The sequence below is a fragment of the Mitsuaria sp. WAJ17 genome (assembly GCF_014174515.1).
GTDB lineage: Bacteria > Pseudomonadota > Gammaproteobacteria > Burkholderiales > Burkholderiaceae_C > Roseateles_B.
In genome coordinates this window covers 1-40,429 of sequence record NZ_JACJUG010000034.1, presented here as the reverse complement: position 1 = coordinate 40,429, position 40,429 = coordinate 1, and the positions used below count along the sequence as shown (strand labels likewise).

Here is a 40,429-nt window from a genome sequence, read left to right as displayed (position 1 = left end):
TGAGCCGCTGGGCCAGGCAGCCCGCGCTGGGCAGCCTGGCCGGCTCAAGGCCGCGGGTTCATCGGTTCAGCCGACCCAGCAGCAGGCCGACGGCGGCGGCCAGGGCCACCGCCGTCACTGGATGCTCACGCACGGTGCAGCGCAGGCTCTCGGCCCATTCCTCGCCATCCTCACGGACCAGATGGGCCTGGCGGCGCAGGGTGCTCCGGGTCGCGCTCACACCGTCCTGCAGGCGCTGCAGGCGCGGCGCGGCGGCCCCGGCCAGTCGGTCGATGCCGGCATGCAGACGCTCGACCCAACGGTCCAGCGCTTCCTTGCCCGAGCGCTCTGCACCCTCGGTGCCTACATGATGCTGATGCAGCGCGTTGCCGCCCTGGCCGCGGGCCGGGCGGTCTTCGCCCCCCGGGCTGAGCAGATCCTCGCTGCGCGGGACGCTGTCCCTTGACGCGCCGGACGCGCCGGTGGAACTCGGGGAAGACGATAGATTCGAAGCGGATGACGCCATGGCTCACCTCCTGTGTGCTTGCAATGCAGGGAACCGCCAGCCGGCGGCCAGCGGGGGTGAGGCCCCGCGGCAATCGACGTGCCGCATCGCCGCCGGGGTTGGCCGGGTCGGGAGCCTGCCCTCGGCATGGCATCACACGCCATCGAAGGGCTGCCGCAGCGGCCCGGGCACCCTGCTTGCCAACAGCACCGCATGCACAGCTACAGACAGCGCTTCCCCCAGCCTCCCGCCGGCGCAATGGGCTTCGACTACCTCGTGGTGGGTGCCGGCTTCGCAGGCAGCGTGATGGCGGAGCGGCTGGCCAGCCAGTCCGGCCAGCGCGTGCTGGTGGTGGACCGCCGGCCCCACGCGGGCGGCAATGCCTGGGACCACTACAACGCCGACGGCCTGCTGGTCCACCCCTACGGCCCGCACATCTTCCACACCAACTCGGCCGAGGTCTTCACCTACCTCTCGCAGTTCACCCGTTGGCGGCCCTACCAGCACCGGGTGCTGGCCAGCGTGGACGGCCAGCTGCTGCCCATGCCCATCAACCTGGACACCATCAACCAGCTCTACGGCCTGCGGCTCAGCAGCGCGGAGGTCGAGGCCTTCTTCCAGCAGCGCGCCGAGGCCGTGCCCTCGGTGCGGACGTCTGAGGACGTGGTGGTCGCGCGCGTCGGCCGCGAGCTCTACAACAAGTTCTTCCGCGGCTACACCCGCAAGCAATGGAACCTGGACCCCTCCGAGCTGGACGCCAGCGTCACCGCCCGCGTGCCTGTGCGCTGCAACCGCGACGGCCGCTACTTCACGGATACCTACCAGGCCATGCCCCTGCACGGCTACGCGCCGCTCTTCGATCGCCTCTTGGGCCATCCCAACATCCGGCTGATGCTCAACACCGACTACCGCGACATCGTGCACTGCGTGCCCTGGGGCCACATGATCTACACCGGCCCCATTGACAGCTTCTTCGAGCAATGCTTCGGCGCCCTGCCCTACCGCAGCCTGCGCTTCGAGCACCAGACCCTGCCCCTGCCCGGCGGCCGCGAGCACCTGCAGCCCTGCGCCACCATCAACCATCCCAACGACTACGCCTACACGCGGGTCACCGAGTTCAAGCACCTCACCGGCCAGCTGCATCCCGCCACGGCCGTGGTCTACGAGTACCCCCAGGCCCAGGGCGACCCCTACTACCCGGTGCCCCGCGCGGAGAACACGGCCCTGTACCGCCGCTACGAGGCCGAGGCCGTGCAGCTGAAGGACGTCACCTTCATCGGCCGCCTGGCCAGCTACAAGTACTACAACATGGATCAGGTAGTGGCTCAGTCATTGAGCCAGTACCGGCATCTTCGGCAGCTGGGGCTGCCCGGCACGCCGTGAAGCGCCGCCAGCCTCGGCAGCAGCAGGCCGCCCGGCCGCGCGCGACACCAGCCGTTCCCTGTCCCGCGGCCGTTGAGTCCTTGTCCACGGCCGGTGAGGAAGATCCGGGCGCCGCGGTGGACAGCCTGGTCAGCCCGGGGCATCCGGTGCCGGGGGCCGGCCAGGTTGGCGAGGCCGGCCCTGTGCCGCCCGACGCCGGGCGCCCGCCCGAGTGAGCTCGGCGCCATACAGGAAGATCAGCGCGGCGTAGTACACCCACAGCAGCAACACCACCAGGAAGCCCGCTGCGCCGAAGGGCGAGGCCAGTCCGCTGTGCGCGATGTACAGCGCGATCAAGGACTTGCCCAGGGTGAACAGCAGGGCCGCCAGGGCCGCACCACCCAGCACCTCGCGCCAGCGCAGCTGCACCTGGGGCACCCATTTGTAGATCATGCCGAACATCGCGCTCACCAGGATCCAGCTCAGCCCGAAGTCCAGCCCCTGCGCCAGCGGCAGCCACAGGTGCGCCCAGGGATCCCAGCGCTCGCGCAGGGCCGCCAGCGTCGCGCTGGCCAGCAGCGAGACGATCAGCAAGAACCCCAGGCTCAGCACCAGGCCCAGGGCCCGCAGACGCGATCGCAGGACCTTCCAGCCCCCGCCGCGGCCCTGGTGGGCGATGCGCCAGATCCTGTCCATGGCGTTCTGCAGCTCGCCGAACACCGTGGTCGCGCCCACCAGCAGGCTCAGCACGCCCAGCGCCACGCCCAGCAGCCCGGCCGCTGGGCGATCCAGGCTGCTCAGCATGGCGTCCAGCAGCAGCGCGATGTCAGGCCCGGCCAGCGCGCCGAACTGCGCCAGGATGGCCGCGCGCGCGGCCGGCGCACCAAAGACCAGGCCGGCCAGCGAGATCACGATCAGCAGCAGGGGCGTGAGCGAGAACAGGGTGTAGAAGGACAGGGCCGCGCCCATGCTGGGAGCGTAGTCGTCCAGCCAGGCATTGGCGGCGCCGGCGAAGTCTTGCCAGACGGCGCCTGCGAGACCGCGCAAGCCAGGCGCGTCCTCACGGTCTGCTTGCGGCGCGGGGGCCGCACCCGGTGGCACAGGGATTGCCGGAGTCACGGGCCTGGCCCCATCGGGCCTTATAGGAGGATTCTTCATGGTCAATCTCATCGTGCTGCTCGTCATGGGTGGTCTGATCGGCTGGGTGGCCAGCCTGCTGATGCGTACGGACGGACAGCAGGGCCTGCTGCTCAACGTCGTCGTGGGCATCGTGGGTGCCGCCATCGCCGGCATCTTCATTTCGCCCATCCTGGGCATTCCGACGATCAACCAGGGCGTCTTCAACATCGGGGCGCTGGCCGTGTCGCTGCTGGGCGCCGTCATCCTGCTGGCCATCGTCAATCTGGTGCGCCGCGGGCGCGCGCGTTGAGGCCCCGTCGGCGGGTTCAGGCTGCCGCGGCCCCGGGCCGCGGCGCTGTCGATAGGCGGTCATCATGGGCGTCACCGAGATCCCGTGAAGCAGGATGGACAAGGCCACGCTGAGCAGCGTCGCCGCGATCAGGGTCTCGGCCACCGGGCCGCTCAGGCCGTTCTCCAGGGCCACGCTCAGGTAGAACAGCGAGCCCAGCCCGCGAATGCCGAACCAGGCCAGCAGGCGGCGCTGCCCAGGCAGCAAGTCCTGTCCCCTCAGCAGCGGCAACACTGACAGCGGCCGCACCACCAACATCAGGACCAGGGCGAATGCCAGCGTCCATGCCGTGAGGCGCACGCTGTGCAGGGCCAGGCCCAGGGCCAGCACCGACACCGCCTCCACCAGGCGCTCGATGCGCGAGCCAAAGGCATGCAAGCGCTCGGGCAGGGAGGAGCCGGCGTCTGCGGAGGTCTCGTCGCGCAAGGCTTGCAGCAGGACCAGGCCGGTGCAGAAGACCACAAGAAAGGTCGAGGTGAGGGTCAGCCGCGCAAGACCGCAGGCCAGGACCACGGTGCCGGCGTAGAGGAGCTCGTCACGCACCAGCAGCTCGCCCTGCACCCAGCGCAGGCACAGCAGGCGTCCCAGCAGCGCCCCCAGGCCAAGGCCCAGCAGGGCGCCGCCAGTCATGGGCCACAGCAGATCCTGCAGCCACCAGCGCGGGCTTTCCAGCGGCCCGCCAACGCCCAGCGCATGCAGGCCCAGCAGGCCCAGGGCCAGCATCACGGCGGGGAACACGCTGCTGTCGTTGAGCGCGCCTTCGGCCGTGAGAGCCAGCCGCAGCGCGTCGCGGTCGGACTCCGAACGGACCTGCACCTCCGAGGCCAGCACCGGGTCGGTGGGCGCCAGGATGCAGGCCAGCAACAGGGCGGCCGGCCAGGGCAGCGCCAGCAGATACACGCCCGCCGCACAACCCAGGCCCATGGCCAGCACCACCCCGGGGCCCGCCATCAGCAGGGCCAGCCGCCAGGGATGCAACTGGGGTCCCACGCGCAGGCGCAGGCCCACGGCGAACAGCGACATCAGCAGGGCCAGCTCGGTCCCCAGGGCCAGGAGGGAGGCATGCCGCGTCCACAGGTCCATGGGCGGCGCGCCCAACACCAGGCCGGCCAGCCAGCCGGCGACCAGGTAGACCACTGCCGCCGTCAGCGGCAGCCGCCGCAGCAGACGATGCGAGAGCGCCAGCGCCAGCAGCACCGCGCCGAAGAGCAGCAGCAGTTCGGTCAACACCGCTGCACTCCAGCCCCGGCGGGTCGCTGTCCGTCCCGGAGGCGACGCTGTGCCACGGACAGGGCCATGGGCGCCGCTCTCAGCCGGCCAACCGTGCGCTGACGGCGTGATCCGACCGGCGCGGCCAGGCGCAGGCCGGGGCTTCCTGGGTCGGCCTCCCGGCCGGGGCCTGCGGCCAGGCCTCGACCGGGGGCACCACGGCCTTCGCGACGGCCCGCCCGATGCCGCGGTACTGCAGGCCCGCAGCCGCCAGCTGCGGGCCATCCAGGGCATTGCGGCCGTCGAGAACCAGCGCCCCTCGCAGGCGGGCGCGCAGGGCCTCGCCCGGCAGCGCGGCGAACTGCGGCCAGTCGGTGACCAGCAGCAGGGCATCAGCCTGCTGCAGCGCCTCAAGGGCCGAGCCCGCCAGCTGGAAGCCGGGCAGCTCGCCCAGCGCCTCGAGTGCGGCCGCTCCGGCCATGGGGTCGTAGGCCTGCACCTGGGCGCCGCGCAGGCTCAGGGCCCGCACCAGGGCCAGGGCGGGGGACTCCCGCACGTCATCGGTCTGCGGCTTGAAGGCCAGGCCCCAGACCGCGATGCAGCGGCCGCGCAGGTCCTCGCCCAGCGCCTCGCAGACCCGGGCCTCCAGCAGGCCCACCATGCGCTCGTTGCTGGCCGCGATGGCATCAAGCATGGGCGTGGCATGGCCCAGGATGGCGGCGCTGTGGCGCAGGGCGCGCAGGTCCTTGGGCAGGCAGGAACCGCCGAAGCCGCAGCCGGCGCGCAGGAATAGCGGGCCGATGCGTGGGTCGCGTCCCAGGCCCTCGCGCACCTGCTCGATGTCGGCTCCCAGGCCCTCGGCCAGCAGGGCCAGCTCGTTCATCAGGCTCAGGCGCGCGGCCAGCATGACATTGGCCGCGTACTTGCACAGCTCGGCGCTGCGCAGATCCATGGCCAGGAAGGGCCGCTGGGCGGACAGCAGGGGAGCATGCAGCTCGCGCAGCAGCTCGAGCAGCCGCGCATCGTCACTGCCGGCGACCACGCGCTCGGGCCGCAGGAAGTCCTGCACGGCCAGGCCCTCGCGCAGGAACTCGGGATTGGAGGCCACCGCCAGCGCCCAGCACGCCCCCCGCTGCGCCAGACGCTCGCGGATGCGCTGGCGCACGCGCTCGCCCGTGCCCACGGGCACGGTGCTCTTCATCACCACCTGACGCGGGCCCGGCATGTGACGACCGATGTCGTCGGCCACCTGCATCACCTGCCCCAGCTCCGCCGCGCCATCCGCCGCGGTGGGCGTGCCGACCGCGATGAACAGCACATCGCCATGGTTCACCGCTGCCCGCGCCGAGCTGCTGAAGCGCAGGCGGCCGGTGCGCAGTTGCTCCTGCAGCAGTTCGCCCAGCAGGGGCTCATGGAAGGGCAGGCGTCCGCGGCGCAGCTGGCGCAGCCGGCGTGGCTGGCTGTCCACGCAGACGACTTCGTGGCCCAGCCAGGCCAGGCAGGCCGCGCTGACCAGGCCCACATACCCCGCGCCGAACACAGCAAGGTGCCGCGGCGCCGAGGAGGATCCATTCATCATCGGGCCGTCCATCGGCACTCCTTCCTGCGGGTCGATCACCGGCGGTGGCAGACCGCATGCCCGGCCCATGCCCGAGCCGGCGATGAACAAGCTTGCGGCAGGATTTGCGCAGCGCCCCCGGGCAGGTCACGCGAGGAGAGGGCATCGCGATTGCCAAGCCTCGCCGCCTCCACCGCAGGACCTGCGCATGATCACCCTGGGACTGAACGCCTGCTTCCATGATCCCGCCGCCGCGCTGATGCACGACGGCCAGCTCATCGCCGCCGCGGAGGAAGAGCGCTTCACCCGGGTCAAGCACGGCAAGCGCCCCCTGCCCTTCACCGCCTGGGAGCTGCCCTGGCATGCCGTCGATTACTGCCTGGCCGCAGCCGGCATCACCCTGGCCGAGGTGGACCATGTGGCCTACAGCTTCAATCCCCGGCTCTTCATCGGCGCCCGCGCCCGCGACGGCAGCCTGCGCCTGCCGCTGGAGCCCTCAGCCGAGGACAGGGGGCCCTGGGAGAGCCCCTGGGACCCGCTCTTCGCCAGCTATGTGAGTTGCGCGCCGCGACTGCTGGTGGACGCGGTGCCTCACCACCTCCGCTCTCGCTTCGCGGGCGTCCGGCACGATCAGGCGCCCTACGAGTGGCACTTTGTCGCCCACCACCTCTGCCACCAGGCCAGCGCCTTCCTGGCCTCGCCCTTCGAGCGCTGCGCGGTGATGACGCTGGACGGCCGCGGCGAGCGCGCCACCACCACTTATGGCCGCTACCACGACGAGCGCTACAGCGCGCTGGGCGAGGTCCTGCTGCCGCATTCCCTGGGCCTGCTCTACGAGTCCGTCACCGCCCACCTGGGCTTTCTTCACTCCAGCGACGAGTACAAGGTCATGGCGCTGGCCGCGCTGGGCACGCCGCGCTATGCGGGCCTGCTGCGCGAGCACCTGCGCACCGGCGAGCAGGGCCAGTACGAGCTGATGCCAATGGACATGGAGCGGGCCTTCGGACCCGCCCGTCAGAGCGGCAGCCGGCTGGACGAACGCCAGCTGGACCTCGCCGCCTCGTTGCAGGACCTGCTGGAGGAGACCGTGCTCCAGCTGGCGCGCTGGCTGCGCGAGGCCAGCGGCGAACGCCATCTGGCCATGGCCGGCGGGGTGGCGCTGAACTGCGTGATGAACGCCCGGCTGCGTGACAGTGGGCTCTTCGACGGCGTCTGGGTCCAGCCCGCAGCGGGCGACGCCGGCACCGCCCTGGGCGCGGCGCTGTGGGTCGATGCCCGCGAACGCCAGCAGGAAGACGGCGCCGACTCCTCCCTGGACCGCCTGGCCGGCACCCGGGCCACGGCCTCCGCGCCCATCTACCCGCTGGCACCGCGGCGCTGGCAGATGGAGCATGTCTACTACGGCCCCAGCTTCGAGGACCAGGAGATCGAGGCCCTGCTGCAGTGGGCGCGTCTGGACTACGAGTGCATGGACGACGTCGCCGGACGCACGGCCGAGCTGCTGGCGGCGCATCGCATCGTGGGCTGGTTCCAGGGCCGCATGGAGTTTGGCCCGCGGGCCCTGGGGGCGCGGTCCATCCTGGCCTCGCCCGTCGATCCCGCCATGCAGGCGCGGCTCAACGAGCTGAAGGACCGTGAGGATTTCCGCCCCGTCGCACCCGCCGTGCCGCTGGAGGCATTTGGCGACTGGTTCGAGCCGGGGCCGCTGGACGAACTGGGCGCCCCCTTCATGCTGTTCGTCCATCGCCTGCGGCCCGGGCGGCGGGCACAGATCCCCTCCGCCTGCCACACCGACCAGACCGCTCGGGTGCAGACGGTCAGCGCCGGGAGCCATCCGCTCTTCCATGCCCTGCTCAAGGCCTTCGGCCGCCGCAGCGGCGTGCCGGTGCTCATCAACACCTCCTTCAATGTGCGCGGGCAGCCCATGGTCTGCACACCGCGCCAGGCCCTGGAGGCCTTCGTCAGCACGCCGCTGGACGCTCTGGTGATCGGCCGCTTCCTGGTGGTCAAGCCCGAACTGAAGGCCCTGTCGCCGGCCCCTGTGGCGCCCATTCGAGAGCCGGGCGTATGAAGTGCCGGCACGGTGCTTGCCCCGTGCCGGCCGTGGGCGCCAAAGGCGGCGCCCGAAGACAGGAAGCCCATGAACACGCCCATGCACCAGAACCACGCCATGGCGGGTGACGACGACCGCGAGGACGCCGCAGCTGCGGCCCATGCCTCCCGTTCCCACCATGCACCCGACGATCCCCGCAGCTGGCCGGCCACGCGCGGCCACGCCCGGCGCCGTCCTGCCGCGGAAGGTCCGCCCCAGGAACCGCCTGACGGGGAGAACGACTGACCCCACCGAGCTCCCTCGGGACGCCGTCTGGCGCCCCTTTTGGCCCGGGTTTACACAGCCCGGGCCCTTTCTCTCCACAGCCGCCTGTGGTGCCTCTTCACGTTACGCGGCCCCGTCTTGGGGCCAGGGAGACTTGCCATGCCTCGTCACCAGCAACACCTGACCCTGAGCGGCAGCAGCTGCCTCTTGCTCATCGCCGCCGTTTGCGCAGCCACGGGCTGCGCCTCCATGGATGAAAGCGGGCGCCGCACGGCCACCGGCGCCGCCGTGGGCGCAACCGCGGGCGCCGTGCTGAGCTCCGCCACCGGCGGCAAGGCCAGCACCGGCGCCGTTGTCGGCGGCGTCCTGGGCGCTGTGGCCGGACATGCCTGGTCTCGGCGCATGGAGGAGAAGCAGCGAGCCTTGCAGCAGGCCAGCGCCGGCACCGGCGTCGAGGTCAGCCGAACGCAAGACAACCTGCTGCGGCTTCACGTGCCCGGCGACCTCTCCTTCGACACCGGCCGCGCCGACCTCCGGCCGTCCATGCGGCCGGTACTGGACCAGTTCGCCCACGAATTCAGGGACGGCATGCAGCTCACCATCGTCGGCCACACTGACAACAGCGGGAACGACGCGCTCAACCAGCCCCTGTCCACCCAGCGGGCCGAGACCGTGCGGGACTACCTCGCCGCGCGCGGCGTGCCCAGCACCCACATGACGGTGGCCGGCCGCGGCTCGCGCGAGCCGCTGGTCAGCAATGACACGGAGCAGGGGCGCGAACGCAACCGGCGCGTCGAGATCCTGCTCAGCGAGCGCGGCAGCTGAGGCCTCCTCCTCAAGGCCGCTGCGGCGGACTGCTCACCTTGCCCCCGGCCTTGCGGGCGCGTGACGGGCCGATGGTGATCGGTCTGCTGCGGCGCCGAGACCGTCTTGCCGCACTTCGCCATGGAGCTCTCCTGCGGCCGCACCGGGCCCCGCCCCGCCCCCCACCGGCACCGGGCCGGTCAACCGAAACCGTCTGAAGGACTGCCGATGGCCAGCCGAAAATCCCCTCCTCCGTCTGATGATGGCACTCCCACCAGCCCGGCGCGAAAGACCGCCTCCCGCGCTGCCCCGCCCCACCGCAGCGGCAGCGGCAGCAGTCCGCCGTCGGCCACCACGTCGCTGCCCCCCGTGGGCTCGGCCATGAGCACCCTCTCCGGCCCGGCACGGCTGGAGGCCGAATCGCTGGACGCCCAGGGCCAGCAGACCGAATCACAGGTCCGGCTGCTGCGCCGCGCCGTGGGAATCCAAACCCTCGCAGCCTCCATGCCCAGCAACCACCACAAGGCCGCGGAGTACGGTCGCACGCAGGCCCTGGACCCCCTGGCGGGCGAGCAGATCGTCACGGCCGACGAGCTGGTCACGGCGAGCACCATCACCGAGGACTGGTCCTCCCACAAGGTGGGCGATGGCCAGCAGGAGACCGGCTACAACGCCAGCAACGAGTCCCTGGACCGCGTTCGCACCGACGCCACCGGGCAGGCGCTGTCCACCAACCAGGGCGTCCGCATCGCCGACAACCAGAACTCGCTGAAAGCTGGCCTGCGTGGACCCTCGCTGCTGGAGGACTTCATCCTGCGCGAGAAGCTGACCCACTTCGACCACGAGCGCATCCCCGAGCGCGTGGTCCATGCGCGCGGCTCCGGAGCCCACGGCTACTTCGAGTGCTACGACCCGCTGCTGGAGCTCACGCAGGCCGCGCCTTTTGCGTCCGCCGGCAAGCGCACGCCGGTCTTCGTGCGCTTCTCCACCGTGGCTGGCGAACGCGGATCGGCCGACACCGTGCGCGACGCGCGCGGCTTCGCCGTCAAGTTCTACACCGAGGACGGCAACTGGGACCTGGTGGGCAACAACATCCCCGTCTTCTTCATCCAGGACGCGATGAAGTTCCCCGACCTCGTGCATGCCCTGAAGCCCGAACCGCACCATGCCATGCCCCAGGCCTCCAGCGCGCACGACACCTTCTGGGACTTCGTCTCCCTGAGCCCGGAGTCCACGCACATGCTGATGTGGGTGATGTCGGACCGCGCTCTGCCGCGCAGCTACCGCATGATGCAGGGCTTCGGCGTGCACACCTTCCGCCTGGTCAATGCCCAGGGCGAGGCGCGGCTGTGCAAGTTCCACTGGACCCCGGTGGCCGGCACGCATTCGCTGCTGTGGGACGAGGCGGTGAAGATCGCCGGCGCCGACCCCGACTTTCACCGCCGCGACCTCTGGGAAGCCATCGAGGCCGGCCTGCAGCCCGAGTGGGAGCTGGGCCTGCAGGTCTTCACCGAGGAAGAGGCGCAGGCCTTCGACTTCGACGTGCTGGACCCCACCAAGCTGGTCCCGGAGGAGCTGGTGCCGGTGCGGCCCGTGGGCCGCCTGGTGCTGACGCGCAACCCGGACAACTTCTTCGCAGAAACCGAGCAGGTGGCCTTCTGCACGGCCCACATCATTCCCGGCATCGACTTCAGCAGCGACCCGCTGCTGCAGGGCCGCATCCATTCCTACGTCGATACCCAGCTGACCCGCCTGGGTGGTCCCAACTTCCATGAGATCCCCATCAACACGCCCACCGCGCAGGTGCACAACCACCAGCGCGACGGCCTGCATCGCCAGGTGATCGCCCGCGGCCGCGTGGCCTACGAGCCCAACTCCCTGGGAGGCGGCTGCCCCTTCCAGGCGGGACGCGCCGGTTTCGTCAGCGTCCCAGAGCCCGTGCAGGGCGAAAAGCTGCGCGCCAAGCCCGAGCGCTTTGCCGAGCACCATGCACAGGCGCGCCTGTTCTGGCGCAGCCAGACCCCGGTGGAGCAGGCGCATCTGGTGGCGGCCTTCCGCTTCGAACTCTCGCGGGTTCAGGTGGCGGCGGTGCGCTCGCGAGTGCTGTCCCAACTGGCCTGCGTGGATGCACGACTGGCCGGCGCCGTGGCCGCCGGCCTGGGCCTGCCTGTGCCGGAGCCCGCGCCCCTGCTGGTGCCCGCGAGTCAGGAGAGCGAGACCGATCCGCCCGCCTCGGCCGGCCTGTCCCTGATGGCGCGCCCGGGAGAGGGCACCCTGGCCGGGCGCCGCGTCGCCCTGCTGAGCCACGCAGGCATGGATGTCGCCGGCATGCGCAGCGTCCACGCGGCCCTGCTGGCGGCAGGCGCCGTGCCGCGCTTCATCGGCCGCCGCCTGGGGGCGTTGGAGCCGCACCTGGAGGGCGAGACCCTGCCCGTCGAGGTCACGCTGGAGGCCGCGCCCTCGGTGCTGTGGGACGCCCTGGTCCTGCCCGACGGCCCCGCGGGCGACGGCCGCGGCCTGCCCCTGCAGCGCCAACCCGACCTCGTGGACTTCGTGCGGGACCAGTTCCGCCACTGCAAGCCCCTGCTGATGCTGGGCGACGCGGCCGAACTGCTGCGGGCGGCCGGCGTGCCCGAGACCCTGCTCGACGGCGACCCGCAGCTGGGCCTGTTCCGCTGCGAGACGCCGCGCGATCCAGCGTTGCAGATCGATGCCGATTCGGTGGCCAGCTTCATCGCCGCGCTGGCCCGCCATCGCCACTTCGAGCGGGAGGCCCTGGGTGACTGAGGCATCACGGAGAACCCCCGGCATCAGGGTGGCAACACCTGACCCCGCCTTCCTGCCCACGTCCCATGCGTTGCCGCAGGAGCTGCAGGGCCTGGCCCCGCGCCTGCTGACGGCGGTGCTCCATGACGTCGCCCCCGCGACCTGGGCCGACTGCCGCAGCCTGGTCGATCAGCTGGACGAGATGGGCATACGCCCCCTGAGCCTGCTGGCGGTGCCGCGCTACCACGGCAGCCCGCGTGACCCCGCCTTTGAACGCTGGCTGCTGCGCCGCGCCGCCGCGGGCGACGAGCTGGTGCTGCATGGGTACGAGCACCGGGACCCCCTGCTGCCCCAGGGCGGCTGGCAACGACTGAGGCGCCAGTGGTACACACACGGCGAGGGCGAGTTCTCCGCCCTGCCTTATGCCGAGGCCCGGCGACGGCTGACGGCGGGGCGGCGCTGGCTGGAGTCCATGGGCGTGCGGCCTGCCGGCTTCGTGCCGCCGGCCTGGCTCATGAGCGCCGGCAGCTGGCAGGCCTTGCGCGAGCAGCCCCTGCTCTACACCTGCACGCTGCGCCAGGTGGTGCTGCTGCCCGAGGGCCCGACGCTGAGCGCGATGGCTCAGGTCTGGAGCGCCCGCAGTCCCTGGCGGCGCATGGCCTCGGACTGGTGGAATGCCGGCCTTCTGCGCCTGCAGGCCGAGCGCCCGCTGCTGCGCCTGGAGCTGCATCCCCTGGACGCGCGCCATGCCCTGCCGCGGCGCTCCTGGCATGAGGTCGCCACGGCGGCCATGGCCCAGCGCCGCCAGCCCGTCACGCTGCTGCAGGTGGCCCGGCTGCTGGAGAGTACCGCCTGAGTCCTGCGCCGGCGCAGCCCTCAGCCCCCCAACTGCCGCAGCACCAGCAGGCACAAGCTGCCGCCCATGAGGCCCAGCAGCGCCGCAGCCAGCACATCGCTGGGGTAGTGCAGACCCAGCACCACGCGGGACAGGCCGATGGCCAGGCTCAGCGGCCACAGCAGCCAGCCCCAGTGTGGGTCCTGCGCCGTCAGCACCAGGCTGAAGGCCAGGGCATGCAGGGTGTGGCCGCTGGGAACACTGTGACAGTCCAGCCGTGATTCAAGGGCCCGCACATCCTCACAGCATTCAAAGGGCCTCGCGCGGGCGAAGACCGCCTTGAGCAGGCCCACTAGCGCGACATGCAGGCCGCCCATGGCCGCCAGGGCCAGCGCCAGCCCGTAGCGACCGCCGGGCCAGGCCTGCAGCACGATGAGCAGGGCCCAAAGCGGCCCATTGCCCGCCCAGCCGGCCGTGGCTTCGCTGGGCCTCGCGGGGCCACGGCCGGGACGCTCGCGCGAGGGCAGCGCGGGGGTGTCCATGTTCAGACCGCCGGCATCTGCAGCGGCGCGGCGAGCGGCCGCTCCTCGCAGAGCTGCTGCAGGGCGGCCTCGAAGCGGGCCTGCAGCTCAGGCAGGTGCTGCTGCAGCGCCGTCTGCCGAGCCTGCTGCCGCATCGTGTTGAAGGCCGCCGGCGGGGCGGCGAAGCGCAAGGCGCCGTCGAGGAAAGCGGTGTCGTCGCCCACGGTGACCAGATGGCCGTTGATGCGCGGCACGATCAGGTCCGCCGCAGCGGCTGTGTTGAAGGCCAGCACGGGCAGGCCCGAGGCCATGGCCTCCAGGGTCACGTTGCCGAAGGTGTCGGAGAGGCTGGGAAAGAGGAAGGCATCCGCGCTGGCGTAGGCTTGCGACAGCGCCTCGCCGCGCAGCACGCCCAGGAAGCGCGCGGCCGGGTAGCGCCGCTGCAGCCGTGCCCGCAATGGCCCGTCGCCCACGACCACCATGCGGCAATCCGGCCTGGCGCGGCTCAGCAGGGCATGCGCGCGCAGGGCCAGCTCCACGTTCTTCTCGGCCGCCAGGCGGCCCACGTACAGCAGGACCGGCCCCTTGTCCGCCTGCCACTGCGCACGCAGGGCCTCGCAGCGCCAGGCGGGCGAGAAGCGCTCGGCGTCCACGCCACGCCCCAGCAGCTGCAGCCTGCAAAAGCCGCGCGCCGCGAGCTGGCGATAGGCGGAGCGCGAGGGCACGAAAGTGCACTGGGTGCGATTGTGCAGCTGGCGCAGGCCGGCCTCGACCAGGGGCGCCAGCAGGCCCAGGCCGTAGTAGCGGCTGTACTGGTGGAAGTTGGTGCGGAAGTCCGAGCTCAGCGCCAGGCCCAGCTTGCGCCCGGCCTGCACCGCCGCCCAGGCCAGCGGCCCCGGGGTGGCGATGTGCACCAGCTCTGCCTGCTGCGCCTGAAGCCGCCGGACCAGGGCCGCCACGGAGGCCAGTCCGAAGCGCAGGTCCGGATAGACTGGGATGGGGCACCCCGTGCACAGCCACTCCTGCTCGCCGGCCGGCCCTGCACGCTCATGGCGCTGCGCCGGTCGCAGCAGATCGACCTCATGGCCACGCCCGCGCAGGTAGCTGACCACCCGCTCCACCCCCAGGGCGACACCATTGAGCTCGGGCGGATAGGTTTCGGTGACATAGGCGATGCGCACGGGACCTCCTTGAGACACGACTGGTGGGATCGATGGACCTCGCCCCCGGCAATCCACGCGCCTTCGCTGCCCTCAGAGGGCGCCCACGCTGCCTGTCACCGGCAGCACCACGCCCGTGATGTAGGAGGAACAGGCCGGCGAGGCCAGGAAGACATAGGCCGGAGACAGCTCCTCGGGCTGGGCCGGGCGCTTCCTGTCGCTCCTCTTGTCCAACTCGGGCACCTGCTCTGGCGGCGGCTCGGCCGGATTCAGCGGCGTCCAGACCGGGCCCGGCGCCACTGCGTTGACGCGGATGCCCTCGGACAGCAGGCCCTGCGCCAGGGCCTTGGTGAAGGCATGGACCGCGCCCTTGCTGGCCGAGTCGCCGATCAGCTTCTGATGGCCCCGAAGCCCGACGCAGGACCCGGTGTTGATGATGCTGGCACCCCGCTTCAGGTGGGGCAGTGCGGCCCGCGCCATCTGCAGGTAGCCGAAGACATTGGTACGGTAGGTGTGCTCCAGGCGCTCCTGGTCGATGTCCAGCAGCGAGTCCGCGTGCTTCTGGTAGGCGGCGTTGTTGACCAGCACATCGAGACGGCCCAGCTCAGCCACGCAGACGCGCACGGCGGACTCACAGAAGTCCGGGTCCAGCACGTCGCCGGCCACGACCAGGGCTCGCCGCCCCTCGGCCTCGACCAGGCCGGCGGTGTCGCGGGCGTCGTCAGGGGCGCTGAGGTGAACGAGGCACACATCGGCTCCCTCGCGCGCGAAGAGCACGGCCACGGCGCGGCCGATGCCGGAGTCACCGCCCGTGATCAGCGCGACCTGGCCCTGCAGCTTGCCGCTGCCCCGGTAGTGCTCGGCCATATAGCGGGCCGGCGGATGCAGCTGCGATTCGCTGCCGGACCCATACAGATGCTGCGGAGGCCGCTCGCCGGGCTGATCCGTGGGACCGGCCTGCACGGGCCCCTGCCCCCTGATGCGAGGCGCAAGCTGCGCATCGCGCCGCTGCGGCTGCTCCTGCGGAAGCGGTAGCCGGCCCGACGGGCTGGACACAGTGGGTGGGTCGAGATCGCGGGCGGCGTGACTCATGGTGGAACTCCTGACTGGCCTCGTGGATGCGGCCGGGTGCGCCGGCATGGGCGGCCTCGAACGGGCGCTCGGTCGAACGTTCCGACAGGGGCCCGCGGCGCATGGGCCTGACTGGGCGCAGGGGGCAAGGCGCGATCCGGGTCCGCCAGCGTCCAAAAAGCTCGCCAGCGGCCGGGCCGGGCCCGCCAATTGCAGGCGTTTGCCAGGGCCCTCTAGCGCGGCCCAAGGAGATGTCCATGCCTACTCTGCACGCCCATGCGCAGCGCGCCCTCCCCGTGCATGCCCACACCACGCCTCCAATTCCGCCCGAGCTGCCCCCCATGCCGCCGCCGCCTCACGGGCCGCAGCGCTCGCCGGACCCCCTGCCACCTGACATCCTGGAACCCGAACCCATCGAGATGCCAGCGGCCCTGGGCGAGCCCCCGCCCCTGCCGCCGCCGTTGGCCCTGCCCGCCCAAGCGCGCAGCCGCGCCCCGGCCCCGCCGCGCCCCTGCGCCCTGCTGCGGCACGATTTGCCGACAGCGCTGCGGCAAGCGCCCGGCGGAGCCTGACATTCATGCCGCAGCGAATACTGCAACGCGCCGCCGGGGGCGCCCTGCTGTCAGGCCTGCTGCTGGTCCTGCGCGGCAGGCACGATGACGGCGACGGCGCCGTCCCGCTCAACACCATCAGCCACTGGGTGTGGCCCGACAGCGCCTTCCATGCACGCGGCCTCAGCGTCCGCCATACGGCAACGGGGGCGTTGATCCACTTCGGGGCCTCCTGCTTCTGGAGTGTGATCTTCGAAGGCCGCCGACTGCTGCGGCCCGCGAGGGCGCCCGAGCCCTCGGTACGGGAGGTCTTGAGGGATGCCCTGGCACTGAGCGCCGCGGCGGCCTGGGTGGACCTGGCGCTGGTGCCGCCGGCCCTGAGCCCGGGCTTCGAGCGTCGGCTCAGCGGCAGCAGCCTCTGCCGGGTCTACCTGGCCTTTGCCGCCGGGCTCGCGCTGGGCGAACTGTGGCCCGCTGCCGCGCGACCGCAGCGCCCCGCCCGGCGCCTGTCGGGTCCTCACCCCAGTGCGCCCGCTGCGCCCCTGCTCGACGAGCAAAGGGCCGCGTGAAGCCCGCCGAGCGCCGCGCAAGCGCGGGCCGCTGCTCGTCGCTTGCGCACGCCGATTGCCCGGCAGCGGGAACCAGCTTCATGTGGAAAGCTGATGGAAGGAGCGAACCGATGAAGCGATCCTCTGGAACCCCTGCGCTGAGCCATCTGGTGCTCAGTTGGATGGCCGCCTTCGGCACTGCCGCCTGGGCCCTGGCCGGCACGGCCGACACGCCCAAGGAGTCCGGCACGCGGCCCCTCGCGGCCTCCGGCCCTCATTCCGACGGCGCTGACGCGGTGCTGCAGACCCGCCAGCGCAGCGCCGCTGCAAGCAAGACCTCCCGGAACGACAAGCACTTCCTCACCAGGGCCGCCGCTGCCGGGCGTGCCGAGGTCGAGATGGGCCGACTGGGGCAGCAGCGGGCCCAGAGCAGCGAGGTGAAGAGCTTCGCAGAGCGCATTGTCCAGGACCACGCCCGCGTCAACAGCGAGCTTCAGGCCCTGGGCAGCGCACGCGGCCTGTCCTGGCCGTACGAGGGCGGCCCAGCAGCTGGGACAACAAGCATGGGAACAGGCAGCACCGGCGCTAGCGCGGCCGCGGGGTCCGCCATGGCATCGGGCATGGCATCGGGCCCGCGGCCATCCGCAGGCACCGGCATGGGCATGGGTACCGGCATGGGCAGCTCAGGCGCCATGGACGCCTCGCCCATGAAGCTGTCCGCTGCGGCCCGGCACAGCATGGAGCGCCTGCAGGGCCTCAGCGGGGCCGACTTCGACCGCGAATTCATGAAGCAGATGGTGACGGACCACAAGACTGCGGTGGCGGACTTCCAGCGCGCCGCCGCCTCCGCCAGCGATCCGGAGCTCAAGACCTTCGCCCAAAGGACGCTGCCCGGCTTGCAGGAGCATCTGCAAATGGCGCGCAGCCTCGGCGAGCGCATGGCCAGCTCCGGCCGCCGCTAGCCCGCAGGAGGCCAAATGATGCGCAAGGTATCCGATGTGATGACGCGCGGGGTGCTCACCCTGACGCCCGAGGACAGCATGCTGCAGGCCGCGCAGGCCATGGAGACACTGGACGTGGGCGTCATCCCCGTCTGCGATGGCGAGCGCCTGGTGGGCCTGGTGACGGACCGCGACCTCGTGCTGCGCGGCCTGGCCCAGTGCTATCCGGCCGATACCACCCGGCTGGGCGGACTGATCACGCGCCAGGTGCAATGCTGCGGTGAGGACGACTCCCTGGACGAGGTGCTGCAGAGAATGGGCGAGGCCAGCATACGGCGTCTGCCCGTGCTGGATGGCAACCAGCGCCTGGTGGGCATGGTCACCCTGGGCGATGTGGCCGTCAGGTGCGGCGAGACCGAGGCCGACAAGACCGGGCAGGCCCTGTCCGAGATCTCCCAGCCCACCGGCAAGGCCCCACGCCGGGCAGCCCAGGGCAGGCATCACCGAGGCTAGCACGGGTAACACGGGGGGGCGGCGCGGCCGAGGATCCGTCGCGGCAGCTCGGGCCCTGAGCGCGCGATCAGGCGTGGGCAAGCGCGAGCCAGGGCGTTCCATAGCGGGCCTTGGTGGCCCAGTCGGGCATGGGGCTTGCCTGAATAGGCAGAGCGGCAGCAGGACTGCCGGTCAAGCCCTCAACTTCGGAGCCCTCCATGCATGACACGTTTCAACGAGCCCATCGCCGACCGAGCTACCGCCCCCTGTGGATCGCGACCCTGCTCGGCTTGGCCGCCCTGACAGCCCAAGCCCAGAGCACATCCCCTCCCAGCGGCACCCCTACCAACCGGCCGGCCGCCCAGGCGACATCGCGCGATGCGCGCGTCAGCCAGCTGATCGGCAAGGACGTGCGCAACCCACAGGGAGAGAAGCTCGGGGAAATCAATGACCTCATCGTTGATGTCAACAACGAGCTCATCCACTACGCGATCCTGTCCTTCGGCGGCTTCATGGGCCTGGGCGACAAGCTCTTCGCCTATCCCATCACCGTGTTCCGCCACTCGATGGACCGTGACGAGCTGGTGCTGGACATCGACAAGGAGCGCCTGCGCCGCGCCCCCGGCTTCGAGCGCAAGCACTGGCCGGACTGGACCTCGCCGGACTACAACAGCTCCTTGGAACGCCACTTCGGCCCTGGCGCCCGCCTCAACCCCAAGCCCAACGCGCACCTGCTGCGCGCCAGCCAGCTGATGGGCAAGAACGTCGATGACAGCAACGGCAAGAACGCCGGCGAGGTCCGGGACCTGGTGGTGTCCATGTCCACAGGCCAGCTGCGCTACGCCGTTCTGGAATTCGACCGTTCCTGGAACCTGAACGACCGGCTGCTGACGCTGCCGATGAAGTCCCTGCGCTTCCCCGCGGACCCCAAGGCCGACCTGGTGGTGCTGGCCCCGCGCGAGCAACTCGATGCCAAGCAGGGCTTTGAGAAGAAGCAGTGGCCCGATGTCAACGACCCCAACTACCGCCGCCAGGTGGATGCCACGCTGGATCGCATCAGCACGGCCACCCGCTGATCGATGAGGCGCTGGAAGCGTGGCCCGGGCGGACGCCCGGGCCTGAGATGACACGGAAAAGATGGGGCGACCACGGGTCGCCCCTTTCTGCGGACCACCCGGCCGGCAGCGCCGGACTCAGGGCACCGCGCTGGCCGAGGATGCCGGCGTCTGCGGCAGCGGGGCCGAGGCCTGCATGTCAGGCTGGGCGGAACGGCTGGGGTCGGGACCCGGCACGTCGTCGCGACGCTGGCAGGCAGACAGGCACAACAGGGCCGCAGCGCACAGCAGCGCGGCTTTCGTTCGGTGAATTGGGCGTGACAGCATCATCGCTAACTCCTTGGATGTGTGCATGGATGTCAGGCACCGCGACGCTCCAGGGCGTGACGGCATCTCCCGTGGTGAGCAAACCGTGTGCCCTGGGCGCACGCCTTGCCGGATGGACGGCAACCTGGCCGAGGCCAGCACAGAGGAGACGCAATGCGCAAGACCCGCCCCCCAGCCGATCGCCCGCGGCGCCCGGGCAAGGCCAGCGATTTGCTGGACCACGGCCCCATGGCGCCCGGCTCGCCACCGCCCGCGCCCCAGGAGGCGGACCTCGCCCTTCCCCATGAGCGAGAAGAGGCCACCGGCACCGCGTCCACCGCACTGGCGGGCCGCCGCACGGCCGGCGAGCGCCAGCGTGAGGTGATGCGACAGGCCGCCGCCGACCTCGCGCAGGGCCAGGTCGACACCGACCTGCATGCCAGCCCCGGCCTCGATGCCCAGCGGCGCCAGGAGCTTCTGGACGAGGCCGCGCGCCCGCCCGCTCGCAGCCCTGGCGGACGCCGGCGCTGAGCCCGCCGCCCCGCGCACCGGCTCAGGCATGCTGCCGGCGCCGCTCCACGGCGTCGATCTTGAGCATCTGCCGGTATTTGGTCACCGTGCGCCGCGCCACGACCAGGCCCTGGCGGGCCAGGAGCCGGGTGACGTCAGCATCGGACAGCGGGGTGCAGGGGTTCTCCGCCTCGATGATGTCCTTGATCAGCCCGCGGATGGCCGTGCCCGAGCAGGCGCTGCCATTGCTGCTGACGATGGCGCGCGAGAAGAAGTACTTCAGCTCGTAGACACCGCTGGGCGTGGCGAGGAATTTGTTGTTCGTCACCCGCGAGACGGTGGATTCGTGGATGCCCACCTCGTCGGCGATCTCCCTGAGGCCCAGGGGCTTCATCGCCATGGCACCGAACTCCAGGAAGTGGCGCTGCCGCCGCACGATGGCCGCAGCCACGTCAAGGATGGTGGCGAAGCGCTGGTCGATATTGCGCAGCGTCCAACGCGCTTCCTGCAGGTGGCTGGCCATCTCGCTGTCGCCCTTGCGGCGGTGGCGCTGGAACAGCTCGGCGTAGACCTGGTTCATGCGCACCCGCGGGATGACGGCCGGGTTGAGCTGCACGCGCCACTGGCTGCCCACCTTCGTCGTCAACACGTCGGGAACGATGTAGGCGGCCTGCGAGTTGCTGAAGCGCCAGCCCGGCCGGGGATCCAGCCGGCGCAGGCGCAGGCAAACGGCCTCTGCCTCGGCCGGCGTCACGCCCAGGCGCTCGGCCAGGGCCGGCATGTCGCGCGTGGCCAGCAGCTCGATGTGCTCGCGCACGATGCACTCCGCCAGGCCGCGGGTCCGCTCGCAGTCAATGCCCGGCAGCTGCAGGCACAGGCTCTCGGCCACCGTCCGGGCGCCAACGCCGGGCGGATCCAGGGCCTGCACGCGCTTCAGGGCGATCTGCATCTCGTCCATGTCCGCCTCCGGGTCAAGGCCGCTCAGCGGGGCCAGTTCCTCTAGGGGCGTGCGCAGATAGCCGTCCTCGTCCACCGATTCCGCCACGATGCAGGCCAGCACATGGTCACGCTCGGGCAGCGTCAGCACATTGAGCTGGCTGCGCAGGTGCTCGTGCAGGCTGTGCGGCACGGGCGTCAGGTCCAGGGCGCCGAATTCGCCGTCATCAGAGCGGCTACCGCCGGAACCGCTGTCGGCATTCCAGATCTCCCGGTCGTCCGGCAGATCGGACCCGGCGGGCTCCGCGGGCAGGGGTGCATCGACCAGCTCCGCCGGGGCCGGCTCAGCGGCGGGCGCCGGCCCCGCCGGCATCTCGCCTTCCTCGGCGCCGTCTCCGCCCTCGGCGGTTTCCAGGAAGGGATTGCGTCCCAGCATGTCGTGCACCATGGCGCTGAAGTCCAGCGAGGACATCTGCAGCAGCCGCACGGCATGCTGCAGCCGTGGCGACAGGGTCTGCGCCTGTCGTTGCGAAGTTCGGAGTTCGGTAAAGATCAATTGCTCACTCCCATGACATGAATGAATGGAGGGTCGCAAGGCAGCTCGCAACTTGCGTGCCGGAGCCCATGCCGTCGCGCCTCAAGCTCGGCCCGGGACGCGCGCTTGCCAGCAGGTCGAACGGGCGGCGCACCGCGTATTCATGGGCAAATCACGGTCATGGCGGAACAAGCAAGACGGTCCGCGGGCAGGATGTAAGCAGCCGTACAGCAGCTCCGAAGGGCCGCGACACAGGGCGATCTGCGCCCGCAGAACGGGGCGTCCGGTGCTTGCGCGGCAAGTCTTGCCGCAATTCCTTCGGGCCCGCGCGCAGTGCCGCCGCCACCGCCCCGCAGGGCAGGCGCGGCGATTGCCGACGCCGACTGCGGCATCGTCCGCAGATCCCATCACTTCGGAGCAAGCACATGAAGCCTGTCCTCTTTGCCGCAGCCCTGGCCCTCTCCTTCGCAGGGTTGCAGGGTTGTGCCGTCACGAGCGGTCAAAGCTCCGTCGGCCAGTATGTGGACGACGCCACCATCACCACACGTGTCAAGGCACGCATGGCTGAAGACCCCACGGTCGCCGCCCTGCGGATCAATGTCGAGACCCTCAAAGGCACCGTGCAGCTCTCGGGCTTCTCCACCAGCCAGGGAGAGAAGGAACGCGCCGGCTCCATTGCAGCCGCCGTGCCCGATGTGAAGAGCGTGCGCAACAACATCGTCGTCAGCACGCCGCAGAAGTAGGCCGGCATGCCGGCATGCAGCAGGAAGCCAGGGTGCCCGTGGAACGACTGACGTCCTGGATCGTCATGCGCAATGCATGGGCGATACGGGGCCTGTTCTTCATCGCCCTGCTCTTCCTGCTGCAAGAGGCTCGACCCGTGCTGGTGCCGGTGGTGATCGCGCTGATGCTGGCCTTCGTGCTGACGCCCGTGGTTCGGCGGCTGCGACGGCATGGCATCCCCGAGGCTCTGGGCGCCGCGCTGCTGGTGGGCGCCCTGCTGGGCACCGGCGGCACGGTGGCGGCCCTGCTGGCCGAGCCTGCGGCCCAGTGGTGGGAACGCGCGCCGCGTACACTGGCGATCGTGCTCTCGCGCGTCGATCGCTGGCGCGGCGAGTTTCTCGGCCAGCGCAGCGGCAGCGGCCGTACCGCCAGCACCCAGGAAGCCTCGGACCCCGTCAAGGCCAGGTTGGCCAGCGAGGGCGTTGCGCTCACGGGCTCGCTCCTCACGGAAGGGGCGCGCTTCACCCTCTCGGCGGCGTCCATGGTGATCCTGCTCTACTTTCTGCTGGCCTCCGAGCACTGGCTGCTGTCACGCTGCATCGAGGTCCTGCCGGAAAAACCCCGCCTGCGTGCCCTGGTGCTGGGCGGGCTGCGGGCCCTGCAGCGCGACCTCTCGCGTTATGTGCTGACCCTCAGCCTGATCAATCTCGGCGTGGGCCTGGCCACGGCCCTGGCCATGGGCGCGCTGGCGCTGCCCAACCCAGGCCTGTGGGGCGTCGCCGCAGCGCTGTTGAACTTCATTCCCTACATCGGCCCCTGGGGGACCGCCGCCGCGCTGGCCCTGGCGGGTGCCATGACCGATGCGCAGGGCCTGCAGCAGCTGCTGCCCGCGGGCGCCTTCCTGTCCATCCATGCCATCGAGAGCAATCTCCTGAGCCCCTGGCTGATCGGCAGCCGGTTGGCCATCAATCCACTCTCGATCTTCCTGTCCGTGCTGTTGTGGGCCTGGCTGTGGGGGCTGGCGGGCGCCCTGATTGCCGTGCCGCTGCTGATCAGCCTTCGCTGCATCTGCCGCCGCAACCGTAAACTGCGTGTCATTGCACTCTATCTCTCGGCAAGCAACCGGCCTTGTGCAAGCCTTCGAAGCCTGCTGGGACCCCGACGGTCCTCGCCCGCAGTCCCGGGCTGACGAGGAGCGGTGTCCGCCGTGTTGGATGTGTCGACCCATGCTGGAACGCAATGAAGTGGAGCACTCGGTAGACGCCCGCGCCTCCACGGGCTGGCAGCGCCTGCGGCAACGGGTGGCGAAAGCCGGCGAGCGTGCAGCGCGCCTGAGCCTGTCCGTGCGCACGCGCCTGGTCCTGCTGGTGCTGGCCGTGGTGCTGCCTGGGGCACTGGCCGCCCTGTGGGCCGCCTGGCGGGCCGAGGAGGAGCGCCTGGTGCGCCACCTGCGCGACGACACCCGGGCCCTGTCCATGGTGGTGGACCGCGAGCTGGCCCAGCGCGCGGCCATCGCCCGCGTGCTCGCCCTTGCACGCACCCTGGACCAACTGCCCGACATCGAGCCCGCCCAACTGCAGCTGCTGGAAACCCAGGCCCGGCGGGCCATGCAGGGGCTGGACGGATGGGTGGTACTGAGCACGCAGGACGAGATCCTCTTCAGCACCCGGCTCCCGCCCTCGACGGCCGAGGACCCCGCCTCCTCGCGCCGGCCGCGAGGCCCCGGCGCGACGCCGCTGGCCAACCGGCCCATGGTGGGGTCGCTGGAGGCTGACCGCGACGGCGGCCCGCCCCATGCCTCCCTGCTGCAGCCGGTGGAGCGGCGCGGGCGTGTGCTGGCGAACCTGGAGGTGACCATCCTGCCGCTGGAGTTGCAGCGCCTGATCAACCACCAGGACCTGCCCCAGGACTGGACCGCCGCCGTGCTGGACGGAAGGGGCCGCGTGGTGGCCAGCTCAGCCAGTTCGGCAGGCGGTCCCACCCTCACCGAGCCGTCGGCCTGGCCGGCCCTGGCTGCCCTGATGCAGGCCCATGACGAGGCCCTGTTGCTGGGCGTCAACCCCAGTGGCCAATCGGTGCTGGTCTACTTCAGTACCTCCTCGCAGGGCTGGAGCTTCATCATCAGCACCCCCCGGGAGCGTCTGGCCGGCGGCCAGTTGCAGGTCCTGCTGCCGGTGCTGCTGGGGACCCTGATGCTGCTGGCGCTGGGCCTGGCCGGTGCGCTGTGGCTGAGCCGGCGCATCGCCCAGCCGCTGGACGAGCTGACCTCCATGGCCCACTCCCTGCAGACGGGCGGGCCGCTGCGCTCGCAGCCCACGGGCATCCAGGAGTGGGACTATGTATCGCGCGCCCTGGTCAATGCCAGCGAGGCCATGCGGCGCTCCCGCTGCGAACTGGAGCAGCGGGTCAACGAAGCCGTCGAGCGCACGCGCGAGACCGAGCAGCTCAGCTCACGCAGCCAGCGCATCGCCGCCCTGGGGCGGCTGACCGGCGGCGTCGCTCATGACTTCAACAACCTGCTGGGCGTGATCAGCAACAGCGCCCATCTGATCCAGCGCCATGTGCACACCGAGGCCCTGCAGGTGCCCCTGGGCGCCATCCGGCGCTCGGTGGAGGTCGGCAGCCGCCTGACCCAGCACCTGCTGCGTTTCGCGGGCCAGCAGGCCGTGCATCCTCAGGCCCTGGACCTGGCCAGCACACTCAAGGATCTGGAAGTGCTGCTGAGCACAGTGCTGGCCAAGCGCGTAGGCTTGGTCATGGACCTACAGCCCGGCGTACGCCCGGTGACGGTGGACCCGGCCGAGCTGGAGCTCGCCCTGATCAACATCGCCCTGAACACGCGCGATGCCTTGAACGGCTCGGGGCAGGTGCAGTTCAGCCTGCGCAATGCCCGAGAGGATGAGTTGGCCGGACTCTCGCCGGGCGACTATGTGCTGATCGAAGTGGCGGACAATGGCCCGGGCATCCCGCCCGACATCCTGCCCCGCGTCTTCGAGCCCTTCTTCACCAGCAAGCCCGTGGGTCGCGGGACCGGCCTGGGTCTGAGCCAGGTGCTGGGCTTCTGCGTGCAGGCCGGCGGCACGGCGCGCATCCACTGCCCGCCGCAGGGCGGCACCGTCGTCAGCCTGCTGCTGCCGGCCAGCCGGACGCATGCGGCAGCGCAAGCCGGGGCCGAGATGGGCGCCGGGAACAGCCTGGCGGGCGTGCGGGTGATGCTGGTCGAGGACAACGAGGAACTCAGCCGCGTCACGGCCACGCTGCTGCGCTCCTTTTCCTGCAAGGTGCTGTGTGTTTACGACGCAGACGAAGCCCTGCGGCGTTTCGGCACCGGTGCGGGCATCGACGTCGTGCTGTCCGACGTGATGATGCCCGGCCGGATGGACGGCCTCACGCTGGTCAGGGCGTTGCGTGCCATGCGGCCGGAGCTGCCGGCCGTGCTGATCAGCGGCTACAGCGAGTCCGTCACCGACGACCCCACCTTGGTCGTGCTGCGCAAGCCCTGCTCCCCCGCCCAGTTGCTGGATGCGCTGCGCCGTTCCATCGCCAGGCCCCAGCAGGCCCAGGACTGAGCCCGCGCCTCGCCAGGGCCAGGAAAGAGGCGCGGGCACATGGCTTGCTGCCTCCCTGAGAGCGTCGGCATCCGTCGGCGCCGAGTTCCAACTTTCGGAGGCGCAGCCATGAAAACGGACCATGTCATCGACACGCTCAACAAGCTGATCGAAACCTGTAAGGACGGCGAATACGGCTTCACCGCCTGTGCCGAGCATGTGCGCAGTGCCAGCGTGCGTCAGGTCTTCGCGGCGCGGGCGCTGGAATGCCGCGAGGCCGCCCTGGAGCTGCAGCAGCTGGTGCGGCAGTACGGGGGCAAGGCGGAGGATGAAGGCAGCGTCAGCGGCGCCATGCATCGCGGCTGGGTGAGCGTCAAGGGCACCCTGGCCGGTTACAGCGACGTGGCCATGCTGGAGGAATGCGAACGCGGTGAAGATGCCGCCGTGGACCGCTACCGCAAGGCCCTGCAGCAAAACCTGCCTGCGGACGCGCTGCTTGTGGTGCAGCGCCAGATGCACGGCGTGCAACGCAATCACGAGCAAATCCATCGCCTGCGCGACGAGGCCCGGGCCAGCGAGCACAAGGCCTGACGCTGACAGGACCTCAATGGACCTGCGCGATCCTGAACGAGGCTGCGCCAGCTCCTTCTTCCTCACCCCGCGCGGCGTGCGGCTCAACCGCGCGGGACTATGGTGATGGAGCCATCGCTCTCCATCCAAGCACAAGCCACCTGTTCGAGCCGGGTGAGGCCTTCGCGGTGGAGCGCCCCCATCAGTTCGTCCCTCGTGATCAGCTCGCGCCGCAGGTTTGCCTGAAGCACTTGGCCATCGCGCACCAGCAGCGTGGCGGGCGCCTGCAGGAAGCGGCGCAGCAGTGCGCTGCGGTAGCCAGCCCAGTCGATCACCCAGTTCCAGCTCGTGATCGTGCCCGCCAGCACCACGCCGTCGCCAATGGAGCGGTACTCGCCGGCCATGGCGTTCTGCGAAGCATCGGCGATCAGCACCACCAGGAGCACGTCGGCCAGTCCGATGCTGCCGGCGTCACGCCGCAGCACGAAACGGAACATCAGGAAAAGCAGCCAGTAGATGACCGTCCCGCGCAGCGCCAGCTCCAGTGGGTGCAGGGAGAATGCGAAGACGCCCGACCAGTCGGGCAGCGGTGGCAGTGCATTCATCATTGCTTCCTGGGCAAGACCTGCCCCCCATCGGCAAAGGCGACGCTGGACCCGGTCCCGCCCTACTCACGCGATGGCGCGGTGCCGGGCCGTGTGTCCTCGGGCGCAGCTGCCGCCGCAGCAGAGCCCGGCCGTCCTGCAGATGCCGGGTCGTGAGGCCGGTCGCCCCCCCGAGGGGACGGCTTCTTCAGCACGCCGCCCAGCAGGGCCAACATCAGGGCCTCGGCCGCCTCCAGCACCGTGGGCCGCAACCACTGATGCACCATGGGCTTGAGCTGGCTGCGCAGCCAAGGCCCCGCCAGAGCCAGGACGCTGGCTAAGGCGCCGGCGCCACGGTGGGCATGGGCTTCGCCACGATACGCGCCGCCCGGCGCCCGTCCCCCGGTTCCCCGGCCACGCCCGCCACGCTGCCACAGAAGGCCCAGCAGGAAGCCGCCCGCAGCACCCAGGGCCAGCGGCCACAGCCAGGCACGCGGCGCCAGCAGTTGGCCCACCCCATGCTCGACCTCGTTCCACGAACCGAGCAGGGCACGCCGCCGTTGCAGCATGCGCAGCTCGACCTCCAGGATTTGCTGCTCCAGTGCAGTATCCGGCGACGGCGTGCGGGACAAGGGAGGATCGGGAGGGCTGCTCATGGCCGTCCCCCATCCGTGCCCGTGGGCGGGGGTCCCGCCGCAGGGGCGGGTGGCGCGCCAGCAGGGCTGCGGCGGGCCGCCGGCTCGGGGGCCGACCGCTCCTCACCGAGGCTGCCCAGGCCCATCTGACGTCTCAGGGCCGGCAACGCGAACATGGGCCGCAGCAGGCGCGCCTGCGACAGGCACACGGCCAACACACCGACATTGCCCAGCACCACGATGGCGCAGGCCAGGGGCCACATCATGCCGGCATCCGTCAACACCACGGCCAGGCCGATCCAGAAGAAGAGCCAGGCGGTGAGCAGGGCGGAGGCGCCCAGCAACAGCAACCACAGCAGGCGCTCGAACAAGCGCAGGCCGCGCTGCAATTCGAGCGACAGCAGCTCCAGCCCGTCGCCCAGCAGGCCCACGAAGCTGAGCACCAGGGTCTGAACCCCGCCCAGCCAGCCGGAAGGCGGGCCATCGTCGGGACCGCTGTCGCGGCTGTCCTGGCTATCACGGCTCTCGCGCGACGGGTCGGACCCGGCGCCCGGTGGCATGGGCGGCGGCGTCACCGGGACAGCCGTGCAATCAGTGCACCCAGAGCCAGGGCCGCAGCAATGGTGGTCAGGGGGTGCTCGCGCACGCTGCTGCGCAGGCCTTCGCGCCACTGCCTGCCCATGTCACGCATCTGCTCGGCCCGTTCCTGGATCATCTCGCCGGCGCTCTCCATCTGTTCCTGCACTTTCTGGACCGTGGGCGCCGCCTGATGGGCAAAGCGGTCGATGGTGTGGTGGGCGCCTTGCGCCGCCCGGTCCACCAGGTCCGCGGCATCCGCAGCGGATGCCTGGGTCCGGCCCGTGCCGTCTTCCATCCGGACGCCTGCGGCGCCCTCGTGCGTTTCAATCATGCCCATCGCGCATTCCTTTCAGAGTCAGCAGAAGTGGGGCGACAGCCTTGCACGGTCCCGGTGTTCCAGGCTCGTGGCGACGACCATCGCCGAGGTCTTGAGGCCCTCCACGGCTCCGGGCTTGCGGGACTTCGCCCGGCTCACCCCGCTGGAGACCGCTGCCGCCAGGGAGGCAAGCGCCATGCCTGCTGACCCGGTGTGCCGTGGCTGCGCGCTGCAGTCAAGCCGCTGCCGCAGCACCCCACGGCGGGACATGGCGGGACATGCCTCTGGGAACCGACACCACCCGGGCGAGCATTCCGCGGGTGTGCCGCAGGGAATTCGTGCCGCAAGGCCTACCCGGCGCCGCGCCGCGGCGGCCGGCACACGGCCTGCTGGTGCGCGGGGCATCGGGCGCGGGGCTGGCGAGCGCCGGCCCCCGCCGCCCGCCAGTCCCCCCACCCGGCCCTTGAGGCCTCAGCCCGGAACTCAGCATGAATCCAGCCTCCCCCAAGACCCAGGATCTCTTCCTCAGCAGCGACGGCGAGGCCGCCGATGCCCTGCAACCCGTCTCGCTCAAGGGACGGGTGGTGCTGATCACCGGCGGCGGCCAGGGGCTGGGCGCTGCGCTGAGCCGCGAGCTGGCACGCCACGGTGCCCATCTGGTGCTGGCCGACATGGACCTGCAACGCGCCCAGGCTCAGGCCGCGACGCTGGCCGGGCTGGACATCGAGGTTCTGCCGCTGGCCCTGGACGTGGCCGACCCCGGGCAGTGCCGCCTCGCCATCGCCCGGGTCGAGCAGCGCTTCGGCCGCCTGGACGCGCTGGTCAACAATGCCGCGACCGACGTCACCGCTTCCCTGGCCGAACTGGAGGTGGCGGACTGGCTGCGCATCCTGCACACCAATCTGTCCGGCCCCTTCGTGCTGAGCAAGTACGCCGCGGACTGCATGGCGCGCCGGTCCGGCGGCGGTGGACACATCGTCAACATCGCCTCGACGGCCTCCAAGCGCGCCTGGCCCAATGCCAGCGCCTATCACGCCAGCAAGTGGGGGCTGCTGGGGCTGTCGCACGCCCTGCATGCAGAGCTGCGCGAGCAGGGCATTCGCGTCTGCGCCATCGTCGCAGGCGGCATGCGCACGCCCTTCCTGCTGGACCGCTTCCCCGATCTGGACCCCGAGCGGCTGCAGGACCCGGCCCATGTGGCGCGCGCCATCCGCCATGTGCTGCAGCAGCCGCGCGGCACCAGCATCGCCGAGCTCACCGTGCTGCCCGAGTGCGAGACCTCGTGGCCCTGAACTCACGCCTGCCGGCCTTGCGGGCGAGACAGAGCCGGCGCCCCTGGGCACCGGCTCTGTTCCTGGACAAGGACGGCACCCTGGTCGAGGACGTGCCCTACAACGTCGATCCCGCCCAGCTGCGCTTCAAGCCCGGTGCGGGAGGGGCGCTGGCGCGCCTGGCGGCCGCAGGGTTCGCGCTGGTGGTGATCACCAACCAGAGCGGCATCGGGCGCGGTCTGTTCACGCGCGCCGCCTTTGACGGGCTGGAGCAGGCCCTGCGGCAGCGCCTGCGCGAGTCCGATGGCGTGGAGCTCGACGGCTTGCTGCTGTGCCCTCACCTGCCCGATTCCGTGGGCGCCCCCGCCTGCCGCTGCCGCAAGCCGGCCGCGGGCCTGCTGCTGCAGGCCGCCACGCTGCTGAAGCTGGACCTGACGCGCTCGTGGATGGTCGGCGACACCCTGGACGACGTGGAGGCCGGCCATCGCGCCGGCTGCCGCAGCCTGCTCCTGGACAACGGCGGCGAGACCGTGTGGCGCATGAGCCCACTGCGCGAGCCGGATCACCGCATCAGGCAGTGGTCCGAGCTCGAGGCCCTGCTGTTGGCCCCGGACGGACCGCCGCCAGCATCGCCTGCAGGCGGGTCCCGGTCTGACTGAAGGCGCGCCACCCCACGGTCGGACAGACCGGCGGTCAGGGACAGCCTGGCCAGGCGGCGCAGAGGCTCACGTCATGAGCCACCCAGGTCTTACCCGCTCGCGGGCCGGCGCACTGCCGCTAGGCGGATTCGTGCGCGGGCGGCGCACGCCACAAGCGGAGCGGGGATGGGGCACGTCATGCAGGCCCGCCGCCGCCGGCATGCCAGGCACAGGGCTTGCTGAAGCGCTGCCATGCCGCCGTTGGCGCTCGCCCCCATCCAACGAGGACTCCCATGACTTCCCATGCCTCCCCAGGCCCCCATGTGCTGGACGCCACGATGTTCTGGAGCACCAGTCCCGCCGGCGGCGTTCGCCGCGTACTCAGCGCCAAGCGCCAACAGCTGCTGACCGCGGGCTGGCGCCACAGCCTGCTGGTGCCCGAGGGCGAAGGCCCCGGCCTGCTGCCCTGTGGCGGCCTGCGGCTGCCGGGTTCGGGCGGCTATCGCTTCGTCCTGGACCGGGCGCACGCCGTCGCCTTGATGAGGCAGGCTCGGCCGGACCTCATCGAAGCGGCGGATCCCTACGTCCTGGGTTGGGCCAGCCTGGAAGCCTCACAGCAGCTGGGCGTGCCAGCCGTGGCCTTTTGCCACAGCCATCTCCCGGCCCTGCTGGAGCGCTGGGCGGGGCAGTTGGGCGGCCGGCGGGCCGGCGAATGGGCGCGTGAGCGGGCACAACGCTATCTCGTGCGCCTGTATGGAGGCTTCGACCTGGTGCTAGCCCCCAGCCGTACGCTGGAACACCAGCTGCGGCACTGCGGCCTGGACCAGGTGCAGTACCAGCCCCTGGGGGTGGACTGCGGCATCTTCCGCCCTGCCGCGAGCAAGGGCGGATGGGCGCGATGGATCAAGCGGGAGCTGGGCCTGCCGCCGGGGACGCGGCTGCTGCTGTACTGCGGACGCTTCGCGCCGGAAAAGCGCCTGCCGCTGCTGGCCCGGGCCGTGCGCGCCCTGGGGCCAGGCCATGTGCTGCTGTGCGTGGGTTCCGGCCCCTGCCCGCCCTCGGGTTCCCAGCTGCGCGTGCTGCCGCCGGTGCATGACACCGCCGAGCTGGCCCGCGTGATGGCCAGCTGCGATGCCTTCGTGCATGCGGGCGACCAGGAGACCTTCGGACTGGCCGCCCTGGAGGCCATGGCCTGCCGCACGCCGGTGGTGCTGAGCAGCCGGGCCGGCCTGGGTGAGCTGGGCGCGGACGCGGCGTTGGCCGTCGACAGCGCCTGCCCCGCCGACTGGGCTGCCGCCATGCGCCAGGCCCTGGACGAGCCCGAGGCGCCCCGCCTGGACCGCGCGCTGTGCCGGGCCCGCACCTTGGACTGGTCCCGGGTGGGCGCGCTCATGATGAGCCGCTACGCCGCGCTGATAAACCCCGCCGACGCCCTGCAGCGTTGCGTGCCTCAGGACCTGCCCTCTGGCCAGTCGGCTTCGGTGGCCGCGTATTCCTTCAGGCGGTTGTAGAGCGTCTTCAGGCTGATGCCCAGCACCGCGGCGGTGCGCTCCTTGTGCTGCTTGTAGTGGGCGAGCGTAGCAAGGATGAATCGCCGCTCGATCTCGGCCATGGAGCAGCCGATGGGCACGATCAGTGCGTCCTGGCCCATGGCCATCCCGGCACTGGTACCGGACAGCGATCCTGCATACTCGGCAGCTCCCGCGCCAATGGCCGGCGCCGACAGGGTCGGGGTGGCGGCTGAAGCGGCGCCGGATTCACCGGTGGCGCTGCCCGCCATGGCGGTCGCTGCCCCACCCAGGGCTGCATCCGCGGTCCCGCCCACCGCATAGGCAGGCGAACGGGTCAGCGTGCCGAGCCCTGCGGTCGCCGCATCGCCCTCCAGCGCCGCGGCCCCGCGTTCGCCTTGCGGCAGCGGCTCCTGCACCAACAGGCCGCCGGGGAGCGCCTCGATGCCGCCCGGCGCCGCGGGGAGGTCGGGCGCGGGCAGCCACTGGTCGGTGATCAACTCGCCGGTGGCCATCACATAGGCCCGCTGCACGGCGTTGCGCAGCTCGCGCACATTGCCCGGCCAGCGGTAGCGGCACAGGCGCTCCATGGCCGCGACGCTGAACTGCTTGTGCTGGCCTTCCTTGGCGCCGATCGCGCTGAGGAAATGGCGCGCCAGCAGAGGCACGTCGCTCAGGCGGTCGCGCAGCGGCGGGAGCTCGATGGGAAAGACATTGAGCCGGTACAGCAAGTCCTCGCGCAGCTTGCCGGACTCGACGGCCTGGATCAGCGGCCTGTTGGAGGCGGCGATCACGCGCACGTCCGCCTCCATGGTCTGCGTGGAGCCCACGCGCATGTAGCGGCCGGTCTCCAGCACGCGCAGCAGCTTGACCTGCAGCTCCAGGGGCATCTCCGTCAGTTCGTCGAGGAAGAGCGTGCCGCCGCTGGCGCGCTCGAAGAAGCCCTGGTGTTGGTGATCGGCACCGGTGAAGGCGCCTTTCTCGTGGCCGAAGATCTCACTCTCGATGAGGTTGGGCGAGATGGCGCCGCAATTGACGGCAAGAAAGGGCTTCTTGCGGCGCCGGCTGAGGTCGTGCACCGTCTGGGCGACCAATTCCTTGCCGGTGCCGCTCTCGCCCAGGATGAACACGGAAACACCCGTGCCCGCCACGCGCGAGATCTGCTCGTACACCGGCAGCATGGCGGGCGCCCGCCCCCACAGATGGCCGAAGTTGCCGTCCTCGGCCAGATGGGCGTTGAGGTCGGCCACCTCGGCCTTGAGCACGGCGGGCCGCGTAACGCGCGAGAGCACGCCCAGCAGGTGCCGCAGGTTGATGGGCTTGACGAGGTAGTCGGCTGCCCCCAGGCGCAGGGCCTGAATGGAGGTCTCCAGGGAGGCATGGCCGGTGATCAGAACGACCTCGGAATTGGCAACCAACTGGGGATCGGTGAAGAGGTCCATGCCATTGCCGTCCGGCAGCTCCAGGTCCAGCAGGATGAGGTCCGGCTGCTGCAGGGCCATGTGGCGCCTGGCATCCCTCAGGCTGTGGGCAACCGAGACCGTGAATTGCTCAGCCGCGATCAGTGCCTGCAGCGATTCGACCGAATCGCCATCGTCATCAACGATCAGCGCATGTGCCACGCAGTCTCCCTTCTAGGTCCCGTTCAAATGGCCACTGCCCTGCACGACTGCGAGCAGGAGGACTTCCCCACATCTTGCAACGTTGCCGTTCGAAATATGCAATGCTCAAGCGGTCATTTGCATCAGCTTGTGACACTACATTTTTTCTGCCTCAGGAACGTCCATTGCCCAAGGCCCGCAATGCACGACAGACGGAGAGATCCATGTATCCATCGCATATTCCCGGCCATGAGCACCTTCAGTCCCTGGGGTCATTCAGCCGCGCCAGCCGCTGCCTCACATGGCTCGGCCTGCTCACTCTGAGCGTCATGGGCGTGTGCTGTGTGCAGCGCACCCACCGCCGCCGCAAGGAAAACCTTCCTTGATTCAGCGCGAAGAAGGCCGGAGTCTTCCGCAGGCCAAACGACGCCGACGTTGGCATTCCCGGCGACACCAGACAGCATACGGCACTGCGGGGGTCGATGCTTACAAATATCACCTTCGATGTGCTTCAATAGCAGGTCAGGCACTGCTCCATCGCCCGCAGAGCAGGAGGAGCAGCGCCAGGGCCGCCGATTGAGTACCCATAAGGGCAGATACCCATGCCAACTGCAGGGAGTCCGAGGCGCTGGCAGGCGCACGCCCTCGCACTGGCGACGGCCCTTCTGGCCATCCTCACCGAGCAAGCCGTCGTCCAGCAGTCCACCACCATCGCAAACGCACCCTGGGCCCTCGTGTCGTTGGCCCTGGTGTGCTGCGTCCTTGCCGGCGCGCTGCCGAGCTTCACCCTGCTGCTGGGCGGGTTGGCGCTCGCCTGGCTGGCCGGGACCACAGGGCTGGCCGGCCTGCTGCCGCCGGCCCCCAAACGCTGCTGGCCGCGGCCCTGCTGGGCAGCGCAGGGGTGCTGCTGGTGGCGCGACGACTGCGCCGCCTGCAGCAGTCCGCGCTGAAGGCCGAACACGCCGAGCAGCAGCAACGCCAGATCGTCGAGAAGGCCGGCCTGGGCCTCTTCGAGCTGGATCTTCAGCATCGCAGCCTCCAGACGTCCCCCCGCTTCGCGGAGATGCTGCAGCTCCCCTGGACCCCCGGCTCCCATGCCCTGGACGCCTGGCTGGCCCGGATGCCGCAGGCCTCCGCCGGCCGGCTGAGGGCGCTGCTGGACGGCCTCGCCGTCGGCCCGCGCCGCCTCTTCCTCCATGAGTTGGAGCTCAGCGATGCTGACGGCCTGCCTTACTGGGTGCTGCTGTGCGGGCAGGTCAGCCTGGACGCCGAGACCCGCCACACCCGAGTTCAGGGCGCCGGCATCGACATCAGCGCCCGCAAGCGCGCCGAGGTGGACCTGCAGAGCGCCAAAGCCGCGCTGGGCGAGCAGCTGGAGGACCTGCGCCGCCTGCACGAGCTGAGCAGCCGCCTGCTGGCACCGGGCACGGTCGAGGAGCAGCTGCAGCAGGTGCTGGCCACGGCCATGGAGATCCACCGCAGTCGCTGTGGCCTATTCTGCGTGCCTCACGAGGGTCGGCCCCGCGTCACGGCGCAGGTGGGCTTCGACGACATCTCCGCCGCAGAGCTGGAGCGCCTCATCGCCAACGGTGGCATCTGCGGCATGGCCATGAGGGAGCGGGCCCGCGTCCTGGTGCAGGACATGCAGGCCGACCCGCGCTGCCAGCCCATCCGGGCCCTCATGGCCAGCCGCCAGCTCCATGCTGCCCACGCCCTGCCGCTGATCAGCGACCAGGGCGAACTGATGGGGGTCATGAGCATCTTCCTGCGGGACGCCCGCCTGCCCAACGCCCGCGAGCGAACCGCGATGGACATGTGCGCCAACAAGGCCGTGCTCTTCATCGAGCGTGCCCGCACCCGCGCTGCCCTGCAGGCCTCGGAGTTGCGCTTCGAGGCCGTGCTCGACGCCTCGGCCGTGCCCTTCGGTGTGTTGAGCCCGGTGCGCGATGCCAGCGGCCAGTTGGAGGACTTTCGCCTGGACTACCTCAATACCGCCGCCACGCGCGCGCTGAAAGGCCGGCGCGAGCAGCTGACCGGGCGGCCTGTGCAGGACATCTTCGTGGACGTCTGGCAGCGCCGGGCCGACCTGCTCGCGCAATGCCAGCGAGCACTGCTGCGCAACGAGACCTGCGAGTTCGAGTTCTGCGCACCGGAGGGCAGCCGCGGCCGGGGGCAGTCCTTCCACTGCATCGTTTCTCCCATGGGCAATTCGCTGGCGGTGTGGGCCGCCAATGTCAGCGATCGCCGGCGCCATGAGCAACAGCTGCGCGACGCCGACCGCCGCAAGGACGAATTCATCGCCACCCTGGCCCACGAACTGCGCAACCTGCTCGCGCCGATACGCCAGGCCGCCCACCTCGCCAGCGCCAGCAGCGCCACCGAGGAACAGAAGCGCTGGGGCAATGAGCTGATCGACCGCCAGGTGCGCCATATGGCGCTGCTGCTGGACGACCTTCTGGACATCTCCCGCATCGCCCGCGGCGCGCTGCTGCTGCGCCTGGACCGCGTGGAACTGGGCAGCATCATCGACAACGCGGTCGAGGCGGTGCGCCCGCTCATCGACGCCAAGCAGCATCGCCTGCTGCTGGACCTGCCGCGCCGCCCGCTGGGCTTCGATGCCGACGGGCTGCGCCTCTCTCAAGTGATCGCCAATCTGCTGGGCAATGCGGCCAAATACACCGAGCCGGGCGGCGAGATCCGGCTGCGCGCGCGTGCCGGCAAGGGCGAGTTGTGCATCGAGGTCAGCGACAACGGCATCGGCATGCCGCCGGAGTCGTTGGGCGACGTCTTCCACATGTACACCCGGCTGGGCAGCAGCGACGAAGGCAAGCCCGGCGGCGGCCTGGGCATCGGCCTGGCGCTGGCCCGCGGCCTGGTGGGACTGCACGGCGGCAGCATCACGGCCACCAGCGAGGGGCCGGGCCGCGGCAGCTGCTTCACGGTGCGCATTCCGCTGCTGCATGTGAGCCAGCCTGGTCCCCGCGAACCCGCCCCGGCCATGCCCCGGCCGCTGCCGACCCGGCCCATGCACGTACTGATCGCCGATGACAACGAGGAGGCCGCGCAGAGCCTCTCCGCGCTGCTGCAGATGCACGGCCACCGGGTCAGCTGCGCCTACGACGGCGCGCAGGCCGTCGCGGCCTTCAGTGCCGATCCCGCCGACGTCTGCCTGCTGGACATCGGCATGCCTCTGCAGGACGGCAAGGAGGTGGCACGCGCCATTCGCGAACTGCCCGGCGGGGAGCAGCCCTTGCTGATCGCCATCACCGGCTGGGGGCAGGAAGCCGACCGCCGCGAGGCCATCGCCGCCGGCTTCGACCACCACCTGACCAAGCCGGTGGACCCGGAGCATGTGCTGCGCCTGATCTCCTGCGCCACGCCACAGCCGCGCAGCGCGCAGGCCCCGGCCTCCTGAGGCTTCCGGCGGCAGCGCACTGCAATCCTTGCGGTAAGTCCTTCGGCCCATTCCCGGCTCGATCAGCCGCCGCCCGGAAGACCCGGCGCCAGGCCGGGCACGCCCGCTGCCACGGCGCGTCACTCATCCAAAACGGAGGTCCTGCACCGTGCAGAACGCCTGGGACAGCTCGAGCAAATGCCTGGCGCCGTCAGCCCTTCCCGCACTCCTGGTGCGGCTGCCGCGGCCGCTGGTGTTCACCAACGGGGTCTTCGACCTCCTGCATGTCGGCCATGTGGCCTGCCTGGAGCGGGCGCGCCGCCATGGAGCCTGCCTGCTGGTGGCGCTCAACACGGACGCCTCGGCCGGCCGGCTCGGCAAGCCCGGCCGCCGCCCGGTGCTGGCGCTGCCGCAGCGCGCCCGCCTTGTCGCGGCCCTGGGCTGCGTGAGCTGGGTCAGCTGGTTCGACGAGAACGGGCCTGCCGTGCTGCTGGAGCTGTTGAAGCCCGAGGTCTATGTGAAGGGCGGAGACTACCGCCCCGAGTGCCTGCCCGAGTCCGCCCTCGTCGCCGGCTGGGGCGGCCGGACCGAGATTGAGCCCCATGCCGCCGGTCATTCGACGACAGCGCTGCTGCAACACATCCGCGGCGGCGCGCCCGCGCGAGGACGCGAGGCTGCCCGATGAAACGGCCCGAAGTGCTGGTCGTGGGCGACTGCATGCTGGACGTCTACCTGGAAGGCGCCGTGCAGCGCATCTCGCCCGAGGCGCCGGTGCCCGTGCTGCGCATGCAGCGGCGCGACCCACGGGCAGGCGGCGCCTCCAATGTCGCACTGAACCTGGCCAGCCTGGGCTGCCCCTGCAGCCTCGCCGGTTCCGTGGGCGAGGACGCCGCCGGCCTGTGCCTGGAGCGCCTGCTGGACCACCCCAACATCGAGCGACACTGGGTGCGCAGCCACCTCTTCCCCACGACGCAAAAGATACGCATGGTCAGCCAGCGCCAGCAGCTGCTGCGCATGGACATCGAGCAGCCCCTGCCCGCCGAAGTGGCCGAGGCCCTCATGTCCCTGGTCAGGCCGCTGCTGCCGCAGTACCGCTACCTGCTGCTGTCGGACTACGGCAAGGGCACGCTCAGTGAGAGCGCCCAGCTGCTGCTGGATGCACGGCGCGCGGGCTGCCGCACCCTGGTCGATCCCAAGAACCGGGACCTGGAGGCCTACCGCGGCGCCTGGCTGCTCAAGCCCAACCTGATCGAGCTGCAGGCGGCGCTGGGGGACTGGCCGGACGAGCAGGCCCTGGAGCCCAAGCTGCAGGCCCTCATGGCCCGGCTGGAACTGCAGCACCTGCTGGTGACGCGCGGCGCCGAGGGTATGACGCTGTACACGCGCGGCGGCCCCACCCTGCATGTGCCGGCCGAGGCACGCGAGGTCTATGACGTCAGCGGCGCGGGCGACACCGCGCTGGCCGCCCTCACCTGCTTCCTGGTGCGCGGCTGCAGCCTGGAGCAGGCCGTGCGCGCGGCGAATCGGGCGGCGGGCATCGTGGTCGGCAAGTTCGGCACCGCGCGGCTGAGCCTGGCCGAGATGGGCATCGTCGAGGAAGGCCCGGCATGAGCGTCACCCCCTGCCTGCCCGGCCAGGGCCTGGTCAACGAGCTGGGCCTGCTCTTCCACCGCCAGCTGCAGGAGCACCAGTCGGTCTTCCATGAGCTGCACCGGCAGCAGGTGCTTGTGGGACAGATCGGACGCCAGTTGGGCGCCGTGCTGCGCGCCGGTCACACCCTGCTCTTATTCGGCAATGGCGGCTCGGCCGCGGATTGCCAGCACCTGGCGGCGGAACTCAGCGGCCGCTTCCAGCGCGAGCGCCGCCCACTGGCCGCCTTGGCCCTGACCACCGACAGCTCGGTACTCACCAGCGTGGCCAACGACTATGGCTACGACGAGGTCTTCGCCCGCCAGGTCGCGGCCCTGGGCCGACCGGGGGACTGCGCCATCGGCATCTCGACCTCGGGCAAGTCCCGCAGCGTGCTGCGGGCCCTGGCGGCGGCCCGATCCGCCGGTCTGCACACCGTGGGTCTGGCTGGCCGGGACGGTGGCTACATGCCCAGCTTCTGCGATCAGTGCATCGTGGTGCCGCACGAGGACACGGCGCGCATTCAGGAGGCGCACATCTTCATCGGCCATGTGCTGTGTGCGCAGATCGAGCACTGTCTGGGCCTGGCCGGTGCGCTGCCGGCGGCGTGCTGAGCCTCGGCCTGGGGAGGGGCCCGTCTTGAGCAAAGGGCCCTGCGGCCTCCTGCTGCCCTCGTTCTGGATGGGCGGCTACGAAGGCTCCGACCACGTCAACGCGGCCGGCGAAGCCCTGGACATGGTGCGAGCAACCGGCCACCTGGCCCGCCTGGACGAGGACTACCGCCGCGCCGCCCGCCTGGGCCTGCGCACGCTGCGCGAAAGCATAGGCTGGCGCCTTAGCGAGGGCGCGGGCGGCGCACTGGACCTCGGCCGCGCCGTGCGCATGGCGCAGGCGGCCCGCCGCGCCGGCATCCAGCCCCTGTGGACGCTGATGCACTACGGCCTGCCTTCGGATCTTTCGCTCTTCGACGACGCCCTCATCGAGCGCTTCGCGCGCTTCGCGGGCGCGGTGGCGCGCACCCTGCGGCCGCTCTGCGAGGCCCCGCGCTTCTACACGCCCATCAACGAGATCAGCTTCCTGGCCTGGGCCGCCAGCGTCGGCGGCTTCTTCCAACCCGCCGGGGGTGCCCCCACGCAGGCGGAAGGAGCCGGCAGCGAGCTCAGCGGCTACCAGATCAAGCGGCGCCTGGCGCGGGCAGCCCTTGCGGGCATGGCCGCCATTCGCGCGGTGGATCCGCAGGCGCGCTTCCTGCACGTCGAGCCCCTGGTCCACGTGGCCGCGCCACCCGAGCGGCCCGAGCTGGACGCACTGGCACGGCAGGTCCGCGACTACCAGTGGCAGGCCCTGGACCTGCTCAGCGGCCGGCTGGAGCCAGGGCTGGGTGGCCATGAGGGCGCCCTGGACTGGCTGGGCTTCAACCACTACCACAGCAGCCAGTGGGAGGTCACAACCGAGAAGCGCCTGGCGTGGCACCTGCGCGAGCCGCGACGCCAGCCGCTCTGGGCGCTGCTGCAGCAGGCCTTCCAGCGCTATGGCCGTCCCTTGCTGGTGGCCGAAACCGGCCATGTAGGCATGGGCCGTGCCGCCTGGCTGCACGAGATGGCGGGGGAGGCCCTGCAGGCGCGCGCCCAGGGCCTGCCGCTGCAGGGCCTCTGCCTCTACCCACTGCTGGACCGGCCTGACTGGGGAGACGCCGAACGCTGGCACCGCTGCGGCCTGTGGCAGCTGGCGCATGACAAGGCCGCGACCCCGGCCATGGCGGCGGACTCGCGCGTCACCGTGCAGGCCTACGCCAGCGCCCTGCAGGCCTGGACCAGCCTGCCCGGCCCCCCCGGCCACACCGCCAGCGCCTGCTGGTGCTGCTTCCGGTGCACTGGGAGGCGCTGGACGCTAGCCTGCAACGGCTGCTACGCCGTCTGTCCGGCGAGCGGACGCCAGGCCGCACCCGCCCCGCGCCCGAGGCCTGCTTCGAGGTGCTGCTGGTCGAGCCGCCCCGCGCGCTGG

At 71.0% G+C, this 40,429-nt stretch carries 40 protein-coding genes and 1 pseudogene; 26 read left to right on the top strand and 15 right to left on the bottom strand.

What is annotated here, in order from left to right:
• Positions 1–58: 58 nt before the first annotated feature.
• Entirely contained in the window at positions 59–505 is a 447-nt protein-coding gene (locus H5407_RS20745) for a DUF883 family protein (RefSeq protein ID WP_183106402.1), read from the bottom strand.
• 192 nt (positions 506–697) lie between these two features.
• Between H5407_RS20745 and glf the strand changes: the two genes are divergently transcribed.
• Positions 698–1,867 (top strand): UDP-galactopyranose mutase, encoded by a 1,170-nt coding sequence (gene glf / locus H5407_RS20740; RefSeq protein ID WP_183106401.1) that lies wholly within the window; start codon positions 698–700, stop codon positions 1,865–1,867.
• A gap of 129 nt (positions 1,868–1,996) precedes the next feature.
• Here glf and H5407_RS20735 read toward each other — a convergent pair whose 3' ends face one another.
• Positions 1,997–2,893, bottom strand: a complete 897-nt coding sequence (locus H5407_RS20735) for a YihY/virulence factor BrkB family protein (RefSeq protein ID WP_220800720.1) — start codon at positions 2,891–2,893, stop codon at positions 1,997–1,999.
• Positions 2,894–3,002: 109 nt separating this feature from the next.
• On the opposite strand from H5407_RS20735, the gene H5407_RS20730 reads away from it, so the two are divergent.
• The gene (locus H5407_RS20730; RefSeq protein ID WP_183106407.1) at positions 3,003–3,275 is read left to right on the top strand and encodes a GlsB/YeaQ/YmgE family stress response membrane protein; all 273 of its coding nucleotides are present in this window, start codon (positions 3,003–3,005) and stop codon (positions 3,273–3,275) included.
• A gap of 69 nt (positions 3,276–3,344) precedes the next feature.
• Here H5407_RS20730 and H5407_RS24480 read toward each other — a convergent pair.
• Together H5407_RS24480 and H5407_RS20725 are read right to left on the bottom strand one after the other, a co-directional pair.
• Positions 3,345–4,511, bottom strand: a pseudogene (locus H5407_RS24480) (cation:proton antiporter); the annotation flags it as partial.
• A gap of 112 nt (positions 4,512–4,623) precedes the next feature.
• On the bottom strand, positions 4,624–6,114 hold the full coding sequence (locus H5407_RS20725; RefSeq protein WP_255501362.1) for a UDP-glucose/GDP-mannose dehydrogenase family protein: 1,491 nt from the start codon (positions 6,112–6,114) through the stop codon (positions 4,624–4,626).
• A 175-nt stretch (positions 6,115–6,289) separates the two neighbouring features.
• On the opposite strand from H5407_RS20725, the gene H5407_RS20720 reads away from it, so the two are divergent.
• From H5407_RS20720 to H5407_RS20700, 5 genes are all read left to right on the top strand, one after another.
• Positions 6,290–8,152, top strand: a complete 1,863-nt coding sequence (locus H5407_RS20720; protein ID WP_183106399.1) for a carbamoyltransferase C-terminal domain-containing protein — start codon at positions 6,290–6,292, stop codon at positions 8,150–8,152.
• Between the two features lie 69 nt (positions 8,153–8,221).
• On the top strand, positions 8,222–8,419 hold the full coding sequence (locus H5407_RS20715) for a hypothetical protein (RefSeq protein WP_183106398.1): 198 nt from the start codon (positions 8,222–8,224) through the stop codon (positions 8,417–8,419).
• A gap of 138 nt (positions 8,420–8,557) precedes the next feature.
• On the top strand, positions 8,558–9,223 hold the full coding sequence (locus H5407_RS20710; RefSeq protein ID WP_183106397.1) for an OmpA family protein: 666 nt from the start codon (positions 8,558–8,560) through the stop codon (positions 9,221–9,223).
• A gap of 360 nt (positions 9,224–9,583) precedes the next feature.
• Positions 9,584–11,989, top strand: coding sequence for a catalase (locus H5407_RS20705; RefSeq protein ID WP_183106396.1), 2,406 nt, complete (start codon positions 9,584–9,586; stop codon positions 11,987–11,989).
• Between the two features lie 28 nt (positions 11,990–12,017).
• Positions 12,018–12,824, top strand: coding sequence for a DUF2334 domain-containing protein (locus H5407_RS20700; RefSeq protein WP_183106395.1), 807 nt, complete (start codon positions 12,018–12,020; stop codon positions 12,822–12,824).
• Between the two features lie 20 nt (positions 12,825–12,844).
• Here H5407_RS20700 and H5407_RS20695 read toward each other — a convergent pair whose 3' ends face one another.
• The 3 genes from H5407_RS20695 to H5407_RS20685 form a co-directional block, all read right to left on the bottom strand.
• Positions 12,845–13,345 carry a phosphatase PAP2 family protein gene (locus tag H5407_RS20695; RefSeq protein ID WP_183106394.1) on the bottom strand — a complete coding sequence of 167 codons (501 nt, stop codon included), beginning with the start codon at positions 13,343–13,345 and terminating at the stop codon, positions 12,845–12,847.
• A 2-nt stretch (positions 13,346–13,347) separates the two neighbouring features.
• Positions 13,348–14,505: a glycosyltransferase family 1 protein gene (locus tag H5407_RS20690; RefSeq protein ID WP_183106393.1), complete on the bottom strand. Its 1,158-nt coding sequence runs from the start codon at positions 14,503–14,505 to the stop codon at positions 13,348–13,350.
• A 72-nt stretch (positions 14,506–14,577) separates the two neighbouring features.
• Entirely contained in the window at positions 14,578–15,576 is a 999-nt protein-coding gene (locus tag H5407_RS20685) for an SDR family oxidoreductase (protein WP_183106392.1), read from the bottom strand.
• Between the two features lie 236 nt (positions 15,577–15,812).
• Between H5407_RS20685 and H5407_RS20680 the strand changes: the two genes are divergently transcribed.
• The 5 genes from H5407_RS20680 to H5407_RS20660 all read left to right on the top strand — a co-directional run bounded on the left by H5407_RS20680 (position 15,813) and on the right by H5407_RS20660 (position 19,163).
• Complete coding sequence (locus H5407_RS20680) at positions 15,813–16,127, top strand: hypothetical protein (RefSeq protein ID WP_183106391.1); 315 nt, start codon at positions 15,813–15,815, stop codon at positions 16,125–16,127.
• 5 nt (positions 16,128–16,132) lie between these two features.
• Positions 16,133–16,675: a hypothetical protein gene (locus tag H5407_RS20675; protein ID WP_183106390.1), complete on the top strand. Its 543-nt coding sequence runs from the start codon at positions 16,133–16,135 to the stop codon at positions 16,673–16,675.
• A gap of 110 nt (positions 16,676–16,785) precedes the next feature.
• Positions 16,786–17,616 carry a DUF4142 domain-containing protein gene (locus H5407_RS20670; RefSeq protein WP_183106389.1) on the top strand — a complete coding sequence of 277 codons (831 nt, stop codon included), beginning with the start codon at positions 16,786–16,788 and terminating at the stop codon, positions 17,614–17,616.
• Positions 17,617–17,631: 15 nt separating this feature from the next.
• Positions 17,632–18,108 (top strand): CBS domain-containing protein, encoded by a 477-nt coding sequence (locus tag H5407_RS20665; protein ID WP_220800718.1) that lies wholly within the window; start codon positions 17,632–17,634, stop codon positions 18,106–18,108.
• A gap of 197 nt (positions 18,109–18,305) precedes the next feature.
• Positions 18,306–19,163, top strand: a complete 858-nt coding sequence (locus tag H5407_RS20660) for a PRC-barrel domain-containing protein (protein ID WP_183106388.1) — start codon at positions 18,306–18,308, stop codon at positions 19,161–19,163.
• A gap of 117 nt (positions 19,164–19,280) precedes the next feature.
• Here H5407_RS20660 and H5407_RS20655 read toward each other — a convergent pair whose 3' ends face one another.
• Positions 19,281–19,472: a hypothetical protein gene (locus H5407_RS20655; RefSeq protein ID WP_183106387.1), complete on the bottom strand. Its 192-nt coding sequence runs from the start codon at positions 19,470–19,472 to the stop codon at positions 19,281–19,283.
• Between the two features lie 150 nt (positions 19,473–19,622).
• Between H5407_RS20655 and H5407_RS20650 the strand changes: the two genes are divergently transcribed.
• Positions 19,623–19,979: a hypothetical protein gene (locus tag H5407_RS20650; protein WP_183106386.1), complete on the top strand. Its 357-nt coding sequence runs from the start codon at positions 19,623–19,625 to the stop codon at positions 19,977–19,979.
• Positions 19,980–20,001: 22 nt separating this feature from the next.
• Here the strand turns inward: H5407_RS20650 and rpoN are convergent, their stop codons facing one another.
• Entirely contained in the window at positions 20,002–21,450 is a 1,449-nt protein-coding gene (rpoN, locus tag H5407_RS20645; RefSeq protein ID WP_183106385.1) for an RNA polymerase factor sigma-54, read from the bottom strand.
• A 404-nt stretch (positions 21,451–21,854) separates the two neighbouring features.
• Between rpoN and H5407_RS20640 the strand changes: the two genes are divergently transcribed.
• The 4 genes from H5407_RS20640 to H5407_RS20625 all read left to right on the top strand — a co-directional run bounded on the left by H5407_RS20640 (position 21,855) and on the right by H5407_RS20625 (position 26,291).
• Positions 21,855–22,172, top strand: coding sequence for a BON domain-containing protein (locus H5407_RS20640; RefSeq protein ID WP_183106384.1), 318 nt, complete (start codon positions 21,855–21,857; stop codon positions 22,170–22,172).
• Between the two features lie 65 nt (positions 22,173–22,237).
• Positions 22,238–23,341, top strand: a complete 1,104-nt coding sequence (locus H5407_RS20635; RefSeq protein ID WP_183106383.1) for an AI-2E family transporter — start codon at positions 22,238–22,240, stop codon at positions 23,339–23,341.
• A 37-nt stretch (positions 23,342–23,378) separates the two neighbouring features.
• Complete coding sequence (locus H5407_RS20630) at positions 23,379–25,721, top strand: ATP-binding protein (protein ID WP_183106382.1); 2,343 nt, start codon at positions 23,379–23,381, stop codon at positions 25,719–25,721.
• A 108-nt stretch (positions 25,722–25,829) separates the two neighbouring features.
• Positions 25,830–26,291, top strand: coding sequence for a PA2169 family four-helix-bundle protein (locus tag H5407_RS20625; RefSeq protein WP_183106381.1), 462 nt, complete (start codon positions 25,830–25,832; stop codon positions 26,289–26,291).
• 83 nt (positions 26,292–26,374) lie between these two features.
• On the opposite strand, the gene H5407_RS20620 is transcribed toward H5407_RS20625, so the two are convergent.
• From H5407_RS20620 to H5407_RS20600, 5 genes are all read right to left on the bottom strand, one after another.
• Positions 26,375–26,875: a DUF421 domain-containing protein gene (locus H5407_RS20620; RefSeq protein ID WP_183106380.1), complete on the bottom strand. Its 501-nt coding sequence runs from the start codon at positions 26,873–26,875 to the stop codon at positions 26,375–26,377.
• Positions 26,876–26,937: 62 nt separating this feature from the next.
• Entirely contained in the window at positions 26,938–27,510 is a 573-nt protein-coding gene (locus H5407_RS20615) for a hypothetical protein (RefSeq protein ID WP_183106379.1), read from the bottom strand.
• Positions 27,507–28,049 (bottom strand): hypothetical protein, encoded by a 543-nt coding sequence (locus H5407_RS20610; RefSeq protein ID WP_183106378.1) that lies wholly within the window; start codon positions 28,047–28,049, stop codon positions 27,507–27,509. The genes H5407_RS20615 and H5407_RS20610 overlap by 4 nt, the downstream gene beginning before the upstream one ends.
• Before the next feature lie 11 nt (positions 28,050–28,060).
• Positions 28,061–28,405 (bottom strand): hypothetical protein, encoded by a 345-nt coding sequence (locus tag H5407_RS20605; protein WP_183106377.1) that lies wholly within the window; start codon positions 28,403–28,405, stop codon positions 28,061–28,063.
• Positions 28,406–28,423: 18 nt separating this feature from the next.
• Positions 28,424–28,582, bottom strand: a complete 159-nt coding sequence (locus tag H5407_RS20600) for a hypothetical protein (RefSeq protein ID WP_183106376.1) — start codon at positions 28,580–28,582, stop codon at positions 28,424–28,426.
• Between the two features lie 290 nt (positions 28,583–28,872).
• On the opposite strand from H5407_RS20600, the gene H5407_RS20595 reads away from it, so the two are divergent.
• From H5407_RS20595 to H5407_RS20585, 3 genes are all read left to right on the top strand, one after another.
• Entirely contained in the window at positions 28,873–29,676 is an 804-nt protein-coding gene (locus H5407_RS20595; protein WP_183106375.1) for an SDR family oxidoreductase, read from the top strand.
• Positions 29,667–30,314: an HAD-IIIA family hydrolase gene (locus tag H5407_RS20590; protein ID WP_310737680.1), complete on the top strand. Its 648-nt coding sequence runs from the start codon at positions 29,667–29,669 to the stop codon at positions 30,312–30,314. The genes H5407_RS20595 and H5407_RS20590 overlap by 10 nt, the downstream gene beginning before the upstream one ends.
• A 272-nt stretch (positions 30,315–30,586) precedes the next feature.
• A complete protein-coding gene (locus H5407_RS20585) occupies positions 30,587–31,804 on the top strand; it encodes a glycosyltransferase (protein WP_183106374.1) in 1,218 nt (405 codons plus the stop codon).
• On the opposite strand, the gene H5407_RS20580 is transcribed toward H5407_RS20585, so the two are convergent.
• The gene (locus tag H5407_RS20580) at positions 31,744–33,423 is read right to left on the bottom strand and encodes a sigma 54-interacting transcriptional regulator (RefSeq protein WP_183106373.1); all 1,680 of its coding nucleotides are present in this window, start codon (positions 33,421–33,423) and stop codon (positions 31,744–31,746) included. The genes H5407_RS20585 and H5407_RS20580 overlap by 61 nt on opposite strands.
• A gap of 581 nt (positions 33,424–34,004) precedes the next feature.
• Here H5407_RS20580 and H5407_RS20575 point away from each other — a divergent pair.
• The 6 genes from H5407_RS20575 to H5407_RS20550 form a co-directional block, all read left to right on the top strand.
• Positions 34,005–34,352, top strand: coding sequence for a hypothetical protein (locus tag H5407_RS20575; RefSeq protein ID WP_183106372.1), 348 nt, complete (start codon positions 34,005–34,007; stop codon positions 34,350–34,352).
• A complete protein-coding gene (locus H5407_RS20570) occupies positions 34,313–36,817 on the top strand; it encodes an ATP-binding protein (protein WP_183106371.1) in 2,505 nt (834 codons plus the stop codon). The genes H5407_RS20575 and H5407_RS20570 overlap by 40 nt, the downstream gene beginning before the upstream one ends.
• Before the next feature lie 148 nt (positions 36,818–36,965).
• Complete coding sequence (locus tag H5407_RS20565; RefSeq protein ID WP_310737679.1) at positions 36,966–37,481, top strand: adenylyltransferase/cytidyltransferase family protein; 516 nt, start codon at positions 36,966–36,968, stop codon at positions 37,479–37,481.
• Positions 37,478–38,407 carry a bifunctional heptose 7-phosphate kinase/heptose 1-phosphate adenyltransferase gene (locus tag H5407_RS20560; protein ID WP_183106370.1) on the top strand — a complete coding sequence of 310 codons (930 nt, stop codon included), beginning with the start codon at positions 37,478–37,480 and terminating at the stop codon, positions 38,405–38,407. The genes H5407_RS20565 and H5407_RS20560 overlap by 4 nt, the downstream gene beginning before the upstream one ends.
• Positions 38,404–39,039 carry an SIS domain-containing protein gene (locus H5407_RS20555; protein WP_183106369.1) on the top strand — a complete coding sequence of 212 codons (636 nt, stop codon included), beginning with the start codon at positions 38,404–38,406 and terminating at the stop codon, positions 39,037–39,039. The genes H5407_RS20560 and H5407_RS20555 overlap by 4 nt, the downstream gene beginning before the upstream one ends.
• Before the next feature lie 25 nt (positions 39,040–39,064).
• Positions 39,065–40,429 (top strand): family 1 glycosylhydrolase (locus tag H5407_RS20550; RefSeq protein WP_183106368.1); only part of this gene is annotated, 1,365 nt, incomplete at its 3' end.

What these genes read in the sequence shown, in the direction of transcription:
- H5407_RS20660 (WP_183106388.1), top strand. Translation starts at nt 18,306, where the DNA reads ATGCATGACACGTTTCAACGAGCCCATCGCCGACCGAGCTACCGCCCC.
- H5407_RS20655 (WP_183106387.1), bottom strand. Translation starts at nt 19,472, where the DNA reads ATGATGCTGTCACGCCCAATTCACCGAACGAAAGCCGCGCTGCTGTGC.
- H5407_RS20575 (WP_183106372.1), top strand. Translation starts at nt 34,005, where the DNA reads ATGCCAACTGCAGGGAGTCCGAGGCGCTGGCAGGCGCACGCCCTCGCA.
- H5407_RS20675 (WP_183106390.1), top strand. Translation starts at nt 16,133, where the DNA reads ATGCCGCAGCGAATACTGCAACGCGCCGCCGGGGGCGCCCTGCTGTCA.
- H5407_RS20680 (WP_183106391.1), top strand. Translation starts at nt 15,813, where the DNA reads ATGCCTACTCTGCACGCCCATGCGCAGCGCGCCCTCCCCGTGCATGCC.
- H5407_RS20670 (WP_183106389.1), top strand. Translation starts at nt 16,786, where the DNA reads ATGAAGCGATCCTCTGGAACCCCTGCGCTGAGCCATCTGGTGCTCAGT.
- H5407_RS20610 (WP_183106378.1), bottom strand. Translation starts at nt 28,049, where the DNA reads ATGCCACCGGGCGCCGGGTCCGACCCGTCGCGCGAGAGCCGTGATAGC.
- H5407_RS20710 (WP_183106397.1), top strand. Translation starts at nt 8,558, where the DNA reads ATGCCTCGTCACCAGCAACACCTGACCCTGAGCGGCAGCAGCTGCCTC.
- H5407_RS20695 (WP_183106394.1), bottom strand. Translation starts at nt 13,345, where the DNA reads ATGGACACCCCCGCGCTGCCCTCGCGCGAGCGTCCCGGCCGTGGCCCC.
- H5407_RS20665 (WP_220800718.1), top strand. Translation starts at nt 17,632, where the DNA reads ATGATGCGCAAGGTATCCGATGTGATGACGCGCGGGGTGCTCACCCTG.
- H5407_RS20585 (WP_183106374.1), top strand. Translation starts at nt 30,587, where the DNA reads ATGACTTCCCATGCCTCCCCAGGCCCCCATGTGCTGGACGCCACGATG.
- H5407_RS20595 (WP_183106375.1), top strand. Translation starts at nt 28,873, where the DNA reads ATGAATCCAGCCTCCCCCAAGACCCAGGATCTCTTCCTCAGCAGCGAC.
- H5407_RS20705 (WP_183106396.1), top strand. Translation starts at nt 9,584, where the DNA reads ATGAGCACCCTCTCCGGCCCGGCACGGCTGGAGGCCGAATCGCTGGAC.
- H5407_RS20555 (WP_183106369.1), top strand. Translation starts at nt 38,404, where the DNA reads ATGAGCGTCACCCCCTGCCTGCCCGGCCAGGGCCTGGTCAACGAGCTG.
- H5407_RS20560 (WP_183106370.1), top strand. Translation starts at nt 37,478, where the DNA reads ATGAAACGGCCCGAAGTGCTGGTCGTGGGCGACTGCATGCTGGACGTC.
- H5407_RS20725 (WP_255501362.1), bottom strand. Translation starts at nt 6,114, where the DNA reads ATGGACGGCCCGATGATGAATGGATCCTCCTCGGCGCCGCGGCACCTT.
- H5407_RS20715 (WP_183106398.1), top strand. Translation starts at nt 8,222, where the DNA reads ATGAACACGCCCATGCACCAGAACCACGCCATGGCGGGTGACGACGAC.
- H5407_RS20650 (WP_183106386.1), top strand. Translation starts at nt 19,623, where the DNA reads ATGCGCAAGACCCGCCCCCCAGCCGATCGCCCGCGGCGCCCGGGCAAG.
- H5407_RS20745 (WP_183106402.1), bottom strand. Translation starts at nt 505, where the DNA reads ATGGCGTCATCCGCTTCGAATCTATCGTCTTCCCCGAGTTCCACCGGC.
- H5407_RS20600 (WP_183106376.1), bottom strand. Translation starts at nt 28,582, where the DNA reads ATGGCGCTTGCCTCCCTGGCGGCAGCGGTCTCCAGCGGGGTGAGCCGG.
- H5407_RS20630 (WP_183106382.1), top strand. Translation starts at nt 23,379, where the DNA reads ATGCTGGAACGCAATGAAGTGGAGCACTCGGTAGACGCCCGCGCCTCC.
- H5407_RS20605 (WP_183106377.1), bottom strand. Translation starts at nt 28,405, where the DNA reads ATGGGCATGATTGAAACGCACGAGGGCGCCGCAGGCGTCCGGATGGAA.
- H5407_RS20620 (WP_183106380.1), bottom strand. Translation starts at nt 26,875, where the DNA reads ATGAATGCACTGCCACCGCTGCCCGACTGGTCGGGCGTCTTCGCATTC.
- H5407_RS20720 (WP_183106399.1), top strand. Translation starts at nt 6,290, where the DNA reads ATGATCACCCTGGGACTGAACGCCTGCTTCCATGATCCCGCCGCCGCG.
- H5407_RS20640 (WP_183106384.1), top strand. Translation starts at nt 21,855, where the DNA reads ATGAAGCCTGTCCTCTTTGCCGCAGCCCTGGCCCTCTCCTTCGCAGGG.
- H5407_RS20635 (WP_183106383.1), top strand. Translation starts at nt 22,238, where the DNA reads ATGCGCAATGCATGGGCGATACGGGGCCTGTTCTTCATCGCCCTGCTC.
- H5407_RS20730 (WP_183106407.1), top strand. Translation starts at nt 3,003, where the DNA reads ATGGTCAATCTCATCGTGCTGCTCGTCATGGGTGGTCTGATCGGCTGG.
- H5407_RS20625 (WP_183106381.1), top strand. Translation starts at nt 25,830, where the DNA reads ATGAAAACGGACCATGTCATCGACACGCTCAACAAGCTGATCGAAACC.
- H5407_RS20615 (WP_183106379.1), bottom strand. Translation starts at nt 27,510, where the DNA reads ATGAGCAGCCCTCCCGATCCTCCCTTGTCCCGCACGCCGTCGCCGGAT.
- glf (WP_183106401.1), top strand. Translation starts at nt 698, where the DNA reads ATGCACAGCTACAGACAGCGCTTCCCCCAGCCTCCCGCCGGCGCAATG.
- H5407_RS20685 (WP_183106392.1), bottom strand. Translation starts at nt 15,576, where the DNA reads ATGAGTCACGCCGCCCGCGATCTCGACCCACCCACTGTGTCCAGCCCG.